Source organism: Polyangium sp. 6x1 (genome assembly GCF_029946515.1).
In the GTDB taxonomy this organism is placed as follows: Bacteria; Myxococcota_A; Polyangia; order Polyangiales; family Polyangiaceae; genus Polyangium.
Genome location: NZ_JARZHH010000059.1, coordinates 1 through 57,671, shown reverse-complemented (window position 1 = coordinate 57,671; position 57,671 = coordinate 1). Strand labels below are relative to the sequence as shown.

The window sequence follows — 57,671 nt, the reverse complement described above, 5'->3', positions numbered from 1 at the left end:
TACCTGCGCGTCATTCCGCGGGCGCAGCCGGGCACGTGCGCCCGCCCGGGGCAATGAACGTCAGCCCGACGTGTGCTCCAGGAGCTCGATTCGATTGCCGAACGGATCGTCCACGAAGACCCGATTCACGCCGTCGATTGGCTGGCCGTCCGCGACCGGCACGCCCGCGGCCCGCAAGCCCTCGACGAGCGCGGCGAGCCCCTCGACGCGCAGGCCCGGATGCGCCTTCCGTGCCGGGTGAAAGTCGGCCTCGACGCCGAGGTGGATCTTCACGGCGCCCGCCTCGAACCAAGCGCCGCCGCGCTTGACCATGTCGGCCGGCTTCGGCACCTCGGCGAGCCCGAGCAGCTTTCCGTAAAATGCGCGCGCCTCGTCCTCGCGCCCCGCGGGCATCGCGAGCTGAACGTGATCGATGGCTACGATGGGCATGAAATCGCCTCTCCCTCGTCGCTGCGTGGCCTCGGCTCCCCGAGGTGCCGCGGGAATTCTTTCACCGTGAGGAGGTGCCGCGCCGCCGAGATCGGATCCTTCGGCAATCGGCAAAAGTACCGCATCGAGGTCCGGAGCGACCCGAACGTGCGTTCGAGATCCTGCCAGTGCGCGCTCCCTTCCACGTTCGAGCGCAGGGGAGGGGGCGCAGCCGGATCCTTGCGGAAGTCGCGCGTGTAATCGAGCAGCCGCGCGTGGTAGTCGGGCTCCTCCACGATGGCCGCGATCGCCGCGCCGCGCGGGTGCGTCCCGGCGATCATCGATTCGACCTGCCGTTCGAGCTCCGCGAGCCCGTCCTCCCACATCATGAGCAGCTCCAGATCGTACCGCGGGTTCGCGTGCACGACCTGCATGAGGTGGCCGATCACGTTGTCCCGCGTGCTGAAGAAACCGACCGGGTCGGCGAGCGACGCCGGCTCTTCGAGGAAACGCAGGATCTGGTGGAACGTGTAATCGATGCCGACGCGGTCGTAATACTCGGAGGACGCGGGCGAGATCCAGAACCGCAGCATGTCGATCGAGCCCACGACGAGCTGGATCCGCGTCGGCGCCGCGTCGAGGATCCCCGCGCGAAGCAGGAGCGCGAGCCGCGCGTCGAGCTCGCGCCCATTGCCATACGCTGCGAGCATCCTCCCGAGGCGGGCCATTTTCCCGGCCATCGCCCCCGGGCTCCCCGCGGCGCGCGCGAGGAGCCGAACGGGTGAATCCGTGTGCCGCAGCGTCACGAGCGCCTCAGAACCGCGCGAATCGCCGGAGGCGGAAGTAGACGGGCGTCGGGCTGTTCTCGTCCTTCAGCTTCTCGGGCCCCTCCATCAAGGGCACGTACATCACGCGCCGCTGGCTCGCGTCGCCCGTCGCGCTCGCCTCCGCGACCCGATGCCAGATGCGGCCGTCGTGGATCGTCAGATCTCCCGCCTCGGCCACGAGCGCATATTCGGCCGGATCCGCGTCCGTATCCATGAAATGCGCCTTCCGCGTCAGCATCGGCCAGAGCCCCTGCTTGTGCGAGAACGGAATCAGCCGCACGCCGCCCTTCTCGATCGGCGAGTCGTCCAGGTAAAACCCGACGTTCAGGTAGCGCCGCGGCATCTCGAAATAGAAGAGATCACGCAGGCTGTCCGTGTGCCAGCCGAGCCGCTTGTAGCTCGATCCCTCCTCGCGGCGGTAATGGTTGATGACGAGACCGTCCCGCTCCCGCTCGCCGATCCGATACCCCGGCCCCGCGATCTCCAGGATCGCCTTGAATCGCGGATCCTGCAGGAACGCGTGCAGCCGCTCGCCGAAGAGCGACGAAAAGCACATGCGCTGCACGAAAGCGCGGCCGTCCTTGCGCTTGCCGATGATCAGCGGGACGCCGTTGATCACCGTCCGACCCTCGTCGACGAGGCGCGCGTCGATGGACTCGACCTCTTCGACGAGCTTTCCGACCTCCGCGCGCGAGAGGAAGCTCTTGAAGCGGATGAACCCGAACGTGTCGAGAAACTCCACCTGCTCCGGCGTGAGCCGCTCGCCGAGCTCGAAGCGCGGCATCTCGATGCAGCGGTTCATCGGCGGAAGCGCCGCCGCGCTCGTCGGTGTCACCGGGGCCTCGGGAGCTTCGAAGGGCGTCGTGGTCATGGTCTCGGCTCTCTACCAAATTTCCCGGCGTTTGCTGCCCGCTCCCGCGTCACGAATCGGACACCGTACGGTCCGCCCGTTCACGGAGCCGGCGGCGGATCCGGGATGTCCGCGGGCGCCTCGTCGGCCGCGACGATCCGGCCGACGAGGTTTCCTTCGCCCTTGCCGCTCGGCGTCGTGCCAATGAGCACCGTGTCCGCCGCGAGCGCGCCCGTGCCGCGCAGCACGCCGTTCGCGTCCGGGGCGAACTCGGCCGTCAGCGTCACGTTGCGCAGCGTCACCGGCGGGATCTGCACGACGACGTCCGTGGGCGCGGTCGCGAACACGACCTTGCCGCCAGGCTGGTCCACGGCGCAGCCGTCGATCGTGAACGAGTAACCCGTCGGCGGAGTCCCATTCGGCACGAAATCCGAGTGCTCGTCCGGCGTGCCCGCGCGCTCGGAGGGCGCGACGCACTGGGGCTCGGGCAGGAGCCGGCAGGCCTCGGTGCTCTTGCACGACATCGGACAAACCTGGGTCCTGTCGCGATCGGCGTTCGTGGCCTGCCCGCGCACGCGCCCCGTCTCCGGGTCGACGTAAAACGCGGCCCAGAGCTGGACCTGCGTCTGCAGCGGCTTCTCGACGTCCGCGAGCAGGAAGTATTTTCCGGTCGGGAAGACCGTGGAGGGTTTGTCGCAGTCGAGCTTGAACGAGTAGCCGAAGAGCAGGCGCTTGCGCACCTTCGTGACGTTGCCCGCGACATCCGCGAGGCCCTTCTCGATCACGAGCGCGAGCTTGGGCCCGACGGGCAGCGGCGCGCTCGGCTTGATCACGAGCGTCGCGTTGCCGTCCACGAGCTCGGCCTCGCCGCCCGTGGCGACACCCTTCACGAACGAGACGAACTCCTCGGGCTCGCTCACGGGATCCGCGTCCTCGTCGAGCAGGTTGCCCTCGACGTCGGTCTCCAGGCGGATGATCGCCACGTCGAGCGTCGCGGGATCGACCGGCTCGGAGAACGAGAGGACGATCGGCGCCGTGGCGTCTTCGAGCACGCCGTCCTCGGCGCCGACGATGCTCGGCTGCGGAGGGCCATCGTAGAGCTCGCAGCCGGCGCCGAGCGGGGCAGCGAGGGAGAGCAAGAGGAGCGAGAGAGGAAGACGTCGCATGTCCGTGCTCCGCGAGACCTAGAAGAAGAACGTGGTGCGGCCCTGGACGAGGACGCTGCGGACCGCGTAGCCATCCTCGTCCCGGAGGGCGTCGCCGGGGAAGAGCACCGCGCCCTCGAGGTCGAAGAGGAAGTGATCGAGGTAGCGGTAGGAGATTCGCCCGTCGAGCTCGGTGCCCCAGTAGTTGCCGGGCTTGCCGCCGGCGAAGTTCACGAGGTCGTCCTCGATCGTGAGGCCGTCACGGGCGAGCAGCGAGTTCACCGGATCGACGACGGGCTCGGCCGCGAACGCGAAGAGCACGCCGCCGCGCAGCGTGAGGCCAGGGACGGGGCGGATGTCGAACTGCGGGAAGAGCGCGAGCGCGTTCGTGAAGGCGCCGCGGTTGTAGACCGAGTCCGAGGGGAAGCTCGGGGCGCCGAGGCGGTTCAAGAGCTCGGTGCCCGCGGCCGCGACGCGCGCGGTCTGGAACGCGACGACGTGCTCGAAGAGCAAGAGGCCGACGTTCGCGTCCTCGGCGAAGACGAACTGCGTGAGCGGCGTGCGGTTGTTCGGATCGGCGTCGCCCGACGCGTAATCGAACTCGAGGTAGGCCGTGTAGAGCGGCCGGTCGTAGCGGGCGACGACGCGCGCGCCGCCTTGCAGGATGCGCTGATCGACGACGGGATCGTTCGAGATGTAGCTGTTCGCCTGGGCAATCTCGCGCGTCGATCCGACGTTCATCGCAGCCTCGGCCGTGACGTGGAAGCTGCCGGCGCGGGCCATCGCCTTCAGGCCGAAGCTGTTGATGCTGGAGCTGTTCGCGTCGTCCCAGCGGTGCACGTAGTAGCCGCCGAGGAAGACGTCGTGGGCGAAGCCGAGCCTCGGCGCGAGAAAGCGCACGGCCACGTCGACCTGCTGCACGTCGTCGGCGAAGAGCTGCACGCTGTCGGTGACCAGGCGATCGTAGGCGAGCGCGAGGATGAGCCCCTTGTTCTCCGAGGTGTCGCGCTCCTCCTTGGGCTTGAAGGCTTCGAGGGGCTTGGTCGCGAAGAGGACGCGGTCGACGAGGTTGCCCTGGCGGCTGAAGCCGAAGCGGTTCGGTCGTCCGTCGCCGTCGGCGGCCTGGATGCCGGTGCCGGTGTTCGCGGACTGGCGGCCCACGCGGAGCAGGCCGATCGGGAGCACGACGTCGCCGTAGGCCTTGCGGAACCGGATCTGCTCCCCCGAGCAGAGCGTGTAGCCGTAATCGTCGGCCTTCAAAGGGTCGGTGCCGCGCAGGCCGACGCAGGGAATGGTGACGTTGGGGCTGCGCGCGTTGATGTTCGTCCCGAAGTTCGGCTTGGGACCGGAGGCGAGCGTGCCGTTGTCGCCCCAGAGCACGCCGTCGAGCATGTCGGCCGAGGCGTAGAGGCGCACCTTGTTGCGGTAGTCGACGCCGAGGTCGAGGCGCAGGCGGTGCTCGATCCAGCTCACGCGCCGGCCCGCGTCGCTGTTCAGCGCGATCGGGTTCACGTAGAGCAGGTTCGCGCGATACTCGGCCCCGGCGCGGAAGCCGAACTTGTCGATCGTATACCGCGTCCCCTCGCCCTTCGGATCCGGATCCGACCACGCCTCGGTTTGCGCGTGCGCGTCACCCGAGAAGAGCGCGAGCGAGAGAGCGAGGGCCGAAGGGACCGAGGCGAAGAGGGAAGCGAGTTTTCGCATGGCTCGGGAAGATCCGAACGGTATCCGCACAAGGCCCGCGGGCGCAACGGCTTGCCGCATCCGTCACGGACAGCGCATCGCGCCTTCGAGCTTGCCGGTCTTCGCGCGGTAGACGAGGCCCGACTCGGCCGCGACGCGGCGCTTCGGATCGAGGCAATACACAGCGAAATCGACGGTGGCGTCGCCGGTCTCCGGATCGAAGTCGAGCGAGGTCTGCGCGCCCGTGAGGTCGATATTTTTACCGCCGCGTAGGACCCTGATCGCCGTGTAGATCCCGCCCTGGCCGACCTCGACCGGCTCACCCGGGGGCACGAGCCGGCGCACGGCGCGCGCGAGGCCGCGGCCCGTGATCGGCTCGTCGCCGAGCGCGAGCGCGGCGTACGCGACGGCGTAAAACGCGTCGTACGGCGCGCTCGTCGAGTCGTACGGCGTGACCTTGTCGGGGAAGATCTCGTTGTGGTGGACGACGAACTTCGCGAGCGCGGGGTTCATCGCGGCGTCGACGCTGAGCAGCCTGCGCGAGGCGTCCGGACGCTCGGCGACGAGCTTCGAAAAATCGTCCGACGCGAGCGAGCCCGACACGACGTAATGCGGCCGGAAGCGGAGGTTCTTCGGCCAGCGGAGCTCGAGCTCGACGAGGAAACGCGCGCCCGCGCCGGCCTCGAAGACGACGTGCGGCGCGAACGAGTTGATCGACTCGATCACGGGCGCGACGGCGTCGCCCGTCTGCGATCCGGAGAGCTCGTCCTTCACCACGAACTGGCGCAGATCGTCGCCGTTCTCCGCGGCGCTCTTGCCGTTCCAGCGGAGCGCGGAGACGAGTTTGTCCGCGTGGCTCACGCCGGAGGCGTTGTCGACGCGGACGATGGCCACGCGCAAGGGCTCCCCCGGCCGGAGGATGCCGGGGCGCTTTCGGATCTCCGGCTCGAGCACGTTCTCGAGGAACGCGGCCTTCGCGCCCGTCGACATCGTCGCGCTCGTGGTCACGCGCAAGACGAGGCGCGGATCGTCCGGCGCATGCGCGATGTCCGTGAGCATCGAGGCGGTGTTCGAGGCGAACGCGAGCACGCCCTTCGGCAGGAAGTGCGAGTGCGCGAGGTCGAGGACCTCCTTGCTACGCGCGAAGCCGAGGACCGCGGGCACACCGACGTCGTCGATGAGGTGCGAGGCCGCGCGCTCGGCCGCCTCGGTGTCGTCGCAGAGGACGATCCCGATCGGTCGAGGTTTCCCCGCTCCGCTCGCGGGCGGCAGGCCGCCGGTGAGGCTCGCGAAATCGCGGCGCGCGAGCTCCACGGCGCGCGCGGCTTGCCAGCCGTACGGCGTGCCCTTCTTCTCGTCGTGCGGGTACATCGCGCCGATCCAGATCGTGCCGTCGTTCTCGGCGTCGCCCTTCTCGGCGAGGACGCGGCACTGATCGGTCTCGAGCGTGACGCAGACGCCGCGATCCTTGCGGCAGATGGCGTGCTTGTCGTCGCCCGGGGACGCGCAGTCGGCATTCGTCACGCACATGCTGCGCGGAGCCGGGTTCGGCGGGTTCGGCGGGACGTTGGTGAGCACGAGGTGGTTCGCGCGCGCCACGAAGAGCACGAGGAGCGTGGCGATCATGCCGAGGCCCGCCGACATCATGAGCAACGCGCGCGCCCGGGAGGGGCGCTGCTCGGTCGGCTGCGACGAGACAGGCTCGCTCACCGTGTTCTGCGGCGCGCCAAAGGCAGGCGCAGCCGCCGGCGCGAGCGAGGGCGGGCGCGGCGTGCCTTCGTTCCCCGGAGGCACGTCGAGCACAGTCTCGACGAGCTCAGCCCGCGGCCGCGACGCGGCGACGCGGCCCGATGCGGGCTGAAGCGAGATGCGCCCCGACGACGACGGCGCAAACGCGAGTGCGCTGCCGCTGTTGCGGGGGCCGACGACGGAGAGGGGCTCGCCATAAACGGCGATGTGGGCAGAGCCGATCGCATCGCGCATCTCGCGCGCGTCCTCGAACCTGTCATGGCGCGAGTAGGCGAGGGCCTCGTCGACGACGCGGGCAATCTCGCGCGGGACCTCAGGCGCGACGTCGATGAGGCGCGGCGCAGGCTTGGTCGCAGTGCTCGCGAGCAGCTCCGTCGCGCGGCTCGCGTCATGCACGAGCCGGCCCGTGATGAGCGTGAACATCGTCGCGCCCGCAGCCCAGAGGTCCGTGCGCGCGTCGATGGCGCCTCGATCCCCGAGGGCCTGCTCAGGCGGCATGTACGCAGGGGTGCCAGCGACGCCACCGGGCCCGGCCTCCTCGTCGGCAACGCGGGCAATGCCGAAGTCGAGGATCTTGAGCGTGCCGTCGGAAGTAACGAACACGTTCTCCGGCTTGATGTCGCGATGCACGATGCCCTTGTCGTGGGCAGCAGCGAGCGCGTCGCAGAGCGCATGGCCAATGACGAGGACCTCGCGGCAGGCAAGCTTGCCCCCAGCGCGTCTACGCCGCTGGTCGAGGGTCTCCCCTTCGAGCAGCTCCATCACGAGGAACGGGCAGCCGTCATCGGAGACGTCGTCATCGAGGACCCGCACCGCGCCAGGGTGATCGATCGAGTTGGCGACGTAGCCCTCACGGACGAAGCGGTCACGCTGGGTGACGCTGGCGGAGAGGTCAGGATGGAGGATCTTGACCGCGACCCGGTGGCCGTTGCGATGGACCGCAAGGTAGACGGTCGCCATGCCACCCACGCCGAGCACACGCTCGATGCGGTACTTCTCCCGGAGCGTTCTGCCGACACGACGTTCGGCGTGCTCTCGGGCGGAGGGCGCGGGCATGGCGGACAGGAGGATACCCGATCAGGGAATTTCCGGAACGGGGGGTTCGCCGCGATGCGCTACGTCAGGGTAGGGCAGGGGACGGCCTGGGTCCTCGAGAGTGTGTGATCGTGAACAGCGGTGGGGCGCCTCGCTGGGGCTTTGCCCCAGGCCCCACCAGGAGCTGTCCGCTCCTGGACCTGGACCAGCGCAAGCGCTGGACTCGGGGTCGATGAACTGCGCGATGCGCAGTTCATCGAACGGCCGGGTCGGAAGTCGCGCGACGCGCCTTGCACGCGCGCAAATCGCGCGATGGCAGTCGCTCGGTGGGGGGTGCGCACGTGCAAGGCACCCCGAACGATTTGCACGGCGTGCCTTGCACGTGTTCAAGGGACGTCGAGCACGCGGCGCGGGAGCGCTTGCACGGGTCCAAGCATCCCCTTGCCGTGTTCCTGCCCACGCTTGCGTCGATGCAAGGGCGCCGATCACGTCGTCACAGCCGCGCTTGCACCGGTGCATCCCACGCCGTGCACGTGTCCTCGGCACCGTCGCGCCGATGCAAGGACGACTGCGCAGTCGTCGCGATGCTTGCCGGCCCGTTGAACCGTCAGCGCCGCGGTCTTGGTGGGCAGAGTCGTCGCCGGTCTTGACCTGGCCTGTTCGATGAACTGCGCATCGCGCAGTTCATCGACCCCGGGTCCAGCGCTTGCGCTGGTTCGGGTCGAGGGGCGAACAGCCCCCGCGGGGCCCGGGGCGGCGCCCCGGCGCGGCGGCCCCAAGTCAACCGAGCTCGACGATCGTATCCACGACGAGCCATTTCGTGCCGGGGCCGCTTGGTTTGCCGCGCTGGCACTTTGCGTTCGGGACCATGCGCCGCAGGCAGGACACGATGCTTTGCGCGATGGGCTCGACGACGGCGCCGAGCATTTCTTGGGGCAATTCGACCCGGAGCAAATGAACGCCGCTGCCGCGGTTCTGGTGGGCTACCTTCGTCCCGGCGATTTGCCGTTCGAGCTCGGGGAGACGTTGCAGCTCGTCGTATACGCGGTCTGTGACGGCTGTGTGCTCCCGTGGCTCGGCGCTTGGTGCGCTCGCGCGGAGGAGGTCGATGAGCGCTTCGCGGACCACCATTCGGGCTTTGCCGAGGTATTTCATCACGAGCTCGATGAGCTCGCCTCGTGCGATCACGCGAATGTCGATGCCGAGCTTGCCTTCGAGTGCGGCGCATTTTTCTTCGAATGCTCCGCTCGTCACCTCGGCGGTCGTCACGAGGACGCCGGCGTCGATCTTGTGGAGGGCCTTGGCTTGCTCGATCTGGCCGAGTGCGCGCTCGTCGTCCTGGAATCCGTCGTTTTGCTTGATCTGGACGGCGACCTTGTATTCGAGACCGAGTGGATCTCGCGTGTAGACGATGAGATCCGTGCCCCTCTCCCCGGCGCCGCCCCAATGCTCGACGCGCCCGCCCTCGTAGATGCACGTGAAGAGTTGATGCACGAGCTGCGCGAGCTCCGGGCCCTTGTATTTCGTCTGGATGTGCTTCCACGCCGAGTCGCGCACGGCCGTGAAGAATCCGTCGGCTTTTTGCGTCTCCGGGTCGGGCGTCCATGTATCCTTGCCGGACTCGATCGCGTGGACGAGCGCTTCCACGGCGGAGCCGAGTGCGTCGATCGACCACATCCTCGACGGGTTGCGCATCGTGGCGCGAAGCGCGGCGTCGACGTGTGTGTTTTCTGCCTCGACGGCGCCGACCTTCCCGTTCGGCGTGCGGATGGGATCGGCGGCGACGATATGGCCGTAATCCGGGCCTTCCCGCCCGGGCGCGACGACGGGCGCATACTCGTAGCCGCCCTTCACGCGTGCGAGGATCCAGCGGCCTGGCTCGAGCAGGTTCGGCAGGATGATCACGTTGCCCGGCCGAAGCCCGTCGGGCTCGGTGTCGAGCAGGCGCCTGTTTCGCCAGACGCTCGCTTCCTCCTCGGTGAGCTTTTTCCCTGCGCGCACCTGCTCGCAGAGGAGCCGTAGATCGTGCTCGCGTCGCCATCCGAAGCCCTGGCGCAGGCGGCTTTGCTCGAGCTCGCGGGTGAGAAACGCGCGCTGGGTGCGATCGGTGCGGAGGACGAGGTAGCGGCGAGGCATGGGAAACGGGGGCTCGCTTCACGGGGAAATCAAGCCCGCGAGCGCCTGCCCTCAAACGTTACCATGCGGGCCGCTGCGAGGGATACGCCTCGTCAGCACCGGTCTTCTGGTCGCCGACGGTCAAGCGCGCGCTGGGGCGCCTCGGTGATCCCGGAACAACCTCGCCACGAACTTCGCCGCGGGGAGCTCTTGCCATCTGCGCATGTTCGAGGCCGCCTCCGGGGGCAGCGCGTCGATCAGGCCGAGCGGGGCGCCGTACTCCGGCGGGTCCAGGACCACCGCCGCGAGGCTTCCGAAGGTGATGTCGGCCATGGTCAACGTGTCACCCACGAGGAAGGGGCGACCGTCCGCGAGCATCTTGCCGACCTCGTCGAACATCACGTCGATCTTGCGCTGCGAGCGCTCGGCGCCCGCGGCCGTGATACGCATGGCCTTGCGCATCACGGGGCGGATGAAGGGGAAGCAGAACGGCAGCATGCGTTTTTCCAGCGCAGGCGCGGCTTGCTGGTTCGAGAGGCGGACCACGAGGTTCTTGTCCGGCAGCATGTGGAAGTACACCCATCGCCGGGTGTGCGCGCCGAAGTCCTCGTCGAACCGATCCTCGAGCGTCTCGATCTCGCGGCGCTCGGCGTCGGTTTTCCCGTAGAGGTGCGCCGACGGGGCGCGGCGATCGGCCCATTTCGCGATGTCCGTCGAATCGTTGAACGCCCCCTCGTCCGTGATGAGCGAGGGCACGCTGCGATAGCCACCCGCGCGGCGAACGGCGAGCATGTGGAACCCGGGCAGGTGCCCCGACTCGCGGTACGTGATACCCGCGCGATCGAGCGTCCACCGAGCCTTCTCGCAGTAGTGGCTGAACGTGATCGTGACGAGCAGGGGGGGTTGCATGCGGTTCTCGTCATGTATCATGCAGCGATGGACGCTTCGCTCATTTTTCGGAGGACACTCGCGCACCGCGTCGCGGCCGCGCTCGGGCTGACGCTCGCCGCGCCCATCACGTTCGTCGGATGCGGCGCGAAGGTCGTCGTCGATACCGAGGACACAGGAACAGGCGGCGCCGGCGGCACGAGCTCGTCGGACGTGAGCTCGTCCGGGACGACCGGCCCCGCGACGTCGAGCTCCACAGGCACGACGGTATGCGACGGCACGGGGCAGCCCCCATCGTCGTTCCTCGCATGCATTCCGGACATCGGAGAGTCGTGCCCCTCGAAGGAGGAGGCCTACGGCGCCGTCGCCGAGAGCCTCGACATCTGCTCCTGCCTGCGCTCGGTCGACGTCGGCCCGAAGCCCGATCCGAGCGGCAATGGCCTGTGCTGTTACGACGTCACGATCGAGACCACGTGCGCCATCGGCCGCCCGCTCCTCGCCGAAAACGGCCCCGTGGTCGCGCCCATCGAAGCCGCGCAGCGAGGTTGGTCCGAGGAGGCGCTCGCGCCCAACCTCGAAGGCCTGTCCATCGAAGCACGCGAGGCCCTCGCGGAGCGCTGGATCCGGGACGGTCTCTTCGAGCACGCCTCGGTCGCCGCATTCTCGCGCCTCGCCCTCGCACTGCTCGCGCACGGCGCCGACGAATCCCTCGTCCGCGCCGCACACGAGGCCGCCCTCGACGAGGTGCGGCACGCCCGACTCTCACTCTCCCTCGCAGCAGCCTATCGAGGCGCGCCCATCGCACCCCGAGGTTTGCCCGAGGCGCTGTCCCTCCCAGTCGGAGAGAGCCTCGTGGACCTCGCCGTCGGAACCGTGATCGAAGGCGCCGTAGGCGAGACGCTCGCCGCCGTGCTCGCAGCCGAGCAAGCCGAGCGCGCCTCCGACCCCGCCGTACGCCGCGTGCTCACAGGCATCGCAGAGGACGAGGCGCGCCACGCAGAGCTCGCATTCCGGGTCCTCGCCTTCACGATCGCCGCAGGCGGCGCACCCATACGCGACGCCGTGACGCAAGCCTTCCGTGAAGCCGCAAGCCGTCTGCCCTCGCCGCCCCCAGAGCCGCCGCTCCCAGCCGAAGTGGCCGCCGCCCACGGGCACGTCGCCCGAGGAGACGCCCGCGCCGCGTTCATCCGGGCGATGGACGAGGTCGTCATGCCACTCGGTCGCGCGCTCGTGGAAGCTGCGTGAGCGCGGAGCGGGGCGTTGCCCCGCACCCCAGCAGGGGGTTGTCCACCCCCTGCACCCCGGACCAAGCGCGGCCTGGACCGGGGGCGTAGAAACCGCGCGATGCGCGGTTTCTACGACGGGCCCGTGGCAAGACCATGAGCGACCTTGCCAGCTGAGACGGCAGCGCTGCCGCCTTCAGCAGAGACGTCCGCCCCGCCGTCTTGGCTGGCCGGCCCGTCGCTGGCCTTGAACGGGCCCGTTCGATGAACTGCGCATCGCGCAGTTCATCGACCTTCGGTCCAGGCCGCGCCTGGTCCGGGTCCAGGGGTGGACAACCCCTGGTCGGGGACCGGGGTGAAACCCCGGCGCTACGCCCTGGGCATTGCGACATCGTCGCTGCACTGTGACCGACGGGCCTTCCGTGCGGGCCTTCGTCGCACTACCCTTCCGATGGCCCCATGGCTGAGCCTGCTCGAGCTTCTGGCCTGGTCGTCCGCATGGAGCACATCACCAAGCGGTTTGGCCGGGCGACCGTCCTTGACGGTGTATCGCTGGATCTCCATGCCGGCGAGGTGCATGCGCTGCTTGGGGAGAATGGCGCTGGCAAGAGTACGTTGCTCAAGATCCTTGCGGGTGTGCATACGGATCACGGGGGCAGCATTTTCCTCGACGGGCGGCTTGTTCGTCCTCGCTCCCCGGCGCATGCGGGGGCGCTTGGGATTGCCGTCATCCATCAGGAGCTCTCGCTCTTGCCTGCGCTCTCCATCGCGGAAAACCTCTTCGTCGAGCGGCCTCTGGGTCGTTTGGGGTGGATCGACCGCCGGCGGGAGCGCGCTTCTGCTGCGCGGATCCTCGGTGAGGTTGGCCTCGAGCTCGATCCTGACATGCTCGTCGAGGGGCTCTCGCTCCCTGAGCGCCAGCTCGTCGAGGTTGCGCGGGCGCTTGGACGTGGTGCGCGTGTGCTCATCATGGACGAGCCGACGAGTGCGCTTGCGGGGCCTGCGATCGATCGGCTCTTCGAGCTCGTCTCTGGGCTTCGGGCGCGCGGCGTTGCCGTCGTGTATGTCTCGCATCGCATGGAGGAGATCGAGCGGATTGCCGATCGGCTCACGGTCCTGCGGGATGGCCGTGTGGTTGGCTCTGCGCGGGTGGGCGAGGTCCCGCTCGATCAGGTCGTCGCGTGGATGCTCGGGCCGCGGAGCCTTGCGGCCGAGGAGCTCCCGCGTCCTGCGCCGGCCCGTGAGGAGCGGCTCTCGGTCGAGGCGTTTTCCGTCGATTCCGTTGCATTCGAAAGGCCCCTCGTCGATCGGGTCTCGTTCGTGGTGTTTGCCGGCGAGATCGTTGGCCTGTTTGGGCTCTCGGATGCGGGGGCGGGTGAGCTTTTGCTCGGGCTCTCGGGGGCGCTTGGCGCGCGCGCGCGGGCCAAGGAGGTGCGGATCTCGTCTGTGCCCGTTCGAATGGGATCGCCGCGCGAGGCGAGGGCGCTTGGCGTTGCGTTCGTCCCTGCGGATCGGAAGAGCATGGGCCTCGTGCCTGGCATGACGGCGGAGCACAATGGGACGCTCGTCACGCTCCCGTCGCTCTCGCCGCTCGGCTTGTTGCGCCCTGCGCGTGAGCGGCGCGCGGCGCTCGGAATGGCGGCGGATGTCGGCCTCCGGCCCGAGGCTCTCGCCATGGACGCGGCCACGCTCTCGGGGGGCAATCAGCAGAAGGTCGTGCTCGGAAAGTGGCTGCTCGACGAGCCGCGCTTGCTCCTTTGCGACGAACCCACGCGTGGCGTCGATGTCGGCGCCAAGGCCGAGATCCACGCGAAGCTTCGCGCGCTCGCCGCTCGGGGCGCGGCTGTGCTCGTGGCGGGCTCGGATGCGCGGGAGATCGCGGCGCTCGCGGATCGCGTCCTCGTGCTCCGACGTGGCCGGATCGCGGCCGAGGTGGCGCGGGCCGAGGCGACGCCGGCCGCGTTGCTCGCCCTCGCCATGGGCCACGACGAGGGGCGCGCGTGAGCGACAAGAGCCTCAGCCCGGACGTGCCGGCGGCGCGTTCGGCTGGAAAAACCTCCGCGTGGCACCGCTCCTCGCTCGCGCGTGCCCTGTTTTCGCTCGCCCTCGTCCTCACCCTCGGGGTGATGTTCCCCGCCGAAGGCGCGTTCTTCCGCCTCGGCACGCACCAGGGCGCGTGGCGGCAGGCTTCCGTCGTCGGGATCCTCGCTTGTGGACTGCTTCCCGTCATCCTCGCGGGCGGGATCGATCTCTCCGTCGGCAGCGTCCTCGGCCTCTCGGCCGTCGTTGCCGCGAAACTCAGCATTCACGCGGGCGAGCCGGGGTGGCTCTCCGTGCTCCTCGTGCTCGTGATGGGCGCCGTGTGCGGGGCGGCTTCGGGCTCGGTCGTCGCGTTTGCCCGTGTGCAGCCGTTCGTCGCGACGCTCGCGATGATGGTCTTTGCCCGCGGCCTCGCGAAGATGGCGAGCGGGGGAACGAAGGTCGCGACGGCCGTCCCCGGGCCGGATGGCGTCCTCCGGTATGTCGAGGTCCCGCCGCTCTTTCGCGCGCTCGACGCGCCCGTCCTCGGCGGCCGCGTCGCCGCCGTCACGCTGGTCTTCCTCGCCATTGCCGCGATCGTGGGATTCTTGTGCGCGCGCCACAGGCTCGGCCGGTATCTTTATGCCGTCGGGGGCAACGAGGAGGCCGCGCGTTTGTCCGGGGTGCCCGTGCGGGCCACGAAGATCCTCGCCTACGTGATCTGCGGCGTCTGCGCGGCGGTCGCCGGCATTTGCCAGGCCGCGCAGGAGCAGCAGGGCGACCCCGAGGCCGGCGTCTCCTACGAGCTCACGGCCATTGCGATGGTCGTCATCGGCGGCACGAGCCTCAAGGGCGGCCGCGGCGGGATGGGCCTCACGCTGCTCGGCGTGCTGACCATTGGTTATCTCGACAAGATCCTCAGCATCAACGCCGTGCCGGAGGCGAGCCGGCTCATGCTCACGGGCGCCATCGTGATCGTCGCGGCGGTGGCCCAGAAAAACTCCTGAGGGGCGCGCGGAGGGCCGCCCGGAGGTCGTGCGGAGATGTCCCGAACCATGCTTGCATTCACCCGTCGCGCGTTCACGTTGGGCCTCCTCGTCCTCGCCTGCGCCTGCAAGGGGGAATCGAAAGGGAGCGGGCCCGCGGGGGAGGGCGGGAACAAGGCCCGGTTCGTGATCGGGATGTCGCAATGCAACCTCGGCGAGCCCTGGCGCGTGCAGATGAACGCCGACATCGCCGCCGCGGCCAAGGAGCACCCCGAGATCGAGGTCGTCTTCAAGGACGCGCAAAACGACACGCTGAAGCAGCGGGCGCACGTGGAAGAGCTCGCCTCCGCGAAGGTCGACGTGCTGCTCGTGAGCCCGAAGGAGGCCCAGCCGCTCACCGAGCCGATTGGAAAGGCCTTCGATGCGGGGGTGCCCGTCATCGTGCTCGATCGGGCCGTGCTCGGCGAGCGGTACACGACGTTCATCGGCGCGGACAACAAGAAGATCGGCCGCGCCGCGGGGGAATGGATCAAGAAGGTCCTCGGGGGCAAGGGCAAGGTCGTCGAGCTGAAGGGGCTCATGACCTCGACGCCGGGCCAGGACCGGAGCGCGGGCTTCCGCGAGGCGATCGCCGGGTCCGAGATCGAGATCGCGTTCGAGGCCGACATGAAATGGCTCGAGCCCGAAGCGCGCAAGGAGATGGATTCGGCGCTCTCGCGGCTACCGAAGATCGATCTCGTCTACGCGCACAACGATCCCGGCGCGCACGGCGCATACCTCGCGGCGCGGGCCGCAGGCCGCGAGAAAGAGATGAAGTTCGTCGGGATCGACGCCTTGCCGCACGAGGGCGTGAGCTACGTCGAGCAGGGGATCCTGGACGCGACGTTCCAGTATCCGACGGGCGGGCGCGAGGCAGTCGAGACGGCGCTTCGCATTCGGAAAGGGGAAAAGGTCCCGAAGACGATCACGCTCGGATCACGCCGTTTCACGAAGGACGACGTGAAGAAGGGGGGAGAGGTCATCGAGTGAGCCGCGAGGGTCTTTAGTAGGCGTCGTCTAGAACAGGCGCGCCCGGACGAACTCCCCGGCGCGCTCCGTCGCAGACGTGGCCTCGGGCAGGTACGTCGGGAATGCCTGGAACCCGTGGATCATGTGCTCCCACGCGTCGAGCACGGCCTCGCCGCCCGCGGCCTTCACCTTATCGACGAGCCTGCGCGAATCGTCGAGCAGCACCTCGGCCGTGCCGACCTGCACGAAGAGCGGGGGCAGCCCGCCGACCTCGGCGAAGAGCGGCGAGCTCTTTTCGGGATCCTTCCCCTGGAGAATGGCGCCCACCATCATGGCCATTCCGCGCGGATCGACCATCGGATCGCCGCTCCCGTTCGTCTTGGCGGAATCGCCGGAGCTCGTGAAATCGACCCAGGGGGAGAAGAGCGCCGCGCAGCTCGGCATGGGCAGCTCGGCGTCGCGCAGCGCGAGCAGCGTCGAGAGCGTGAGGCCTCCGCCCGCCGAATCCCCGGCGATTGCGATGTGGGAAGGCGCGACGCCTTGTCCGAGCAGCCATCGATAGGCCGCGACCGCGTCCTCGCGGCAAGCCGGCCAGGCGTGCTCGGGCGCGAGGCGATAATCGACGGAGAGCGCGCGTGCACCGGCGCATTTCGCGAGGCGGAAGACCATCTCCAGGTGGGTCTCGGGTGAGCCAAGAATGTAAGCGCCGCCGTGCAGGTACAGGATCACGCGGCTCGTATCGACGCCGGGCGGCGTGATCCAGAAGGCCGGCACGTCGCACGCGGAGCGCTCGAGCCGTGCATCGCTGGGCACGGGCGTGGCTTGCGTGAGCGCCGCGAACCAGGCGCGCATGTCGGCCGGCAGCGGGCTCTTGGGGGGATTCGATCGAAGATAGGTGATGAGTTCGGTGAGACCCGGGTTGGACATGGCGCGCATGAAACGCCCCCGGACCGGCGTCGTCAAGCCGGAGGCCACGTCAGGGCCACCACCGCACGAGCCCTTTTGCCGGCCGCGCCCGCAGCACGACGTACCGCTCGCCCTTGTTCGTGCTCTGCATCGCCGCGATCCACACATCGCTCCCCGAGGCCCACACCTCGCGCATCTCCCACCGAGAAACGAGGCCCGGGACGAACGAGCCCGCGGGCGGCGAGACCTCCTCCCATTCTCCCGGCGGATATCGCTTCCAGATCGCGTCGGCCGTGACGAGCCACAAAGTCCCGTCGCCCGCCCCCGCGAGCGACCGCACGGGCGCGCCGAGCTTCGGCAAGGTCTGCGCTTTGAATGCGCCCCCTTCGAGCCGGAGCAGGTGGGCATTGCCATTCTCCTCGGCGCCGATCACCCATACGTCGTTCGGCCCCTGCGCCACGAGGGCCACGTGTTTCATCGACGCCGGCACGCCCGGAAGCACGTACACCTGGCCCGGGACCCCCACGGGCGCCTCCTCCGCGCCGCCGTCGGCCCCGCCATCCGCCGCGCCGCCATCCGCCGCGCCGCCGTCGAGCTCCGCGTCGTTCGCCGCATTCGCCGCGGGCGCGGCCGACGCGCTGGCGACGGCGGGCGCCACGCTCGCGCTCGCCTTGGGCGCCGCGCTCGTGGTCTCGCCGGGCTTCGCCTCGGCCGGCGGGGCCCAGCGCACGACGACGTGGTGCTTCGCGCCGTCCCCGGCCTTGCAATGCCCCGACGCGAACACCTCCCCGGTCGCGAGCGCCGCGATGTCCTCGACGCGCAGCGATTTCCCGCACGCCTCGTCGTCGAGCCTCCCGCTCGGCAAATCGGGCGATGGTTTGTCCTGGTAGGGTTCCATGGCCTTGACCTTGAGCTTGCCCGAGGACGTCGACATGGAAAGGATCCGCTTCTTCGACCAGGCGGCGAGGTGCGGCTTCCAGTCGTCCGCATAGGACTTGAAGCTGCCTTTGGCCTGGTCCAGGCGGAAGAATGGGTTCTTGACGGGTTCTTTCTCGATCTTCGGCGTCTCGAAGAGCACCCAGACCGAGCCCGGCCATCGACCGGAAAATCGCAAGATTCGTCCCTCGGCGGGCAGGCCCGAGGGCATCGGCATTTCGACGAGCTCGGCCCCGACGGCCGCCGTCGCCATCCGCGTGCGCCCCGCGTCGGCGATCACCACGCCCTCGGCGACGCCCGAGAACGTGATCGGATCCCTCGACTCCAGCACCACCGAGAGCGGGCCCTTGGGCGCTTCCGGCGCAGGCGCCGTCGTCGGCGTGGTCGTCGCCGAGGGAGCGGGCGCAGGGCCTTTGTCGGTGTTGCTACCGCAGCCGAGGAGAGCCGGAGGAACGAGCGCACACACGAGCCAGGCGACGAGGCCACGCATGCGGGCAAACTAGTCGGTTTCGCAGCGAAAAGGAAGACGTCGCCAGGCAGCTTGACCGAGCCTCGTCGCCTCCCTACGTCCCGCCGCACCACCATGCCGCAAGCCTCATGAAGCGGTTCCTCGCCGAGCTCCGCGCCGCCGCGCGGGACGAGCGGGGGCGCACCTTCGTCTTCGTCCCCTACGACCAGCTCTCGGACGCGATCGGCCCCTTGCGGGATCTTCCCCCCGCGCGCGCGGGCGTCCTGCTCGTCGAGGACCCGGGCAAGGCCGCGCGCCGGCCGTACCACAAGCAAAAGCTCGCCCTCGTACTCGCGAACATGCGCCATTTCGCGCTGGAGCAGGCGCGGCGCGGCGTCGCCGTCCGGTACGTGGTGGCCGACGCCGGATATGCCGGGGCCGTCGAGCGCGCCGCCGCCGAGGTCGGCCCGCTCGTCTGCATGGAGCCCGCCGAACGAGAGCTCCGCGTGGATCTCGCGCCCGCCGTGGCAAACGGCGCGCTCCGCTTCGTTCCGCACGAGGGGTGGCTCACGACGCGCGACGATTTCCTCCAAGCCACGGGCGGGCGTCCGCCGTATCGAATGGAAGCGTTTTACCGGTACGCACGAAAACGGACCGGCATCCTCGTACGCGACGGCAAACCCGAGGGCGGGCGGTGGAGCTTCGACACGGACAATCGCCTGCCCTTCCGCGGGCAACCTCCAGCGCCCACGCCGCCCTCGTTCGAGCCGGATCCCATCACGGAAGAGGTCTGCGCGCTCATCCTGCGCCGATATGCCGATCACCCGGGCCACCTCGATCCCCGCGCGCTCCCTTCCACGAAGGCCGACGCCGAGGCGCTCTGGGCCTGGGCAAAACGCGCCGCATTGCCGCATTTCGGCCCCTTCGAGGACGCAATGTCCTCGGCCTCGACGAGCCTCTTCCACACGCGTCTCGCGCCACTGCTGCACCTCCACCGCCTCCTGCCCGCGCAGATCGTGCGCGAAGCCGCGGCACTCGCCATTCCGATCAGCAGCAAAGAGGGAATCGTCCGGCAAATCCTCGGCTGGCGGGAGTTCGTGCGGCACGTGCACCGCGAGACGGACGGGTTCCGGATCCTGCCCGATCTGCCCGAAGGAATGGCCCGAGGCCTCAGCGACCCAAACGCGCCCGCCCTGCCAGACATGCTCGGCGCAACCGAGCCCCTGCCTGCATGTTTCTGGGAGGGAGGCCCGCGTTCAGGGCTCGCCTGTCTCGACCGCGTGATCGGCGACGTCTGGCGCGAGGGCTACAGCCACCACGTGACGCGGCTCATGATCCTCTCGAACGTCGGCACACTGCTCGGCCTCTCGCCCCGCGCGCTCACCGACTGGTTCTGGATCGCATTCACCGACGCCTACGACTGGGTCGTCGAGCCAAACGTGCTCGGGATGGGGACGTTCGCCGCCGGCGACGTCATGACCACGAAACCCTACGTCTCGGGCGCGGCCTACGTCGATCGAATGAGCGATTATTGCGAAGGCTGCCCCTTCGACCCCCGAAAGACCTGTCCACTCACCGCGCTCTACTGGGATTTCCTGGCGCGGAACGAGCCGATCCTCCAGAAAAACCCGCAGATGCTGGTACCCCTCCAAGCGCTCGCCCGCCGTCCAAGCCCTCGCCGAGACGCAGACGCCCGCGTACGAGAAACCGTCCTCTCGGCCCTCGCCCGCGGCGAGCCACTCACCCCCGAAAAACTCGCACCATCGCAGTGAGCCGAGCGCCCACGCTCGTTGCCTCGACCCAGATCGGGCGATATAGAAGGCCCGCCATGGAAACCCCCTCGCCCTCGCCCCGCCCCTCGTCGTCCACACCCACGTCGAGGCCGACCGGCGGATCCACGGGCAAAATCCTCGTCGTCTTCATCGTGGTCACCTCCACCGCGATCGCCGGCACCATCGTGGCGATGCGCCTCTCGGTCCGCGCAAAGATGAACGCCGCCGCCGCCTCCGCGAGCGCCGCCGCCTCAGGCGCGCCGTCGGCAGGCCCAATTGCGCCGCGCCCCGCAGGCAGCGCAGCGCACTGAGGGGTGTTCCGCTCCGCAGCGTAGCGCCGGGGTTTCACCCCGGGCCCGACCAGGGGCTCTTCGCCCCTGGACCCGAACCAGGGCACAGCCCTGGACCTCTGGGCATCGACTGCGCGAAGCGCAGTCGATGCGGGGAGAATTTTTAAAGCTGTCCGCCCCCTCTTTGCAGGCCAGCCCTGGACCTCTGGGCATCGACTGCGCGAAGCGCAGTCGATGCGGGGGAAAATTTGGGTAGCTGTCCGCCCCCCTTTGCAGGGTACAGCCCTGGACCTCTGGTGCATCGACCGCAACGCGGTCGATGCAATGATTCGACCTCAAACCACCAGCACGAGCTTGCCGGTGCTCGCGCGCCCCGCGAGGTCGCGATGCGCCTCCGCCGCGTCTTCGAGCGGATACGTCTTGCCCACGATCACGCGCAGCCCGCCCTCCGCAGCCGCAGCGGCGAGCTCGGCGAGCGGCGGCGCGCAGAGCTCGCGACGCTTGACGAGCGGCGTCATGTAATACCCAGTGACGGTCAGGTTCTTGTGCATGAGCCCGATCGGCTCCACCGTGCCGCGCACGTCCGCGGTGGCGGCGCCAAACACGACCATCCGGCCCATCGGCGCGAGGCACGCGAGGCTCCGCTTGTACATCTCGGTGCCACCCAGCATTTCGAGCACGACGTCCACGCCATCCTTCACGGCCGAACGAATCTGCGTGGCGAAGTCGTCTTCCCGATAATTCACGACGAGGTCCGCGCCGAGCGATCGCACGAGATCCGCCTTCGCCGCCGAGCCCACCGTGCCCGCAACGAACGAAGCCCCGAGCCGCCGCGCAATCTGCACAGCGAGCGTCCCCACGCCGCCCGCCGCCGCGTGCACGAGCACCTTCTCCCCACGCGCGATCCTGCCCGAGAGCGTGAGCACGTGGTAGGCCGTGAGGCCCTGCACCGGCAAAGCCGCGGCCTGCTCGAAGGACAACCCCGCCGGGATCGGATAAACGCTGTACGCCGGCGCGACCATTCGCTCGGCATACGCCCCATCGCCGAGCGCCATCACCCGGTCGCCGACGCGGACATCGGTCACGCCGTCGCCGACCGCGAGCACCTCGCCCGCAGCTTCCATGCCCGGGATCGCCGGGAACGTGGGGCGGATGAAGTATTGCCCCTTCGTGAACATCGTGTCGGCGTAATTGAGGCCCACGGCACGGACGGCGAGGAGGACCTGGCCCGGCTTCGGCGCGGGCTCGGGCGCGTCCTCGACGCGGAGAACGTCGGGACCGCCGAGGGCATGAAATCGAATGGCTCGCATGGCGCGAGCCTAGCAGGAGGACGTCACCGCTGGCGAGGCGCTCGTAGCCCGAGCGCGTGCGACAGCGCCGCGGCGAGGCTCCCGAACGTGCGCAAGCTGCTCGTGTCGATCCCGAGCTCGACCATGGTCGAGGCGATGGCCGGCCGGATGCCCGACACGAGGCACTCGCTCCCGAGCAACCTCGCCGCGTGGACGAGCGAAAACACGTGCGACGCCGTATTCGTGTCGATGTCGGCCACGCCCGTCAAATCGAGGATCGTCACGCCCGCCGCCGATTGCACGATGGACTCGAGCAACTTGCCCATCATCATGGACGCGCGCCCGGCGTCGATCTGCCCGATGACGGGCAGGAGCAGGACGCCCTCGGCGACCTGCAGGATCGGCGCCGAGAGCGCCCGCACGGCCTCATTTTGCGCGTGGAGGGCCGCCTCGGCCTGGCGGCGCTCGGCCATTTCCTGCTCGAGCTCCCGATACCGCTCCTCGACCTCGTTCCGCGACGCGCGCAGCTCCGCCTCGAGCGCGTGCTGCTCGGTGACGTCGCGCGCCACGAAGTAAATGCGCTCCGCGGTCGGCACGCACGTCCAATGAATCCACCGGTAGGAATCGTCTTTGCAGCGATAACGATTCTTGAAGGTGAAGACCTCCGTCCCGCGGCCGAGGTCGGCCGCAGTCTCGATCGTTTTCGCCTGATCGTCCGGATGCACGAACGAAAGGAACGGAGACGCGCAGAGCTCGGCGCGGGTGTAGCCGAGCTTCTCCCAGGAGGGCGAGAGCTCCAGGAAATAACCTTCCTGATTGGCGATCCCCAGGAGATCGGGGGACAACTCGAAGAGGCGTCGATAAGGATCCTGCGCCGCTTCACCCGTTCGTAGCTCTTCCACCATTTCCGCCCATTCGCCCCCCGCTCATCTCCGGAAACCCCGCGATGCTAAGGCCGCGCTGGAAGGCCTGTCAAGGCGCCTCGCGCGCATGGAAGCTCGCGCGCGAGCGGAGTATGCCCGCCCCCTGGAGACCATGGCATCACCGTGGTCTCCACGCGTCTGCGGCATTCGTTTTCCTCGCCTCGGTCGACGACCGGGTGTACCCTTCCGCGCAGCATCATGGCCCCCACGCGACGCGCCCTCGTGATCGGAACCGGTACGGGCGGCCTCGCGTCCGCCGCCTTCCTCGCCAAGGACGGGTTCGACGTGCTCGCCCTCGACGCAGGCGCCGAGATCGGCGGCTACCTCGCCCCGTTCTCGCGGGACGGATTCGTCTTCGATCAGGGTCTGCACTACGTCGGCGCCTGCCGCCCCGGCCAGCTCGTGCACGAGGTCCTCCAGTCCCTCGGCGTGGACGCCAGCGAGCTCTTCTGCGAGCTCGATCCCGACGCATTCGACCTTTATCGATTTCCCGACCTCGACATCCGCGTTTGTCGGCCCCTCGCCGCCTACCGCGAGCGCCTCGGCGCCCTCTTCCCGGACGAGGCGAAGGGCCTCCGCCATTTCTTCGGTCTGCTCGACGGCGCCGCGCGGATGCACGACGCGCTCGCCCGAGGGATCCTCGGTCGCCCCGTCCTCACCGATCTGGTCGCACTCACGGGCGTGCCGGCGCTCTTGAACTGGAGCCAGCGGCCCCTGCGCGAGCTCATCGAGCAAAGCACCTCCGACGAACGCCTGCGCGCAGTGCTCGCCGGCCAATCCGGCGCCTGGGCCCTGCCGCCCTCGCGCGTGGTCGGGCTCGCAGCGCTGCTCTACATGGCCCATTTCAGCGACGGAGCGTTTTTCCCGCGCGGCGGCGGCGGAGGCCTGCGCGACGCACTCGTGCGCGCGGCCGAAGCAAAAGGCGCGCAGTTCCGCACACGCGCCCTCGTCGAGCGAATCGAAACCGAGCGCGGCCGCGTCACAGGCGTCGTCCTCGCAGGAGGCGAGCGAATCGAGGCCGACATCGTGGTCTCCGCCGTCGATCCCACGATCACCCTGGGCCGCCTCGTCCCCGCGGCAGACCTGCCGACCTCGCTCCGGCGCAAGGCGGCCGTGATCGAGCCCTCGATGGCGGTATTCCAGATATGGCTCGGCCTGCGCCGCGACGTGCGCGCCTACGGGCTCGGCGCGCAAAACATCTGGCTGTATCCGTCCTACGACGTCGAGGAAGGTTTTTCCTCGCGATTCACAGGAAAACTCCCGCCGCGGCCCATGCTGTTCGTCTCGCCGACCTCGCTCAAGGATACGAGCGGCGCGCTCGCGCCCGAAGGCGGCTCGTCACTCGTCGTGCTCACGTACGTGCCACACGCGCGCTTCCGCAAGTGGCAATCGCTCCCCGAGGCCGAGCGCGGGCCCGCGTACGCAGCCTATCGCGACGAGCTCGCGCAGTGGATGCTGAAGGAGCTCGACGCGCGCTATCCAGGGCTCGTCGGCGACGTGGTCGTGCAGGCCTACGGCACGCCCCTCACAGCCGCAGATCGAACGCGCGCGACAGCAGGAGCACCTTTCGGCCCGGCAATGACGCTCTCGCAATGGGGCCCCAAAGGATTCCGCACGCGCACGCCAGTCACAGGCCTGTTCCTCGCAGGCTCGGGCGTCTTCGGCGGCGGCGTGGCGCCGTGCCTTCTTTCGGGGCTCGCAGCGTCGTTTCTGGCGAAGCTATCGCCGCGGTGATTCGGGAGGCGCCGCGCCGGGGCTCTGCCCCGGGCCCCGCGGGGGCTGTTCGCCCCTCGACCCGAACCAGGGCCAGCCCTGGACCTCTGGGCATCGACTGCGCGAAGCGCAGTCGATGCGGGGAGAGTTTTTAAGCTGTCCGCCCCCTCTTTGCAAGGCCAGCCCTGGACCTCTGGGCATCGACTGCGCGAAGCGCAGTCGATGCGGGGAAGGTTTTTAAGCTGTCCGCCCCCTCTTTGCAGGGCCAGCCCTGGACCTCAGGGGGAAGAACTGCGCTCCGCGCAGTTCTTCCCACAGGCCGGTGGTATCGCCTTGCCCGTTGAACCGTCAGCGCTGCCGTCTTGGCTGGCAGGATCGCCCGTGGTCTTGACCTGGCCCGTTCGATGAACTGCGCATCGCGCAGTTCATCGACCCCGAGTCCAGCGCTTGCGCTGGTCCAGGTCCAGGGGCGGATAGCCCCTGGTGGGGCCTGGGGCAACGCCCCAGCGAGGCGCCCCCCAGTGAGAACCGCGCCGCCTTTCTGAGAGTTCTCTCAGGATCCCCTCAGGATCTTGCCTGGGGCGCGGCGCTAGGGTCCGCGCATGAGCTCCTGGCTCGCGCTTCCGCTCGCTGCGAACGTCGTGCTCGCGGCTACGACGCCTGCGAAGACACTCTCGTTTGATGAGGCCATCGGCCTGTCCGTTGCCACGCCCGATGTGCGTGGCGCCGAGCGCGCCGTGGCCACGAAACATGCGCTCGGTGCACGCATCTCGGGGATGACGGAGAACCCGCAGATCTACGTTCAGCCGGGGTTCCGTGTGTTGCCCACGCCAAACCAGGGCGTGGAGATCCAGGCGAGCGTGACGCAATCGTGGAACCTCGCGGGGTTGTCCTCGGCTCGCAAGGCGGCGGCGCGGGCCGAGGAAGACGAGCTCTCGGCAGGGGCGCGTGCGCTCGCGTTGACGCAGCGGCTCGAGGCGGCGCGGGCTTGGATCGACCTGTGGGCGGCTGAGCACGTGCTCGAGGTGGCCACGCGGGAAGCGGCGCTTGCTGGGGAGTTTGCGCGGCTCGTGGAGAAGGCGGCGCAGGCCTCGGCGGCGACGAAGGCGGATGGGGCCGATGCGCGCGCTTACCACGCGGAGGCGCGGCTTGGGGTGATTGGGGCTGAGGGCGAGGTGTTCGAGCGTGGGCTCGGGCTCGCGCGGGTGATCGCTGCGGGCGTGGATCCGATCGGCGCGCGCGGGGATTTGCCGGTGCCTGCGCTGCCGTCGGGGGTGGGCCTGCGTGAGGCTTTGAAGCGCGCGGCGGCGCTCCCCGCGGTGCAGCAAAAGGCGCTCGCGGCGCGCGTCGAGCGGGCGCGCGAGGCCGAGGAGCGGGCTGCGCGTGGGACGTCGCTCTCCGTGGGCGTGTATGTGCAGCGTGATTCGCCTGGCGGGTTCGTGGGGTATGGCGCCGTTGGCCTCACGCTCCCGGTCTTCGATCGCGGTGAGCGTGAGCGCAGCGTGCCTGCTGCGCGCGCGGCGCAGCTCGAAGGGGAGATGAAGCGCGAGGCGGCGAATGCTTCGACTGACGTGGCGATGGGGATCCACGAGGTCGAGCACACGCAGGACATCGTGGACACGATCTCCGGCGCGATCTTGCCGGCGCTCACGGAGGGGCTCGCGGCGCGGGTGCGGCTCTTCGAAGCGGGCGAGGGGACGATGCTGGAGGTCCTCTCTGCGCGCAGGAACGTCGCGGCTGCGCAGGCGCGGCTCGAGCGGGCGCGCGCGGCGAATGCGTGGGCGCGCGTGAAACTTTGGCTCTGGCTCTCGGCGATGGACGACGGGAAGAAGCAGGAGAAGGCGCGATGAAGGCGCGAGGGATCGGGTTTGTCGTGGTGGCGCTCTTCCTCACCGCGTGCGCGCGCCCCGAGGTGGCGCCCGAGCCGGCTGCGGATGTGGGCCCGAAGAGCGCGGAGACGCCGTGGGTCGCGGCGCGTGCGCCGGGCGGGCTTTCTTTGCTCGAAGCGCCGGCCGAGCTCGTGCCGCCCGCGGGGGCCAGGGGCGCGGTGGTGCCGTCGTTCTCGGCGCGGATCACGAAGGTCCACGTGGAGCACGGCGAGCGCGTCGACGAGGGCGCTCCGATTGCGGACGTCGTGATGCCGGAGGTCGCGCGCGCGGCGGGCGCGTTTGCGGCGGCGGGTACGCGGATCGGCGCGCATGGCAAGCGCAAGGCGCAGCTCGAAGCGCTCCGGAAGGATGGGCTCGCGAAGCTCGCGGAGATCGCCGAGGTCGAGGGCGCGCTCGCGGACGCGTCGGCTGCGCAGCAGATGGCGCTCGCGACGCTGAAGATCGCGGGGCTCGGGCCGAAGGACGTCGCCGCGCTCGTGAGCTCGGGCGGCCTCGTCACGTTGAAGAGCCCGGTCGGGGGTGTGGTGACCGAGCTCGACGCGGCGCTCGGCGAGTCGCGCGAGCCCACGGGCGCGCCGATCGCGCGGATCGAGGGCGCGGGTGCGGCGCGGGTCGAGGCGCGGTTCTCGCAGCGGCCGCCGCCGGGCGCGCGATTCGTCTTCGTGGCCCCGCTCGGACAAACCACGGCGCTCACGCTCCTCAGCGAGGCGCCGAGCACGAACGGGCGCGATGGGTCGGTGGCCGCTTGGTTCAAGCCCGCGGAGACGATCGGCTTGCCGCATGGAACGCTGGGGAAGGTGCGCGTCTCGCCCGATCCGGGCGGCACTGCTGTGGCGATCCCCGCGGCGGCGGTGACGCTCCGGGACGGCGTGGCCGTGGTGTTCTCCCGAAAAACCGGCGCTCCGCTCTCGGTGAAGGTGCTGTCGAGCTCCGGGGCCGACGCGCTCGTCGAGGGGGATCTGCGACCTGGGGACGAGGTGGCCGCCGACGCGTCGCGCGCGCTGCCCACAGCCGGAGGCGACGTCGATTGATCCCCGCACTCGTACAACTCTCGATCCGGCATCGGGTCCTCGTCGTGGTGGCGACGCTCGTCCTCGCCGTCGTGGGGGCCTTTCTCGGGCGGCGTCTCGAGCTCGACGCGCTGCCGGACATCACGAACAACCAGGTGCTCGTCTTGACGAACGCGCCTGGCCTCACGCCCGAGGAGGTCGAGCGGCAGGTCACGCGGCCGATCGAGCTCGCGATCGGCGGGCTGCCGGGCCTCGAAGAGCACCGTAGTTTGTCGCGGTACGGGATCTCGTCGGTCACGATCGTCTTCGACGACGCGGTGGATCCGTGGCGCGCGCGGCAGATGGTCTCGGAGCGCATCGGCGCGGTCGCGGGCTCGCTGCCGCCCGGCGTGAGCGCGCCCGAGCTCGGGCCGGTGACGGGCGGGCTCGGCGAGATCTTTCATTTCACGTTGAGCTCGCCGTCGCGCACACTCGCGGAGCTCTACGAGCTCTCGTCGACGCGTGTCGCGCCGCGCCTCCGCGCGGTGCCGGGCGTGGTGGAGGTGAACCCCTGGGGCGGCGAGCGGCGCACGATCGAGGTCGTGGCCGATCCGGCGCGGCTCTCGCAGCGGCACATGACGCTCGGCGCGCTGCGCGAGGCGCTCGAACGATCGACCGGCAGCGCGCCCGGGGCGAGCTTGCCGCTCGGCCGTGGACAGGCCTTGCTCCGCGCCGTCGCGCGGCCGAAGGATCCTTCCGAGCTCGGACACGCGATCGTCTCGCCGCTCGATCAGGAAGGGCGTGCGGTGCGCGTCTCGGACGTGGCGGAGCTCCACGTGGGGGGCCTGCCGCGGATCGGCGCGGCGACGGCCGACGGCCGCGGCGAGGTCGTTTACGTGATGGTGCAGATGCTCCGGGGCGACAACGCGCTCGACGTGATGGACAGGCTCCACGCGGAGATGCCTGCCGTGCGCGCGGCGCTGCCCGAGGACGTGTCGATCCAGCTCGTGTACGATCGGAGCCACCTCGTCGGCAGCACGCTGCGCACCGTGGGCAAGAGCCTGCTCGAGGGAGGCCTGCTCGTCGGCGTGGTGCTGTTCGCGATGCTCGGCAGCGTGCGCGCGGGGCTGCTCGTGGCCTCGGCGATCCCGCTCTCGATGCTGGGGGCGCTCTCGGGCATGGTGGCGCTCGGGATCCCGGGCAACCTGATGAGCCTCGGCGCCATCGATTTCGGCCTCGTCGTGGACGGCGCGGTCGTGATGGTCGAGCACCTCTTCCACGCCTCGCAGAAGGGGAGCGCGCCGGCGGGTGGACCCGAACGCACGTCGTGGGTGAGCCGCGTCAGCGCCGAGGTCGCGAGCCCCGTGTTCTTCTCGGTGCTGATCATCCTGATCGTCTACCTGCCGGTGCTCACGATGACGGGCGTCGACGGGAAGATGTTCCGGCCGATGGCGCTCACCGTGGTATTCGCGTTGTTCACGTCGCTCGTCCTGTCGCTCACGTACGTGCCCGCAGCGATGAGCCTCGTGCTCCGCCAGAAGGACGTTCCGGCGCGGGATCCGTGGCTCGTGCGGATGATCGATCGGATCTACGGGCCCACGCTTTCGTTCGTGGTCAAACGTCCCGTCCTCGTGGCCGCGAGCGCGCTCGCGCTCTTCGCGGCCGGCGTCGTGCTCTACGCGCGCGCGGGCAGCGAGCTCGCGCCGCAGCTCGACGAGGGGGATCTCGTGGTGCAGACGACGCGCGCCCCGGACATCAGCCTGGAGACGGCGATCGTCGAGGCGGGCAAGCTCGAAGCCGCGGCGCGGAAGGTGCCCGAGGTCGTGCAGGTCGTCTCGCGCGTGGGCAGCCCCGCGGTCGCGACGGACATCATGGGCCTCGAACAGGCGGACGTGTTCCTCACGCTCGCGCCGCGGGACAAGTGGAGGCCGGGGCTCGAGCGCGAGGCGCTGATCGAGGAGATCCGGCGCGCGATCGACGCGGCCTCGCCGGGCGCGGATCCGTCGTTCACGCAGCCGATCCAGATGCGGTTCAACGAGCTGCTCGGCGGGGCGGTCTCGGACGTGGCCGTGAGCATCTACGGCGCGGATCTCGCCGTCCTGCGAGAGCTCGCGGAGAAGATCGCAGCCGAGATCGCGGCCGAGAAGGGCGCGGCAGACGTGAAGGTGCTGGCGCCGCCGGACGTGTCGCTCCTCGAGGTCGAGCCGAAGGCGCTCGAAGCGTCGCTCGTGGGCCTCGGCGTCGGCGATGTGCTCGACGCCGTGCAGGCCGTGCGCAGCGGCATCGAGGTCGGCGCGACGTACGACGGGGCGATCCGGATCCCGGTGGTCTTGCGGATCGGGGGCGCGGCGGGCGCGTTCGATCTGCCGAACCTGAGCTTGCCGACGGCGTCGGGCGGGCTCGTGCCGCTCGCGCGCGTGGCGAAGGTCGAGACGCTCCCGACGCCGGGCCTCGTGAGCCGCAAGGACGGCGAGCGTCGCATCGTGGTGGGCTTCAACGTGCGCGGCGCGGATCTCGGCGATCTCGTGGCGCGGGCCCGGGCGCGCGTGGACAAGGCCGTCGCTGCGCCGCGTGGCTACAGGCTCGTCTGGGGCGGGCAATACGAGACGTTCCAGGAGGCCTCGCGGCGCCTGCTCGTCGTGGTGCCGGCCGCGGTGGCGCTCATCCTGGCCGCGCTCTTCGCCGCGTTTCGCAAGGTGAAACCGATGCTCGTGATCTTCACGAACGTGCCGTTCGCCTGCGTCGGCGGCATGGTGGCGCTCACGATCCGCGGCATGCCGGTGTCGATCTCCGCAGCCGTCGGGTTCATCGCGCTCTCGGGCGTGGCTGTGCTGAACGGCGTGGTGCTGCTCTCGCGCGTGCTCGCGAACGAGGCCGCGGGGCAGGATCCCGCGGCGGCGGCGGAGAGCGCGGCGCGGGCGCGCGCGCGGCCGGTGCTGATGACGGCGCTCGTCGCGGCGCTCGGATTCGTGCCCATGATGCTTGCGCGCGGCGCCGGTTCCGAGGTGCAGCGGCCGCTCGCGACCGTGGTCGTGGGCGGGCTCGTGACCTCGACGCTGCTCACGCTGCTCATCGTGCCGAGCTTGTACGGCTGGATCGGCCGCGGGCGCCGCGGCGTTCCGGCAGCGCAGCCTTCCCCGCCGGAGGGTCCGTCCGGCGCTACGATGGCGGCGTGAAGCTCTTCGTGGTGGAGGACGAGGCCAAGATGGCCCGCCTGCTCGAGCGAGGCCTCCGCGAGGAGGGCCATCAGGTCGACCTCGCGGCGAGCGGCACCGAGGCGCTCGAGCAGGGCCTCGGGGTCGTCTACGACGTCATCATCCTCGACTGGTCGCTGCCGGGGATGGACGGCGTCTCGCTGCTCCGGCGGTGGCGCGAGCGCGGGCTCAAGACGCCGGTCCTTTTGCTGACGGCGCGCGGGACCGTGGGCGAACGCGTGACGGGCCTGCGGGCCGGCGCGGACGATTACCTGGTCAAACCCTTCGATTTCGAGGAGCTCGTGGCGCGCCTGGAGGCGCTGCACCGGCGCGGGGCGGGGCACGAGGCGCTGACGCGGCTCGGGCCGATCACGCTCGACGCGCGTCGCCGGGTGATCGGGCGGGACGGCGCCGAGGAGAGCCTGACGGCGCGGGAGTATGCGCTCTTGTCGGAGCTCGCGGGCCACGTGGGGGAGACGCTGACGCGGACGGAGCTGCTCGGCACGGTGTGGGGGACGGGGTTCGACGGAGCGCCGAACGTGGTCGACGTCTACGTGGGGTATTTGCGGAGCAAGCTGCGGAGCCTCTGCGGCGATGTGGTGACGATCCAGGCCGTGCGAGGCGTGGGGTATCGGCTGGTCGTGGCGAAGCCGCCGAGGAGCGAATCGTGAGGGTCCGGGCGCGGCTCGTCCTTTTCGGGGCGGCGCTGCCGTCGCTCGCGCTCGTGCTCGCGGTGGGCGTGGCGGGCGTCGTGTTCCGCGGGAGCCTGCTCGGCTCGCTGGATCGCGCGCTGCTCGCGCAGGCGGCGGTGGAGAGCGTGAGCCTCTTCGACGGTCCGACGGGCGCGCCGCACGTGCACCTCGGCAAATCGCCGCTCGCCGACGACGTGCGCTCGTTCGTGCCGACGGCGGGGCTCTACGACGAGGCGGGCAAGCTCGTCGCGCATTTTCCCGAGAATGGCGTGGCCCCCGATCGGCCTTCGGCGGACGTGGGCGCGGAGGGGCCGCGCCTCTTCTCGCATCGTGCCTCGGACGGGCGCTTGATGCGTTCGCTCGTGGTGGCCGTGCGCGCGCCGTGGGGCGAGCCGTACGTGCTCACGCTGGAGAGCTCGCTCGCGGAGATCGACGCGACGATGCGGCTCTACTGGCAAGCGACGCTCGGGCTCGTGGCCACGGCGGCGGCGCTCCTGTTTTTCTTGCAATGGGTGCAAGCGGGCCGGATGAGCCGGCGCATCGGCGACATGACCGCGCAGCTCCCGGAGCTTCGCGGCGGCGCGCTCGCGTGGCGCCTGCCCCCGGATCCGACGGGCGACGAGATCGCGGATCTGCGCGTCGCGCTGGCGGAGGCGATGGAGCGGCTGCGGGCGGCGCGGGACGCGCAGGAGCGGCTGATCGCGAATGCGGCGCACGAGCTTCGGACACCGCTCGGATTGATGCGCACGGAGATGGACCTCGCCTTGCGCAAGGAGCGGAGCGCGGAGGAGCTGCGGGAGGCGCTCGCCGGGGCGCGCGGCGAGGTGACGCGATTGACGAACCTGGCGGCGCGGCTGCTCGATCTCGCGGCGCTCGGGAAGGTGACCTGGGAGGCGAAGGCGGGCGATCTTTCGGCCGTCGTACGGGAAGCGGCGGAGGCGTGTGAAGGGGAGGCGGAGGCGCGGGGCCTTCGGCTCACGTTATCGCTGCCGGAGGAGGCGCCGGCCGCGTTCGAGGCGCAGACGGCGCGGCAGGCGATCGACAATTTGCTGTCGAACGCCATGGCGTACGCGCCGCGTGGGACGACGATCGCGGTGGGGATCGAGGCGGCGGGCGAGGCCATTCGGATCTCGGTGGAGGACGAGGGCGAAGGGATCCAGGCCGAGGAAGCGGAGCACATCTTCGAGCCGTTTTACCGAGGATCCAAGGCGAAGCAGGGGCAGGGGGCGGGGCTCGGGTTGTCGATCGTGCGCGAGATTGCGCGGCGGCACGGGGGGAAGGTGTATCTCGCGCCGAAAGAGGGGCGCGGGGCGCGGTTTGTCCTGGAAATGCCTCGGCAGGGGTGACGGACTCGGAGCCGCTGCGCTGGGGCTTTGCCCCAGGCCCCACCCGGGGCTGTCCGCCCCGGGACCCGGACCAGCGCAAGCGCTGGACTCGGGGTCGATGAACTGCGCGGTGCGCAGTTCATCGAACGGGCCAGGTCAAGACCACGGGCGACCTTGCCAACCGAGACAGCCGCGCTGACGGTTCAACGGGCAACGCGGTGGCAACCGGCCTGTGGGAAGAACTGCGCATCGCGCAGTTCTTCCCCCTGAGGTCCAGGGCTGGCCCTGGTTCGGGTCGAGGGGCGAACAGCCCCCGCGGGGCCCGGGGCAGCGCCCCGGCGCGGCGGTACCAGAACCTGGACGACGTCAAGCTGCCAGGGCTACGTCGGTCTCGGGCAGCAGTCGCCCGTGCGTCGCCCGATAAAGACGCACCGTCGTCTCCCCATCCACCACCGCTTCGGCGCCGAACACGCGCGGTGAGGCGCCTGCCCGGATCGATCGATTCTCCGATCGATGCGCGTGTCCATGGGCCACGTAGAGCCGCTCGCAGCGCGCGAGCAGCGCGTCCATGGCCTCGGGCGCTTGCAATCCGTCGATCCAGTGCCACGCGGCGATCGCGTGCCTGCCCGGCGGGTGATGTTGCGCCGAGAGGACCACCTTCCAGGCGAAATGGGGGTCGTCCGCGAGCCGGCCGAGCCGTTCGAGGGCGCCTTGCTCGATCAGGCCACTCGATCGGGTCACGGGCAAGGGCACGGCCGTCGAGACGGGGACGATGAGCGCGTCCCGGAGCTCGGTCATGGCGCCGGGTCGGCTCGTCCTCGCATAGGCGCGGAGCGGGCCTTCGAGGGCGCGCGCAAACGCTCGTCCGTCGTCATAGAGATCGTGATTGCCGGGGACGAGCGTCACGCGCTCCGGCGCGAGCCTGCTCTCGGAGAGCACCTCCGCGAGCACCTCGAACTGCGAGGAAACGCCGTCCTCCGTGAGGTCACCGGTGATGATCACGTGGTCGGCGTCCGTCATGCGCGCGCGTACGAGCGCATCGAGCGCGCGCTCGCGCCGGCGACGCGCGCACGGCGATCGGCCGAACGTCAAATAACGCAGCCTCCACCGCTCCATTCCGCTGCGGCTGTCGTGGCGATCTTCGAGCAAATGCAGATCCGTCACATGCGCAATCCGCGTCATGGAGCGCGAGCATGCACGGCCAAGTTGACGATCCTGCGACGGCCATGAAAAACCTCCGCGAAAGCTCCGTCGTCAATCTTCACGCGAGCAGACACCAGAATGTGACGAACGATCGCTAGCGTGCCGTCCCGAGGTGAAACGATGAAGAGCACGCTGGTGGCGCTCCTCGCCGGGGGGGCCCTCTCGTCGATCGTGATGACCGTGGCCTCGCAATGGGCCGCGCTTCGCATTCTGGGTCGGGCTCCCGGGCGGGAGCGGCCGACGCCGCCCATCACGATCTTGAAGCCGCTGAAGGGCGTGGACGATGGGCTGCGGGAAAACCTACTCTCCTTCGCGTTGCAGCAATACCCGGCGTACGAGGTTCTCCTCGGCGCGGAGGACTCGGAGGACCCGGCGCTCGCCGTGGCGCGCGAGGTGATGGGGCGCTTTCCCGACGCGCCGTTCTCGATCCTCCATTGCCCGCGCCGGACGGGTCTGAACCCCAAGGTCAGCATCCTCGAAGCGCTCGTGGCTCGCGCGCGTCACGAACACGTCCTCATCTCGGACTCGAACGTGCGCGTCGGGCCGGGGTATCTGAAGGCGATGGCGGCCGAGCTCGCGGATCCGCGCGTGGGGCTCGTGACGAGCGTCATCGTCGGCTCGGGGGAAAGCAGCCTCGGGGCCGCGCTGGAGAACTTGCACTTGAACTCGTTCATCGTGCGCTCGACGCTCTCGGCGAAGGTATTTTTGGGGCACGCGTGCGTGATCGGGAAATCGATGCTGCTGCGGCGCGGCGATCTCGCCGCCGTGGGCGGCTTCGCCTCGGTGCGGGACGTGCTGGCCGAGGATTATCTGCTCGGGAAAGCGTTTCAGGAGGCGGGCTTTCGTGTCGCCGTGTCGACGGAGCCGGTGCGAACCGTGAACGAACGCTGGCGCCTCGATCGGTTCGTGAGTCGGCACGTCCGCTGGACACAAATGCGGAGGCGCGTGCACCTCGGATCGTACTGGGTCGAGCCGCTCTTCAATCCCGTCCCGCTGCTCTTCTTGCTCTCCCTCGTGGCCGGCGGCGCGCTCGGCTGGGCGGCGCTGCTCGGCGTGGCGCTGAAGATGGGGCTCGATGCGGCGCTCTGGTCACGAATGCGTGGCGAGCGGATGTCGTGGCGGTGCGTCTGTCTCGTGCCGTTCAAGGACGTGCTGGCCACGTGGACGTGGGTCGTCGGGGGAATCCGGCGCACGGTGGATTGGCGGGGCAACCGGATGCGTATCGGGGAGGGCACGCGGCTCGAGCCAATCGAGGTGAGCACGAAGGGGAACGAGCAAGCGGAGGTCGCACCGATGGTCGATCGCCGATGGGCTGCGTGAACCGCGCCGATTTGTAGGGAGCCTGCCGTGGGCACGAAACCCGAGGATCTTCGAATGAAACGGTCGCGCGACGGTCTCGTGACAATCGCGTGAAATTCGCCCGAGGACAGGGACGCGGGTCGAGCCGGTCTTGAAGTTTCCGTGATCGTTCATCTACCCTGAACGAACCACCCCGGAAGCGTCTGGACCTCGATGCGATCCTCGATATTCATTGCCATCCCCTGCGCCCTGAGCCTGGCGCTCGCGGCCCCGGCCGCGCTCGCCGCCGGCCCGAAAAAGCAGCCCACCAAGGAGGAGATGCAGGAAGCGCAGCGCCGCTACCAGCGCGGCCGTGAGCTTTACGAGGACAATGATTTCACGGCGGCGCTCGTCGAGATCCGCCGCGCGTACGAACTCGCGCCGAGCTACAAGCTCCTGTTCGACATCGGGCAGATCTGTTATCAGCTCCCGGATTATCCCTGCGCGCTCCGCAGCTTCAAGCAATACCTCGACGAGGGCGGCGGCGACATCAACCCGCAGCGCCGCTCCGAGGTCGAAAACGACGTCCGGAAGCTCGAAGGCCGCGTCGCGACGCTCGAGATCACGACGACCCGGCCCGGCGCCGAGATCCTCGTGGATGACGTGGTCGTCGGCAAGACCCCGCTCGACGCGCCCGTCATCGTCGGCGCGGGCAAACGCAAGGTGACGGCGCGCGTGCAGGGCGCCGAGCCGGTGACCCGGGTCATCGAGGTGGCAGGAACCGACGTCGTCGACCTCGCGCTCGACCTGGGCGCCGGGAGCGCGGCGGCGCCTTCCTCCGGCGACGGGACGGCCGTGCCGGGCGCGGGCCAATCTGGGGGAGACGAAGGTGGGGGACGCAAAGTGCCGGTCGTGCCCTGGGTCATCACGGGCGCGCTCGCCGTTGGTACGAGCATCGTCGGAGGCCTCGCGCTGAGCGCCAGCTCCGAATACCGGAGCCAGCTTGATACATTCGGCACAACCCGCCCAACCCTCGACGAATCCCACGGCGAAATGAGGACGCTCGCCATTGCGACGGACGTCCTGCTCGGCGCCACGGCAGTCGCGGGCGTGACTTCGTTGATCCTCACGCTCACGGCCGGGCCGAAGGGCCCCGCGAAGGCCGCGCTCGCCCCTGTCCATGTCGACGTGGGTCCAGGCGGCGTGTGGATCAAGGGCACTTTCTGATCGGCGCTCGCACGGGAACGAACATGAAAGAGAACAACGCCACCTCGCCGCGTCGTCGCGGTCACCCTCCCGCCTATGGCTGGCTCCTCGCGGCCGTCGCGTTCCTGGCCATGGCGGCCCTCGCGGGCGCCTGCAACCTCATCGTCGAGGGCGCGACGGATCAGTGCACGGCAGACGCCGATTGCAGCAAATTCGGCAATGGCTCGGTGTGTCGGGAGGGCGTGTGCGTCCTTCCGGGCGGATCGAGCTCGAGCAGCGGCTCGGGCGGCTCGGGCGGCGGGGAAGCGTGTTTCTCCGGCGAGCCCACGAACGACGAGCAGTTCCTCAACAAATGCACCGACGCCACGTGCGTCGATTTCGACAACTGCGCCCGTCTCGGGCTCTGCAATGGCGCCGCGTTGCCCTCGCTCGTCGAGCCCACCCCCGTTCCTTGAGTCTTCCCGAGGCATCGTCATGAACGAGATTCGATTCCCCAGAACGAAGACCATGCGTCATTTCGGGGCCGCGCTCGCCCTCGGCCTCGCGGCGACGCTCGTGGCGGAGGGCGCGTCCGCCGTTCCCACGAAAAACTGCTTCGACGCCGTCGATCGGCCCAAGGTCGTCTACGTCGCCGGATCGAGCGCGGTGAGCGGCTTCCTCGGCGTCATCCAGGGTATCCTCGCGGCCGAGGCATCGCCGTATACCATCGTGTATCAGTCGCAGGGCTCCTGCACGGGCGTCGCGGCCGTCTACTCCGAGGACGCCGCCCTGCGGGTCATCAAGGACATCCCGGCCGCCGGCGGCAAACCCGCGAACTACGCCAAATTCTACAACGCCGACGGCACGACCGAAGAGTGCTTCCTCGATGCGGCCGGCAATACCGTCGACGTCGGCGTCTCCGACGTCTACGCCGGCACCTGCGATTTTCCGATGGCGCCCTCCGGTGTCCAGATTGCCGATTACCAGGGCCCGATCCAGCCGATGACGTTCGTGGTCCCGGCGCTCTCGACGCAGAAGTCCATCAGCGCCGAGGCGGCGTACATGCTCTTCGGCACGGGCGGCCACATGGGGGCCGCCGCGCCGTGGACGGACCCTACCTATTATTTCGTGCGGAATGCGAGCTCCGGCACGCAGCAGATGATCGCGCGCGCCATCAACGTGCCCGCCGACAAGTGGTGGGGAAAGGATCGTGGCGGATCGAGCGCCGTGCGCGATGGGCTCAAGATCCTGCTCGACCAATCCCTCGCCGAGCAGGCGATCGGCATTCTCTCGACGGACGTCGCGGACGACGCGCGCGCCGATGTGCGCATCCTCGCGTTCAAGGCGTTCGGGCAGAGCTGCGGATATTATCCGGATTCGACGCCGTTCCTCTACGACAAACGGAACGTGCGCGACGGGCACTACCCGATCTGGGGCCCGCTTCATTTCTACACCCGCGTCAGCGCGGGCATTCCGAGCGAGCAGGCGGGCGCACTCGTGACCCGCTTCGCCGCGCCCAAGCTCTCGGACACGCTCGTCGAGGCGATCACGAAAAAGCACCTCGTCCCCAAGTGCGCGATGCGCGTCGACCGCTCCACGGAGATGGGCCCGCTGAAGACGTACACGACCGACTCGCGCTGCGATTGCTTCTTCGAGGAGCTCGTCAACGGAAAGACGAGCTGCCAGACCTGCACCCAGTCCTCGGAGTGCCCTTCCAGCGCCCCCGCCTGCAGCTACGGGTATTGCGAGACGCCGTGAGCGCCGCGCTCGGCGCGATCACCAGGGATTCTGGCCGTCGCCGAGCGAGCGCTTTTTCCCCGTCGCCGTGGTCGCCGGCGCGGCCGCATTGAACGGATCACCATCGCCGAGCTTGCGCTTGGCGCGGGCGCTGCTCGTCGCGGCGGGCGCCTGCGTCGGGGGCGGCGTGGGCGCCGCGGCCGGCTCCTCGGGGAGCTCTTCCGTCGTCGTATGGCTCGCCTGCGCCGCGCCGCTCTTCGGCTCCAGCACGAGCTCGATTTTCGCGTCCTTGTCGAATGTGACGATCTGCGCCGCCGAACGATGATCCCGCGCCTCCGCGTGGACGCGGTGGCTGGCACCATCCGCGGGGAATTTGCCGGTGAAGGGGTTCGTCGGCAGGTGCGCGCCATCGAGGAAAATCTCCGCTGTGGCCGGGATCGCGCGCACCTTGATCTCCACCATCGCCGCCGCCTGGGGCGCGTTTGTCGGGGTTAGGGTCGTTCCGACGGGCGCGGCCGACGTCGCCGGCTGCGGGGCCGCCTCCGCCTGCGTGGCCTCGGCCGACGTCGACGCCGCATTCTGGGCGGGCGTCCTCGATTGCAAGAACACGAACGCGCCGATCGCCGCCGCGAAGACGATCGCGGCGCCCAGGATCATGCTCCCTCGGTTCGACGCCGGGGCCGCCACGTGCGCTGTCGCTTCGGGCCGCTGCGAGAGCGACGCCCCGGGAGGCAAGCTGTTCGTCCCTGAAATGTGCGCGTTCGATCCCGTCTGGTGTTTCGGGTTCGATCCCGAGCCGTTCAGGCTGTGACGCCCGGAACCTCCCAGATTCGGGATGCTCAGCGAATCGGGGGCCGCGTCGGGCGGGCCCGCGACGTCGGGGATCGCAAGCCGCTCCCCCGATTGCTGCGCCTTCAGTTTGCCTATCTGCTGGTCGATCACCTTCCGGATGTCGGCGCGTTTGTCCCCGAACGCGCCCATCACGTACCGGCCCACGTCCTCACTCGAGACCCGCGGCTGCGCTCGGTCCAGATAGGCGAGGATGTCCGCTCGCATCTCGGCCGCCGTCGCGTATCGATCGGCCGGATCCCGCGCCATCGCTCTGGCGCAGATTCGATCGATTTCCTCGGGCGCGTTCGGGTTCACGTCGTGGACGCGGGGAAACTCTCCCATCGCGAGCCTGTGGAGCACCTCGATGTCCGAGGCTTTGTCCCAGAGCTTGCGGCCCGTGGCGATTTCCCAGAGCACGATTCCGAGCACGAAGACGTCCGCGCGCCGATCGAGCGGCTTGCACCGCGCCTGCTCGGGGGCCATGTAGCCGACCTTGCCCTTGACGATGCCGGTGCGGGTCTCGCCCGAGCGTACCTCGGATTTCGCGATGCCGAAGTCGAGGATCTTCGTGTGCCCGTCGTACGTGACGAGGACGTTGTGCGGGCTCGCGTCGCGGTGGACGATGTGGAGGGGCGTGCCGTCGTAGTCGGTGAGCTCGTGCGCATAATGCAGCCCCGCGAGCGCGTCCGCCACGATACGGAAGAGCAGCCCGGGCGGCGGAGGGTCCTTCTTCGCGCGGCTGATGATGCGGTTGAACGGCTGGCCTTCGAGGTACTCCATGGCCATGAAGTATTCCCCGTCGGACTCGCTGACCTCGAACGTCTGCACGACGTTCGGGTGGGTGAGCCGCGCCGCGAGCCGCGCCTCGTCGAGGAACATCTCGACGTGATCGGGATCCTCGACGTAATCGCGCCGGAGCCGCTTCACGACCTGCAGCTTGTTGAAGCCGGCCGGGCCGGGGACGACCGCGAGGTAAACGTCCGCCATTCCGCCATGACCGAGGCTCGCGATGAACCTGTACTTGCCTATGCTCGAATCACCGTCGTGGTGGGACAGGGGCGGGGCAGCAGACACGGAGGCATGATCCGATCGTTGCGCTCATGAAGCAAGCACGATTGCGGGGTCAAAGTTTTTCTCCGTGTCCGTGTGCTTGTCACACGATCGTTACATGAATGTCGACGAATTGAAACGCGCGTGTGCGTCACGCAATCGTGACAGGGCCCACGCCGCGCCGCAACGGAGACGCGTCACCCTCGCGCGCGCTCGTTCCACACGGAACGTACAAGCGAGGTGCTTGCGAATGAAACGAATGATCGCTGGAGTCGGGCCGCGCCAACTCTTCACGCTCGCGAGCGCCGGTGTGCTGCTCGCCGCAGCGCTCGGCGCCTGCGGGAGCGACGGCAAAGACGGCGTGGCGGGTCGAGACGGCAAGGACGGGCAGGACGGCGCAGAAGGGCCGCAAGGCGAACCGGGGTCGCAAGGCGAACCGGGGGCCCCGGGAGAATCGGGTCCACAAGGCGAACCGGGGTCCCAAGGGCCGCAAGGCGAGCCCGGCGCGCCCGGGGAGCCGGGGGCGGAGGGGCCCGCGGGGCAGCCCGGCATCACGTGGCCCGATCCTTCGCGGCCGCTCTCCGGAATGGTCGCGCTCTCGTTCATGGATGACCTCGGCACGGGCGCGACGGATCTCGGCCAGTACGTGCGGACGCGCGTGGATCAGGTCGCGAAGGGCACATTGCCGCCCGGCGTGCAGTTCCCGCTGGCCAACGCGGCGACCGATAGCGTACGCGCGATCGCGGGCCTCTCGGGGAACGTGGTCGCGGCCTGGCTCGATCCCCTCACGTTCGATCAGAGCCACGCGGCGCCGAGGTTTGGCGCGAATAACGATTACATCGCGTTCTTCGGAGACGGCTGGAGCGATGTCGCGGGCGCCGCGCCGCAATGGAACGGCAGCGGGGCCTCAGGCTGGATGTGGGTCAACCACGAATACATCTCGAACACCTGGCCGACCTCGACGACGGCGCCGACGGGGCAACACCTCACGCTCGCGACGTACCTCCGATCGATGGATGTGCTCACGAACGACGTGACCTCGAACGAATGGTCGGACGCGAGCCGTGTGATCCACGCGCAGGAGTCGAAGCGGCAGAACGGCGGCTCGTGGTTCCACGTGGTGCAGGATCCGGCCTCGGGCGAATGGGAGGTCGATCGCGGGGCGAAGGCGGTGCGGTACGACGCGACGAGCCGTACGCTGCTGCACCTCACGGGCATCGGGGCGCTGGCAGGCGATCACGACGATCAGGGCAATGCATTGCCCGCCGGCGTCGTCAGCGGCATCATGGGCGATTGCTCCGGAGGACAAACCCCCTGGGGCACGGTGATCACTGCGGAGGAGAACGTCCAGGATTATTACGGCGATCTCGAGGTCTTCTGGACCAGCGAGCAGAAGCTCGTCCTCGGGGCCGGCGCCGATCCCGGCGGGCCGATCACGTTCGACACGAAGGCGAGCCCCACGAGCGAATACGGCATGTCCCCCGATCCGCTGACGCACCACGCGCGGGATCTCTATGGGTACCTCGTGGAGATCGATCCGGGGCAGCCGGAAGGTGAATACGAGGGTAAAACCACGAAAGGCGTGGGGCACAAGAAGCTCGGCGCGATGGGCCGCGCGCGATGGGAGAACGCCACGTTCGCGGTCGACGCGCAGTGGAAGCTCGTGCCGAACCAGCGCATCGTCGTCTACGCCGGGGACGATCGCCGGAGCGGTCGCATTTTCAAGTTTGTCTCGAAGGACCCGTACACGGCCGGGATGACGAAGGCGGAGACGCGCGCGCTCCTCGACGAGGGCTCGCTCTACGTCGCGCATTTTGCGGGCCTCGACAGCACGACCGGCGTCACGATGCTCGCCACGGGGCAGGCGCCGACGGAGGCGCAGCCGGGGACGGGGCAATGGATCCACCTCAGCACGACGAGCACGGCAATCGCGCCGAACGCGGCCGCGGTCGGCGAGCCCGGCAAGACGGTTGGCGCCGCGTTGATGGATATCGACTACAATGGCCTCGGCGGCTTCCCGAGCGACGATGACGTGCGCCGCGCGCTCTTCACGGCCTGCGCGAAGGTCGGCATCATGGAGCTGAATCGCCCCGAGGACGTCGAGTACAACCCGAAAGATCCGAGCGGCAAGCCGCGGCTCTACGTGGCCTTCACGAACCACGGCCGCAAGACGCAGCTCGATCAGCAAGGGAAGCTCATTGCTCCTGGCGAGCACGACACGATCTCGCCGAAGCGCCCCGACGCGGTCGGAAACATCTTCGCATTCCAGGAGGCAAACCCGGCCGATCCGGGCGCGTCGACGTCCTTCACGTTCTTCCGCGTCTGGGCCGGCACGAAGGCCGCGGGGCCGTACGACGCGGCGAACCCGGACAACCTCGTCATCGATCGGGAGGGCGGCGTCTGGTTCGGCACAGATGGCAATTTCGGCACGAACAAGACCTCCGACGCCATTTACTTCCTCGACATCGATCCGGCGCACGCGGCGGGGCAGCCTGGCGTCGTCGCGGCGACGTTTGGCAAGGCGTTCCGCGTCCTCGCCGTGCCGAGCGACGCCGAAGCCACGGGGCCGGCGCTCGGTCCGGACATGCGAACGCTTTTCGTGAGCGTGCAGCATCCGGGCGAGAGCGTCTGGAGCGTCTGGCCGAACGGAGGTTGATTCCATGAAGAGGACGCACGAAGCACGCCCGAAAGATTGGCTCACCGTCGCGCTTGCGTTGTGCCTAGCGGCGGCTTCGTGCGGCCGCCGCGAGGAGCGCGGCGCCGAGGCCGGATACGACCCGCTCGCGCGCGCCCGCGAGGCCGCGGGACGCGTGAACAACCCCGAGGCCTCGGTGCCGCCGCTTTGTTATACCAAGACGAACAGCACTTCCAATCCATGCTGGGTCTGCCACACGAGCGCGCACGGCCCGAACACGCGCTCGGACTGGGAGCTCCAGGCAGAGTATTCGTTCTCCGAGGCGGCGCAAAAGAATCACTACGAAAACCTCTTCGTCGATCGGCGGGCCGACATCGCGTCCATCTCGGACGAGGAGATTCTCCGGTACGTCCGCGAGGACAACTATGGACCGCTCCGGCGCGCGCTCGCCGGGGCGACGGGGTTCGAGGGCCACGTGCCGGACCTCGATCTCGAACGTGGCTTCGATGAGCAGGGGTTCGCGAAGGACGGGAGTGGCTATCGCGCCGTGCGGTACAAGCCTTTCCCCGGCGCATTCTGGCCGACGAACGGGAGCACCGACGACGTCTTCATCCGCTTGCCCGAGCCCTTCCGCAGGGACACGCAGGGCGCCGCGTCCCGCGCGATCTACGCGATCAACCTGTCGCTGCTCGAAGTCGTGATCGCGTCGGATCCGGATGCTCCGCCGGATCGAATCGATCGCGAGATCGAGCCCGTCGACGAGCGCCTGCTCGATTTCGACCTCGACGGCGACGGGGCCCTCTCGCCCGGCGTCACCCGCGTGCGTCGGTTGCCGAAAACCTACGCCGGCGGCGCGTCGAACGTCCCCGTCGAGCGTGGGCTTTATCCACGCGGCGTCGAGTTCCTGCATTCGGTCCGTTACCTGGATCCCGACGTGAAAGGGTTCACCGCGCGGCGAATGAAAGAGCTACGGTACGCGAAAAAGGTCCTCTCGCCCGATCGATGGGCGCGCCTGCGGGCACAAGAGAAAGAGCAGGACGAAAAGGACGAGGGGCTCCTGCCGGTGTATGCGGGATCGGCGACGAGCGGGCTGCGGAATGCGTTTGGCTGGCAGCTCCAGGGGTTCATCGAGGACGAGGCCGGGCGGCTGCGGCTCTCGACGGAGGAGGAGCATCGGTTCTGCATGGGCTGCCATTCGAATCTCGGCGTGACGGTCGATCAAACGTTCTCGTTCGCTCGCAAGGTGCCCGGCGAGGCGGGGTGGCGGGTACAAGACATCCACGGAATCCCCGACGTCCCGCAGCTCGGCCACGCGGAGCCCGAGGCGCTCGTGTACCTCCGGCGCGTCGGCGGCGGCGACGAGCTGCGGGCAAACGACGAAATGACGGCGCGGTTCTTCGCGGGCGGCGCGCTCGCCGAGGCCGAGGTGCGACGCGCGGCCCCCGGGGGGGATCGAGATCTGGCCTTTCTCCTGCTCCCGTCGCGCGCGCGGGCGCTCGCCCTCGACAAGGCCTATCGCGTGCTCGTGCGCGGGCAGCGCTTCGATCTCGGTCGAGATGCGCTGCCCACGCCCGCCGTGAACGTGCATGCCACCATCACGAATACGTTGACAGGGCTCGGAGAGGCGAATCGAGTGTACAGGGACGGCCGATTGCGTCTCGATTGGGGGGCGACTGCCCCGAGCTCGAGGGGAGGATCTCGATGAGGTCGCGCCGGTTCAGACCGCGAGGCGGACCTCGTAGTGCTCGAGCCACGCATTGAGCCCGAGCGCCTGCTCCATCGGCGCGCGGGCGGATCCGCCGTTCCCTGCGTCATTGCCCGCCGCGAACGCGCGGGCGTGATCCAGGTCGAGCAGCGGCAGCACCGGGGCGTCCCGGTGGGCGAGCAGCCGGCCGATCTGGCCGCGCAGCGCGCGATCATAGGCGGGATCCTGCGTCGACGGGTATGGGCTCTTGCGTCGCTCGAGGACCGAACGCGGCAAGAGGTCCACGCTCGCCGCCCGCAGGAGGCTCTTCTCGTACCCGTCGAAGGTCTTCATCGCCCACGGCGTGTTGAAGACGTATTGCACGAGCCGGTGATCGCAGAAGGGGACGCGGACTTCGAGGCCGGAGGCCATGCTCATGCGGTCCTTGCGATCGAGCAGCAGGGGCAAGAAGCGCATCAGGTGCAGATGGCAGATCTCGCGCATGCGACGCTCGTGGCCGGTTTCGCCCGGGAGGCGCGGCACCTCGGCGATCGCGTCTCGGTAACGCTGGTCGATGTAATCGTCGAGGTCGAGCTTTTGCAGGACCGAACGATCGAGCAGCGTCGGCAGGAAGCGAGAGCGCGGGGGGTCACTCCTCTTCGAGCGGAATGCCATCCAGGGGAACGTCTCGGCCGCGACCGCCTCGGCGTCGTGGAACCACAGATACCCCCCGAACACCTCGTCCGCGGATTCGCCCGAGAGCGCCACCGTGGAGTGCCTCCGGATCGCCTGGAAGAGCAGATAAAGCGAGGCGTCCAGGTCGCCGAAGGAGAGCGGCAAATCACGGGCAGCGAGCACGGCGTCGCGGACGGCGGGGGCGGCGAGCTCGTCCGAGGAGAGCACGATGTCCGAATGGACCGAGGCCACGTGCCGCGCCACGTCGGCGACGAAGGGCGCGTCCGGCGAGGCGCGGAACTCGTCGGCCTGGAAGTTCTCGGTTTGGCCAACGAAATCGACGGAGAACGAGCGAACCGGCCCTGCGCCTTCGGCGAGGAGCGCTTTCTGCGCGAGCGCGGTCACGACGCTGGAGTCGAGCCCGCCGGAGAGGAGCGAGCAGAGCGGGACGTCGGAGATGAGCTGGCGGGACACGATGTCTTCCAGCAGCTCGCGAATGGTGCGGATCGTCGTGGCGAGGTCATCGGTATGGGGCCGGGCTTCGAGCGCCCAGTATTGACGCTCGGTGATACCGTCCTTGCGTATGTGCAAAACGTGGCCTGGCTTGACCTCGCGCATGTCACGGAATACCGCGCGGCCGGGGGTCTTGACGAAGACGAGGATGTCGCGCAGGCCGTCGGCGTCGACCACGGGCGGGGCGAGCGGGTTTTCGAGGATGGCCTTGGGCTCGGAGCCGAAGAGCACGCCCGCGGGCGTCGGCTGGTAATAAAGCGGCTTGATGCCCAGGCGGTCACGGACGAGCAGGAGCTCCTGCTTGCGCTCGTCCCACAGGGCGAACGCGAACATGCCTTCGAGGCGCTCGGGGAAAGACGCGCCCCACTGGAGATACGCGTGCAGGACGACCTCGGTGTCGCTCCGCGTCTCGAATCGGTGGCCGAGCGATTCGAGCTCGGCGCGGAGCTCGCGGAAATTGTAGACCTCGCCCGTATAGACGAGGACGGCCACCGGCGCGCCGTTTTCCGTGGCGATCATCGGCTGCCGTCCGCCCTCCAGGTCGATGATGGAAAGCCTGCGATGCCCGAGCGCGGCGCGCGGCGAGAGCCAGAGACCCTCGGCGTCCGGGCCGCGCTTGGCCATCGTCGCCGTCATGCGTCGCGCGAGCTCGCGCTCCTGCATCAAATCGCGCTCGAAATCGACCCAGCCTGCAATACCACACATGAAGCAGTGTCTCCTCGGTTTGTCGGAGGCTCTGAAACAGGACGGACACCTCGCGGCGACCGCGCAGGGGGCCGCGTCATCCGAGCGGCAGCCGTCGTGGAGCGTCTCCTCGCCCTCATCTTAATGCGATGGTTGCGCCCCGCAACCATGGTCTCGAAAACGATCGCAGCATATATTTCACGCATGCATCGGCGCGAAATGGCGACAAACCCCGAAAGGCAGGATGGGTTCCCCGCGCTCGGAGAGTTGGAGCGGGAGCTCAGCGTGCTCGTCCGGCGCGCGCTCCGGCGCCTGTGGACCGAGGACGGGGGCCGCGGCGCGCTCGACCGCTGGACCTATGCGTTCCTCGTGCGGCTGTCCGCTTCGCCGATGCGCGTCGGCGAGGTCGCGCGGAGCTTTGGTATCGACAAATCGACCGCGAGCCGGCACATGAAGAGGATCGTGGAGGGCGGGCTCGCGGAGGCGCTCGTCGACGCCGACGACGCTCGCTCGTCCATCGTCCGGATCACGGCCCTCGGCAAAGCGCAGCTCGCGGACGCGCGCGTCGCGCGGATGGAGCCCCTGCGCCGTATCTTCGCGACCTGGCCGGAGGAGGAGCGGCGGACGCTCGCCCGATTGCTCGGCAAGCTGAACGCGGAGCTCGACGGGCTGGCGGAGGCCGAAGAGCCAGGCGCGATCACGGCCGACTGATTACTCGACGAGCTCGAGCTCGACCTCGTCGCCGAGCCGGATCCGATCGCCCGGCCACAGCTTCTGGCGATGCGGCTTGGCGTAGCCATTGACGAAGGTCGTCTCTTGCGCGGCGAGGGGAGTGATGTGCATTTCGAGGCCGTTCACGTCGATACGCGCGTGCTCGTCGGCCACGCTGCGGTGCGGGTCGTCGAGGAGGATGTCAGCGCCGGGCGCGGAGCCGAGGACGTGGCTGCCCTGGGGCAACAAATACCTGCGACCGAGGAGCTTGCCCGGCGAGATGACCACGAGGGAGGGCGGCTTCTTCAGGTGCACGTCGAGATCGGCGGTGAGCCGGTCTTGCGTGTAGGGCCCCGCGGTATTCGCCGTGGGATCGTCTTCCGCCGCGAGGTCGGGCGCAGGCGCGAGCAGATCGAGGACGCCGTCGCGCAGATCGTCGACGAGATAACCGAGCGAGAGGATTCGCAGGAGAAGGAGAGGGGGATCGTCGGGATCGGCACCCGAAGGGGCCCGCGAGGCTCGGCTCCACGCGTCGTATTCGTGGAGCTGCCAGGCGGCGAGCGAACGAACGCCGGGCGGGAGCGCGGCGTCCATCGCGATGACCTCGGCGGCGTCCGTGAACGATTCGACGTGCGGAAATGTCCTTCCGCGCGGGACACGCCACGGGATCACGGACCACCGAATCGCCTGGACGACGTCCGGCTCGCCCGACGCGAGCTCGGCGGCGCGGATCGCGAGCACCTCGGCGGTCTCCGCGCCCGAGGGATCGCTGGTCAATGCGAGGGCGAGCGAAAGCTCGGGGACCTCGACCTCCTCGATTGCGATGGCAGCATTGGGCTTGATCCCCACGGACACCAGGGGGCGGCAGGCGAACCTCCGGGGCCGCTCGTGATCCATTTTGAAGAGCGGCCATCGAGAGCGCAGGTCACGCGTCGTCAGGCGAGGCCAGAGGGCTTGCGCGACGTTCTCCGCGAGGACGTCGATTCTCCATCGGCGCATGGCGCGGACGACCTCGTGGAGGCGGGGGCGCCGCGGGGAGAAGAGGTTCGCCACGAGATCGGCCGGCGAGGGCACCGGGGCGCGAAACGGGCGCGCCACGAAGGCCGAGGGCACGCGGGAGGCCTCGGACCTGGTGGTCGTGAGCGGCGTGTCCATTTCGACGAACGGGTGGGGGCTGTACCGGAAGACACGTCGGTTGTCCCCGGGGAAGTCGACGGTATCGCCGTGCAGGAGCTGCCGCCTCCTGCGGACGAGGATCTCGTCGCAAAGGGTGACGCTACCCGTCTCGTCGAGCGCATTGACGTAATATCCGAGCGGCCCCGCGGAGTAGCGGACGCTCGCGTCATGGACGCTGACGAAGAGCGCGCCCCCCACGTTTGCAGGGAGGCGGCTTATGTAGCGCCGTTCATCGGCGAGCTCGGCGGGCGGCACCGAGGTGAACGCGCCCTGCCAAACCACACGATCGTCGAGGTGATACGCGATCCGCAGGATGGAATCACCCACGCGCAGCGCGGCGCCATGGGGGACGTGGCCCGCGAAGGCGCCCCGGCGATCGGAGAGCGCCACGAAAAACCCGTCCGCGTCGGGCTCGACCACGAGCTCGTAGGGCTCGCCCAGAAGGACGAGGGCGTCCGCGGGGCGGTCCTCGTCGCCGCGCACGATCGTGCGTCCGAGGATGGGCACGACGAAGCCGCTTTCGGGGCCCCCCTGGACCACGACATAGGCGGGCGGCCGTCCGAGCGGAAACGCCCGCGGCAGCCAGGGCGCGACGCCCGGGCAATCGATCCATCCCTCCGCCTCCCGGTCGACCGTCGTCCATTGCACAACGACCCCGAGGCGCGGCTGGACGAGCCACGCGACCTCGTTCGCCTCGTCCCCGACGCGCACCCACGCATTGCCGAACGGCGCGGCCGTCGCCCGGACGGGCGGGCCATCGAGGAACGCCGAGAGCAGGGGCTCGCAAAGCTCGCCGGTCCGGCCGTCCACGGTGACGAGGGGCTTCTTGCCGAGGCGGAGCGAATGCCCCATGGGCCCGTAAGCTTCCAGCTTGCGCACGGCGACGAGCGCTGCGCCATCGGGCAAAACGGCGACGATCGAATCGGCGAGCACCTGTCCCCTCGCGGACATCGAAGCACATTCCTCACGCGGCGGTCAACGGCGAGGCGGCCGGGGAGAGATCGCGTATACTCCGCGCATGAGCACCTCCCAGACCCGTGACCCGGAGCCCGAGATCCGCCACCGCACCGTCGACGTCGGCGAGGTCCGCCTGCACATCGCCGAGTCCGGCAGCGGCCCGCTCGTTCTTCTCCTGCACGGGTTTCCCGAGTTCTGGTATGCGTGGCGGCGCATCCTGCCGGCCCTCGCTCGTGAAGGGTTCCACGTGGTCGCCCCGGACATGCGCGGATACGGCGCGTCGGACAAACCGGAGGGGATCGAGCCGTACGGCACCGTCCACCTCGCCGCCGATATCGCGGGGCTCGTGCGCGCGCTCGGAGCGCCGCGGGCCTCGGTCGTGGGGCACGACTGGGGCGCCGGCGTCGCCTTTTGCTTCGCCATGGCCCATCCGGAGCTGCTCGACAGGCTCGTCGTGATCAATGGTCCGCACCCGGTGCGCCTGCTGCGCGACGGGCCGCGCTCGGCGCGGCAGCTCGCGCGGAGCTGGTACATGTTCATGTTCCAGCTCCCCGGGATCCCCGAGCGCGTCATGAGCCGGGACAATTACGCCATGCTCATCAAGGCGCTCCGCGAGGAGGTACGCGGGCCGAACGCGCTCGAACCCGAGGAGCTCGAGCGATATCGCGAGGCGTTCGCCGCACCCGGCGCGCTTTCGGCGATGGTGAATTATTATCGCGCCGCCATTCGCCGGAAGAGCCAGGTTCACCCCCGCCGCATCGACGCGCCCGTGCTCGTGCTCTGGGGCGACGAGGACCGCCACCTCGGCCGCGAATTCGCCGATCCGGGAGCCGATCTCACGCCCGACGTGCGGATCGTGCACGTCCCCGGCGCGACGCACTGGGTTCACCACGAGCGCCCCGAGCTCGTGACGGCCGAGGTCGCCGCATTTCTCCGGCACCAAGGCGCCTGAGCCGCAGGCAGCCGCTCGTTCGGTCTATCGCCCGAGCGGGAGCGTCACCGTGAACGAGGCGCCCTCGCCGAGCTCGCTGTGGACGCAGACCGTCCCGCCGAGGGTCTGCACGATCGCACGGACGATGTGAAGGCCGAGCCCGAGCCCGCCGTAGCTGCGCTCCGAGACAGCCCGCTCGAATCGCCCGAAGATGCGCTCGTGATCCTCGGCGCGAATGCCGATGCCCTGGTCTCTCACCGTGAGGACGGCCGACGCGTCGACGAGGCCGATTTCGATCTGAATGGGCTTTCCCGGGCCGTATTTCAGCGCATTCGAGAGGAGGTTGTCGATGACCTGCTCGATGCGGAGCCTGTCCCAGAAGCCCACGACCGCGGGCGGGGCGTCGACGAGGAGCGGCGAACGCACGCGCGCAGCGTGGGGCGCGAAGCGCTGGCAAACGTCGCGCACGACCTCGACGAGATCCACCTCCTCCCGCACCACGGAGAGCTTGCCCGCCTGAATGCGCGTCGCATCGAGCAGGTCCGTCGTGAGATCCGTGAGGCGCCTGAGCTGCCGCTTCGCCACGTCGAGCACGCTTTTCACCGTGTGCACGTAGGGAGAATCGGGTTGCCGTGCGGTCACGCGCTCGAGGGATTCGAGCCGCAGGAGCAGCGGAGTGAGCGGCGTCTTGAGCTCGTGCGAGGCGATCGAGAGGAAGTCATCGCGGGCGCGCACCGCGTCGCGCAGGAGGACGACGAGGCGCGCATTCTCGTAGAGAGGCCACGCGATGTCCGCGACGTCCCGGAAGAGCTTCACTTCGTCGTCGGTCCACCGACGCGGCGCCTTGTCGTGTGCATACAGGTACGCGACCCACGCCCCGTTGCGGAAGAGCGGCGCCATGATCAAGGCCCCGACGCCGTACCGCGAATGAAATCTCTCGTAATCCGCGCACACGCGTGGATCGGTGCGCGTATCGCCGACCACGATGACGTGCCCCTCCCGCACCTCGTCGAGCGTCCGGCCCCAGACCTCGAGGGGAAATCGCCGCTCACCCTGAGGAGGCTCTCCGTAATCGTACCCGGGCAGGTGCACGACCTCCCGGGCGGCGTGATCCACGAGCACGAGCCCCACGCCGCCCATGCCGAGGCGCTCGCCGAGGCGCTCGACCGCGAGCGCCGCGAGCGCCGCAGGATCCTCGTAATGCAAGAGCTCGGACTGGAGGCTGAGCAAGAACTCCCTGCGCTCGTCGAAGCGCTTCTTTTCAGTGATATCCGTGGAAATGCCCGCCACCAGAGAGGGGCGGCCGTCGGGGCCGGGCAAAGGGAATTTGACGGAAAGGTACGTGTGCAGGCCATCGGGCAGGAGCATGCTCTCCTCGGCCTCCAAGGGGAGGCCACGGTCGCGCACGAGCGCGTCGTGGGCCTCGAAGACCGCGACCGTTTCTCGCGGCAGGAAGTCGCGCTCGAGGGCGCCGATCAGCGCGTCCCGGGGTTTTCCATACGCGGCCTCGACGGTCCGATTGACGAGGAGCAATCGGCCCTCCGCGTCCTTGATGTAGATCGCCGCCGGCGCGTGATCCGCGATCGCCTGGAGCTGCGCCTGGTTCTGGCGCAAGGCCTCGGCGAGCGCCCGGGCCCGGTCGCGCTCGGCGTTCGCCTGCGCGCGCGCAGCGACGAGGACGGCGACCTCCACGCGATTTTCCTCGATACGCGCCACGACCCCCGCGGCAAGGAACGCAAGGGCGTGGAGCGCGACGAGCGTGAGGAGCACGAAGGCAGAGAAGGAAAACGCAAGGCTGTAGAGCTTCGCGTAGTTCCCGAGGCGCAGGAGGACGGCCAGCGCAATCGGCAGGACCGTGGCCACGACGAGGAGCCTGCGGAGGAGGAGGCCGCTCGATCCGCCGCGCAGGAGGGCCGCCAGGATGCCCCGCTCGGGCGTGAGCACGAGGCACGAAAGGGCAATGAGCAGCGTGGTCACGGCGCTCGGAATGGCCATGCCGATCGTGCGGGTGACGCCGAAGAGGACCCGCGCGCCATGAATCTGCCCGACGAGCGAGAGGAGCGCGAGCAATCCCCCGAGCACCGCAAACGAGGTCGTGAACGCACGCGCGCGCCGCGAGCGCATGGAAGCCGAGAGGCACGCGAGCGCGGTGAGGGTCGCGACGACGGCCGTGTACAGCGACATCCGGCCAGGGAACGGGGCGGGCATGGCGTGCGCTACGCTGCGAAAGAAGACGTGGTCGAGCAGGACGAGGTCGGTCGCATATTCGACGAGGTTGGCGACCGTGAGGCCGAGCGAAACGGTCGCGAGCACGCGGGCCGGCAAGCACCAGGAGGCGTTTTGCTTTTGCTGGGCGACGCTCACGCAGACCACCGCGAGCGCCTGGAGGACGAGCGCCACGGCGGTGACCGGCATCATGGGCTGATGATGCGGCAGCCAAGTGCAGAGGCGGGGGACGTCGAACGCCCAGCCGACGAGCGTGCAGGCAGACACGAGGAGGACCGCAGCGCCGAAGACCCACGGGAGGCGCGCGGCCGACCGCGAAATGGCGCCTCCAGCCGCGACCTGCGCGGGGCCACGCAGGTCCGGCGCTCGCGTTCGGTCGGCGTCGCGTGACTCGCATGCCATTAGGCGCAATTTACAAGCTATCAACGCTGAATGTCAGGGCGATCGCCGCGCATCGTGGCGTGAGCTCGGTGGGACGCCAGGCGGCGGTTGATTTCGTTCGACCGCCGCCACGCCGGGGCGCTGCCCCGGGCCCCGCGGGGGCTCTTCGCCCCTCGACCCGAACCAGGGCCAGCCCTGGACCTCCGGGCATCGACTGCGCGAAGCGCAGTCGATGCGGGGAAAGTTTTTTAAAGCTGTTCGCCCCCTCTTTGCAGGGCCAGCCCTGGACCTCTGGGCATCGACTGCGCGAAGCGCAGTCGATGCGGGGGGTCATTTTTTCGCGGCCTTCATCAGCTCGCCGATCTTCTTGCCGAGCTCGTCGAGCTGCTTCTTGTACTCGTCCATCTGCGCCTGGTGTTTGTCGGCGCTGGCCTTGGCGGCGTCCTCCTTGGCCTTGTCCTTGGCCGTGACCGCCTCCTCCGCCTCCTTCGCCGCCGCCTCTTTCTGCAGCCGCTCGTACTCCGCAAGCTTGCCGACCACGATCCGCTTGTTCACGTACGTGCCAGAGTCGGCAGGCTCGAGCGCGATCACCTTGTCGTAGTACTCCGCCGCCTTCTTGAGGTGCTCCTCGACCGGCGGGGCCTTCATGTCGCGCGCACCGCCCTTGCGCGCCGCAAGCTCGCCCATCCACTTGAGCGACCCCGCGTCGTTCGCGTTCAGCTTGATGGCCTCGAGAAAGTTCTTCTCGGCCTTGTCCATCTCGTTCTTGGACATGTAGATGCCAGCGAGGTTCGAGTAGACCTCGGCCTTCTTCGCCGCATCAGGCTTGAAGTCGAGCGTCTTCAAGATCGCCGCCTCGGCCGCGGCCATGTCGCCAGCTTCCTTGTGGCTGAAGGCCTTTTTCTCCCAGACCTTCTCCTGCTTGGGATCAGCCTCGAGCGACTTGCCGTACTCCTCGGCCGCCTTGGCGAAATCACTGGCAGCGAGGAACTCGTCCCCCTTCTTCAGGTGCTCCTGGGCCGGCCCCTTCGGCCCGTCGTCACACGCCGGAGCCCCGGCCAGCGCGAGTGCCCCGACGAACCACAGGATCTTGGTACGAATCTTCATGCGTGACCCCTCAGGGCGAACGATGGCCCTACCTCGTTCGCTACACCTCACGCGCGCCGCCCACAAGAGGTTTTTCGCGGAGACGGCTCAGAGCGGACGGTCGACCATTTCGACCCATCGCGTCGCGCGCGCCTCGCCACGCTCACGCGCCGCCACGAATTCCGTCCGCGCGCCGGTCGCGTCCCCCTGGAACAGGCGCACGAGCCCCGATACCCAGCGCTGCTCGCCGGTCGCGTCGCGGCTGCCAAGCAACCACGGAGGGCCCCACTCGGGCGCGTTCTCCCAGAACCGCTCGGCCGTGATCGCGGGATCCTTCTCCCACACCTCGACGTGCGGCAGGTCCTTCCAGATCGCGTGGCAAAGGATCTGGAAGCCCATGAAAGGGAGAAAATCCTCCTTGCCGCGTAACGCGCGGAGCTGTTTTCCGAATGCGCCGTCGAGTCCCTTTTCGCGGCCCGCGAGGATCGATACCTCCGAGACCGAGACGTTCTCCGGCAAGAATCCGTTCACGTACGAGAGCATGCGCGGATAGTCCTCGCGGCTCATGACGAAGCGCGCGACCCCGACGAGCGGCATCAAGCGGGCCGGGTGCGGGAGCGATCGATCCACGCGGCGCGCGACCTCGAGGATCTGCTCGGCCATCGCGTACTGCACGAACTCGAGCACGTAGCCGCCGTAGCCCTCGTCGAGGAAAATGCCCGCGTCCGGATAACGCGAGACAGCCGTGACCTCGCCCGACGCGCCGGTCTCCGCCACGATGGCCTTGGCGAGCGCGATGCAGTCGACGACGCGGTTCTCCGCGGTCTCGGGCATCCACGCCCAGAACTCGGGCTTTACGTACGAGCTGCCGACCCCCGAGGCCGCCGCCAGATCGGTGAGATTGTTGTCCTGCTCGCCCGTGGCATATTTGTAGGAAAAACCATCGGTCCCGCTGATGTAACGGCCCATCGCGCGCTCCTCGTTCGGGGCCCAACGAATATCGAGGGATGCGCGCGGCGTCAAGGTGGCGAATCGAGCTTCCGCCGGGCCGCTCCGGACACGATCGTGTCGTCACCTGGCGTGCCCCGGGATTCCGCCGATCCGCGCGCAAGCCAATCCCATTCCGCATGGCGCTCCGCATATTGACGGGGACGTATGCGGGGTTCGTTTTGTCGTGTCATTGAAACCATGCGCGGCTCGGGACGATCGCGAATACGGCGTGCGAGGCGCCGGGAGATGATTGCCACACCCAGTTCATTGCGACACGGATGGAGCCCGCGGCGGTGCGTGGAAAGGGGGCGGGCGCCGTCGAGGCGGGACCTCTCGGGTGGGGGGGGAACTACCTTGACAGGCTACAAAACGCCTGTGTAGGGTCGCCCCCGACACGCTTGTGTCATCACTGGAGGGACGAGAGAGTGTTACCTACGGTAGGATCCGACACGCTGAAAATCGTCTGGTACGCGTCGGAGGTCGGGGGACGGACGCTCGGCGTCGCGACCATGGAAAACCTCGTTCCGGAGGCCAAGCGTCGCGCGGCGCTCGAGGAGTCGGGGAACAAGGTCGTGGCGGCGGTCAAGCAGCTCGTGGGGGCCTACGTCGCACGGATCGTATTCGAGTACGTCGACCAGCGCGTCGCGCTCGGCAAAGGACGCGGCGTCGACCGTGGGTTCGACGCGGTCATCGCGGCTTCGTCAGAGACGATCCGCACCTCGCTCCCCGATCGGAGCCCTGCGAATCCCGAATACCGCGCCATCTTTCCGCACGGCACGGAGGAGTTCACCTCGCCGACGGTGAAGGAGGACGAGGACCTCGCAATCGACCTTCGCAAAGCGGTCCACGATTCCACGTTGCCCATCAAGACGGACGTCCTCGCGCTCCTCGACAAGGTCATTCCCCTCGTCGGCCCGGTCGCATCGGCGGTGCGAGAGGGCGAGAAGCACGTGAACGCGCTTTTCCAGACGGAGCTCAGTGCGCGCAAGCTCGTCATCGATACCTTGTGGGAGGAGCGCAAGGCCGTGGAGACGGCGCTTGGGCGTGGTGGACGCGGCCTCGCCCGATTCATTTATTTCGATTTCCGGAAGGGGCGCGAGAACGAGGCGGCGGAGGAGCCGGCGGGGGCTGCGGACGCGGAGGAGACACAGAAGCCCTGAGCTACGGGGCAAGGAAGATAGGGAGAGGACGGGGCCCTGAGCGTCCCCCGATCAAGAAGTGAAGAGCACGCGCTCGCGCATCGTTGAGGACGCGATCCGAGCGCCGATCGCGTCCTTGCCTGTCGACAAGAGCGCGAGGGGCGTCGGGATCCTGCGCTTGTCGACCGACGAGCACGCCGCGGGAGGTCCGATCGCGTCCTTGTCAGCTCGCAAGTTCACGCAAGGAGCCCGGTTCGTGTCCTGGAGAGTGCACCGGCGCACATCGGGAGCCCGGTTCGCGTCCTTTGGGGTCGACCCGGGTGTGGAGGGAGCTGGGTTCGTCGCCTGGTAAGAAAGCGAGGCGTCGCGAGAGGCGCGGGTCGTGCCCTTGCGGATCGGCAAAATCGAGCGGGCACGGCCGCGCGGGTCAAGTGAAGCCCGTCGGGCCGGGGGCCGTCCGGCATCGGGCTTGCCCCGGGAGCGCTCATGCGGCTCCATCCCCCGCTCGGTGTGCAACGCAGGTCCCGGCGCGCACACGCGCGCTGGCGCAGGCCCGCCCGTGCCGATCGTGGAAACGAGCGCGTGCTCGTACCGTTCCGCCGCCTGATACGGCCCAGCGTCGGATTTCGAGGTTTTTTCAAGGATCTCTACAAAGAGATTCGCGAGGACCAGATCTCCACGGGCGCGGCGGCGCTCGCGTACTTCCTGATGCTCGCGATCTTCCCCGCCGCCATTTTCCTCCTGAGCCTGCTGCCCTACCTGCCAATCCCGGACCTCGAGCCGGCCATCATGGACCTCCTGCGGGAGCTGATGCCGACGCAGGCCGCAGAGCTGTTCACGACCACCATCGATCGGGTGCTCTCGGAGCGGCGCGGCGGGCTGCTCTCGGTCGGTCTCGTCGGCACGCTCTGGGCCGCGTCGAACGGGCTGAACGCAATCATCCAGCAGCTCAACGTGACCTACGACGTGCGCGAGACGAGGCCCTTCTGGAAGACGCGCGGCATGGCCGTGCTGCTCGTCCTGCTCTTCGGCGCGCTCGTGGTGACCGCGTTCGGGCTGATCGTCTTCGGCGGGATCCTGCAGCGCGAGGTGGCCGAGCTCATCGGCTGGAGCGGCGCGCTCCTGAAGCTGTTCTCGGCCTTCCGATGGCTCGTGATCCTGGGCTTTTTTCTGATGGCGTTCGCGACCGTCTATTACTTCGGGCCCAACGTGGAGCAGAGCTTCCGGTTCATCACGCCAGGCGCCGTGCTCGGCGTCGCGGTGCTCGTCCTGTCCGCCCTGGGTTTCCGGTTTTACGTGGAAAACTTCGGGAAATACGAGGCAACCTACGGGAGCCTCGGCGCGGTGATCGTGCTGCTCTTGTGGCTCTACGTGGCCGGGCTCGTGATCCTGCTCGGATCCGAGGTGAACTCGCTGCTCGAACACTACGCGGAGGGCGGGAAGAAAAAAGGCGAGCGGCAGCTCCCAGGCTCGAACCCCTGACGTCTCAAGAACGTCGGCCAGCCCAGCGGACGACAGGGCCCGCGCCACGTCCGCCGCCAAGGCCCGTCGCGCCCCTGCGCTTGCGCCAGTCGCCCGAGAGGACACGTCGTCGCCCCGCCGATTGATCCGGCGCAACGGTGTACGCCTGCGCCTCGCGGCCGTCAGCAAGGCGAATCGAGACGCGCTGGTTCAAGACCGGGTGGCCACGAAAGACGTCGAGCGCAGCAAGAGCCTGCGGTTCGAGCGCATAAAGCTCGCCCACGACGGCGACCATGCCGCCCGGCACGAGGGCGCCCGTGGCCCCGAGGTCGACAAGATCGTAGCCCGCAACCGTCGTCGCCGGCCCGAGCGGCCGCGCCGCAGCAAGGCGCGCGTGGAGCTCTTCCCCCTGCATGAGGCTGTCACACACGAAGAGCACGATCTCGCGGTTCGGCGGCGTCGCAGCCATGGGCAGACCATAAACGAAGGCGAGGGAAACGAGAAGACGGGGCTTGGAGCGTCTCGCTGGGGCTTCGCCCCAGGCCCCACCAGGGGTTGTCCACCCCTGGACCCGGACCAGCGCCCGCGCTGGACTGAGGGTCGATGAACTGCGCATCGCGCAGTTCATCGAACAGCCGGGTCAAGACCACGGGCGACCCTGCCAACCAAGGCAGCCGCGCTGACGGTTCAACTGGCAGCGCCGTCTCACCGGCCTGTGGGAAGAACTGCGCATCGCGCAGTTCTTCCCCCTGAGGTCCAGGGCTGGCCCTGCAGAGAGGGGGCGGACAGCTTGAAAAACTTTCCCCGCATCGACTGCGCTTCGCGCAGTCGATGCC

Annotated in this window: 44 protein-coding genes (1 of these 44 running past the window's edge); 23 read left to right on the top strand and 21 right to left on the bottom strand. The window is 69.0% G+C overall.

The window, feature by feature from the left end; translation table 11 throughout:
* A protein-coding gene (locus QHF85_RS37725) for a cytochrome C (protein ID WP_281332264.1) crosses the window boundary here: on the top strand, window positions 1–57 show its final stretch. Its footprint begins 510 nt before the window's first position; the window shows 57 of its 567 coding nt (coding positions 511–567); its start codon lies off the left edge, out of view; its stop codon occupies window positions 55–57.
* Between the two features lie 3 nt (window positions 58–60).
* On the opposite strand, the gene QHF85_RS37720 is transcribed toward QHF85_RS37725, so the two are convergent.
* The 8 genes from QHF85_RS37720 to QHF85_RS37685 all read right to left on the bottom strand — a co-directional run bounded on the left by QHF85_RS37720 (window position 61) and on the right by QHF85_RS37685 (window position 10,721).
* Window positions 61–429 carry a VOC family protein gene (locus tag QHF85_RS37720; RefSeq protein WP_281332263.1) on the bottom strand — a complete coding sequence of 123 codons (369 nt, stop codon included), beginning with the start codon at window positions 427–429 and terminating at the stop codon, window positions 61–63.
* Entirely contained in the window at window positions 417–1,214 is a 798-nt protein-coding gene (locus tag QHF85_RS37715; RefSeq protein ID WP_281332262.1) for a hypothetical protein, read from the bottom strand. Before QHF85_RS37715 ends, QHF85_RS37720 begins: the two co-directional genes overlap by 13 nt.
* A 7-nt stretch (window positions 1,215–1,221) precedes the next feature.
* On the bottom strand, window positions 1,222–2,106 hold the full coding sequence (locus QHF85_RS37710; protein WP_281332261.1) for a phytanoyl-CoA dioxygenase family protein: 885 nt from the start codon (window positions 2,104–2,106) through the stop codon (window positions 1,222–1,224).
* Between the two features lie 80 nt (window positions 2,107–2,186).
* The gene (locus tag QHF85_RS37705) at window positions 2,187–3,251 is read right to left on the bottom strand and encodes an Ig-like domain-containing protein (RefSeq protein WP_281332260.1); all 1,065 of its coding nucleotides are present in this window, start codon (window positions 3,249–3,251) and stop codon (window positions 2,187–2,189) included.
* Window positions 3,252–3,269: 18 nt separating this feature from the next.
* A complete protein-coding gene (locus tag QHF85_RS37700; RefSeq protein WP_281332259.1) occupies window positions 3,270–4,934 on the bottom strand; it encodes a hypothetical protein in 1,665 nt (554 codons plus the stop codon).
* Between the two features lie 63 nt (window positions 4,935–4,997).
* Window positions 4,998–7,718, bottom strand: a complete 2,721-nt coding sequence (locus QHF85_RS37695) for a bifunctional serine/threonine-protein kinase/ABC transporter substrate-binding protein (RefSeq protein ID WP_281332258.1) — start codon at window positions 7,716–7,718, stop codon at window positions 4,998–5,000.
* A gap of 759 nt (window positions 7,719–8,477) precedes the next feature.
* Window positions 8,478–9,833 carry a restriction endonuclease gene (locus QHF85_RS37690; RefSeq protein ID WP_281332257.1) on the bottom strand — a complete coding sequence of 452 codons (1,356 nt, stop codon included), beginning with the start codon at window positions 9,831–9,833 and terminating at the stop codon, window positions 8,478–8,480.
* A gap of 120 nt (window positions 9,834–9,953) precedes the next feature.
* Window positions 9,954–10,721 carry a glutathione S-transferase family protein gene (locus QHF85_RS37685; RefSeq protein WP_281332256.1) on the bottom strand — a complete coding sequence of 256 codons (768 nt, stop codon included), beginning with the start codon at window positions 10,719–10,721 and terminating at the stop codon, window positions 9,954–9,956.
* 27 nt (window positions 10,722–10,748) lie between these two features.
* Between QHF85_RS37685 and QHF85_RS37680 the strand changes: the two genes are divergently transcribed.
* The 4 genes from QHF85_RS37680 (at window position 10,749) to QHF85_RS37665 (ending at window position 15,957) form a co-directional block, all read left to right on the top strand.
* A complete protein-coding gene (locus QHF85_RS37680) occupies window positions 10,749–11,945 on the top strand; it encodes a ferritin-like domain-containing protein (RefSeq protein ID WP_281332255.1) in 1,197 nt (398 codons plus the stop codon).
* A gap of 437 nt (window positions 11,946–12,382) precedes the next feature.
* On the top strand, window positions 12,383–13,927 hold the full coding sequence (locus tag QHF85_RS37675) for a sugar ABC transporter ATP-binding protein (RefSeq protein ID WP_281332254.1): 1,545 nt from the start codon (window positions 12,383–12,385) through the stop codon (window positions 13,925–13,927).
* The gene (locus tag QHF85_RS37670; RefSeq protein ID WP_281332253.1) at window positions 13,924–14,949 is read left to right on the top strand and encodes an ABC transporter permease; all 1,026 of its coding nucleotides are present in this window, start codon (window positions 13,924–13,926) and stop codon (window positions 14,947–14,949) included. The genes QHF85_RS37675 and QHF85_RS37670 overlap by 4 nt, the downstream gene beginning before the upstream one ends.
* A 48-nt stretch (window positions 14,950–14,997) precedes the next feature.
* Window positions 14,998–15,957, top strand: coding sequence for a substrate-binding domain-containing protein (locus tag QHF85_RS37665; RefSeq protein ID WP_281332252.1), 960 nt, complete (start codon window positions 14,998–15,000; stop codon window positions 15,955–15,957).
* A gap of 27 nt (window positions 15,958–15,984) precedes the next feature.
* Here QHF85_RS37665 and QHF85_RS37660 read toward each other — a convergent pair whose 3' ends face one another.
* The gene (locus QHF85_RS37660; protein WP_281332251.1) at window positions 15,985–16,863 is read right to left on the bottom strand and encodes an alpha/beta hydrolase; all 879 of its coding nucleotides are present in this window, start codon (window positions 16,861–16,863) and stop codon (window positions 15,985–15,987) included.
* A 49-nt stretch (window positions 16,864–16,912) separates the two neighbouring features.
* The gene (locus QHF85_RS37655) at window positions 16,913–18,268 is read right to left on the bottom strand and encodes a hypothetical protein (RefSeq protein ID WP_281332250.1); all 1,356 of its coding nucleotides are present in this window, start codon (window positions 18,266–18,268) and stop codon (window positions 16,913–16,915) included.
* 107 nt (window positions 18,269–18,375) lie between these two features.
* Here QHF85_RS37655 and QHF85_RS37650 point away from each other — a divergent pair, with 107 nt between their 5' ends.
* Entirely contained in the window at window positions 18,376–19,998 is a 1,623-nt protein-coding gene (locus QHF85_RS37650) for a cryptochrome/photolyase family protein (protein ID WP_281332249.1), read from the top strand.
* A gap of 56 nt (window positions 19,999–20,054) precedes the next feature.
* Window positions 20,055–20,309 carry a hypothetical protein gene (locus QHF85_RS37645; protein ID WP_281332248.1) on the top strand — a complete coding sequence of 85 codons (255 nt, stop codon included), beginning with the start codon at window positions 20,055–20,057 and terminating at the stop codon, window positions 20,307–20,309.
* A 314-nt stretch (window positions 20,310–20,623) separates the two neighbouring features.
* On the opposite strand, the gene QHF85_RS37640 is transcribed toward QHF85_RS37645, so the two are convergent.
* Together QHF85_RS37640 and QHF85_RS37635 are read right to left on the bottom strand one after the other, a co-directional pair.
* A complete protein-coding gene (locus QHF85_RS37640) occupies window positions 20,624–21,598 on the bottom strand; it encodes a quinone oxidoreductase (protein WP_281332247.1) in 975 nt (324 codons plus the stop codon).
* Window positions 21,599–21,621: 23 nt separating this feature from the next.
* Entirely contained in the window at window positions 21,622–22,482 is an 861-nt protein-coding gene (locus QHF85_RS37635) for a PAS domain-containing protein (protein ID WP_281332246.1), read from the bottom strand.
* A gap of 216 nt (window positions 22,483–22,698) precedes the next feature.
* Here QHF85_RS37635 and QHF85_RS37630 point away from each other — a divergent pair, with 216 nt between their 5' ends.
* The 6 genes from QHF85_RS37630 (at window position 22,699) to QHF85_RS37605 (ending at window position 32,323) form a co-directional block, all read left to right on the top strand.
* Window positions 22,699–24,234 carry an NAD(P)/FAD-dependent oxidoreductase gene (locus QHF85_RS37630; protein WP_281332245.1) on the top strand — a complete coding sequence of 512 codons (1,536 nt, stop codon included), beginning with the start codon at window positions 22,699–22,701 and terminating at the stop codon, window positions 24,232–24,234.
* Between the two features lie 581 nt (window positions 24,235–24,815).
* Window positions 24,816–26,063 (top strand): TolC family protein, encoded by a 1,248-nt coding sequence (locus tag QHF85_RS37625; RefSeq protein WP_281332244.1) that lies wholly within the window; start codon window positions 24,816–24,818, stop codon window positions 26,061–26,063.
* Window positions 26,060–27,133: an efflux RND transporter periplasmic adaptor subunit gene (locus QHF85_RS37620; protein WP_281332243.1), complete on the top strand. Its 1,074-nt coding sequence runs from the start codon at window positions 26,060–26,062 to the stop codon at window positions 27,131–27,133. Before QHF85_RS37625 ends, QHF85_RS37620 begins: the two co-directional genes overlap by 4 nt.
* A complete protein-coding gene (locus QHF85_RS37615) occupies window positions 27,130–30,267 on the top strand; it encodes a CusA/CzcA family heavy metal efflux RND transporter (RefSeq protein ID WP_281332242.1) in 3,138 nt (1,045 codons plus the stop codon). The genes QHF85_RS37620 and QHF85_RS37615 overlap by 4 nt, the downstream gene beginning before the upstream one ends.
* The gene (locus QHF85_RS37610; protein ID WP_281332241.1) at window positions 30,264–30,956 is read left to right on the top strand and encodes a response regulator transcription factor; all 693 of its coding nucleotides are present in this window, start codon (window positions 30,264–30,266) and stop codon (window positions 30,954–30,956) included. The genes QHF85_RS37615 and QHF85_RS37610 overlap by 4 nt, the downstream gene beginning before the upstream one ends.
* Complete coding sequence (locus QHF85_RS37605; protein ID WP_281332240.1) at window positions 30,953–32,323, top strand: HAMP domain-containing sensor histidine kinase; 1,371 nt, start codon at window positions 30,953–30,955, stop codon at window positions 32,321–32,323. Before QHF85_RS37610 ends, QHF85_RS37605 begins: the two co-directional genes overlap by 4 nt.
* Before the next feature lie 345 nt (window positions 32,324–32,668).
* Here the strand turns inward: QHF85_RS37605 and QHF85_RS37600 are convergent, their stop codons facing one another.
* Complete coding sequence (locus tag QHF85_RS37600) at window positions 32,669–33,484, bottom strand: metallophosphoesterase (protein ID WP_281332239.1); 816 nt, start codon at window positions 33,482–33,484, stop codon at window positions 32,669–32,671.
* 141 nt (window positions 33,485–33,625) lie between these two features.
* Here QHF85_RS37600 and QHF85_RS37595 point away from each other — a divergent pair, with 141 nt between their 5' ends.
* From QHF85_RS37595 to QHF85_RS37580, 4 genes are all read left to right on the top strand, one after another.
* A complete protein-coding gene (locus QHF85_RS37595) occupies window positions 33,626–34,825 on the top strand; it encodes a glycosyltransferase (RefSeq protein ID WP_281332238.1) in 1,200 nt (399 codons plus the stop codon).
* A gap of 192 nt (window positions 34,826–35,017) precedes the next feature.
* Window positions 35,018–36,010, top strand: coding sequence for a PEGA domain-containing protein (locus tag QHF85_RS37590; protein WP_281332237.1), 993 nt, complete (start codon window positions 35,018–35,020; stop codon window positions 36,008–36,010).
* Between the two features lie 23 nt (window positions 36,011–36,033).
* On the top strand, window positions 36,034–36,444 hold the full coding sequence (locus QHF85_RS37585) for a hypothetical protein (RefSeq protein ID WP_281332236.1): 411 nt from the start codon (window positions 36,034–36,036) through the stop codon (window positions 36,442–36,444).
* Window positions 36,445–36,463: 19 nt separating this feature from the next.
* Window positions 36,464–37,726 (top strand): hypothetical protein, encoded by a 1,263-nt coding sequence (locus QHF85_RS37580; protein WP_281332235.1) that lies wholly within the window; start codon window positions 36,464–36,466, stop codon window positions 37,724–37,726.
* Window positions 37,727–37,744: 18 nt separating this feature from the next.
* Here QHF85_RS37580 and QHF85_RS37575 read toward each other — a convergent pair whose 3' ends face one another.
* Entirely contained in the window at window positions 37,745–39,610 is a 1,866-nt protein-coding gene (locus QHF85_RS37575) for a protein kinase (protein ID WP_281332234.1), read from the bottom strand.
* 226 nt (window positions 39,611–39,836) lie between these two features.
* Between QHF85_RS37575 and QHF85_RS37570 the strand changes: the two genes are divergently transcribed.
* Window positions 39,837–42,242 carry an alkaline phosphatase PhoX gene (locus QHF85_RS37570; protein WP_281332233.1) on the top strand — a complete coding sequence of 802 codons (2,406 nt, stop codon included), beginning with the start codon at window positions 39,837–39,839 and terminating at the stop codon, window positions 42,240–42,242.
* Window positions 42,243–42,246: 4 nt separating this feature from the next.
* Window positions 42,247–43,926 carry a hypothetical protein gene (locus QHF85_RS37565; RefSeq protein WP_281332232.1) on the top strand — a complete coding sequence of 560 codons (1,680 nt, stop codon included), beginning with the start codon at window positions 42,247–42,249 and terminating at the stop codon, window positions 43,924–43,926.
* A 12-nt stretch (window positions 43,927–43,938) separates the two neighbouring features.
* Here QHF85_RS37565 and asnB read toward each other — a convergent pair whose 3' ends face one another.
* Entirely contained in the window at window positions 43,939–45,798 is a 1,860-nt protein-coding gene (gene asnB, locus QHF85_RS37560) for an asparagine synthase (glutamine-hydrolyzing) (protein ID WP_281332231.1), read from the bottom strand.
* Between the two features lie 183 nt (window positions 45,799–45,981).
* Here asnB and QHF85_RS37555 point away from each other — a divergent pair, with 183 nt between their 5' ends.
* Window positions 45,982–46,488, top strand: a complete 507-nt coding sequence (locus QHF85_RS37555) for a MarR family transcriptional regulator (RefSeq protein WP_281332230.1) — start codon at window positions 45,982–45,984, stop codon at window positions 46,486–46,488.
* Here QHF85_RS37555 and QHF85_RS37550 read toward each other — a convergent pair whose 3' ends face one another.
* Entirely contained in the window at window positions 46,489–48,615 is a 2,127-nt protein-coding gene (locus QHF85_RS37550) for an FHA domain-containing protein (RefSeq protein ID WP_281332229.1), read from the bottom strand.
* Window positions 48,616–48,682: 67 nt separating this feature from the next.
* Here QHF85_RS37550 and QHF85_RS37545 point away from each other — a divergent pair, with 67 nt between their 5' ends.
* Window positions 48,683–49,573 carry an alpha/beta hydrolase gene (locus QHF85_RS37545; RefSeq protein ID WP_281332228.1) on the top strand — a complete coding sequence of 297 codons (891 nt, stop codon included), beginning with the start codon at window positions 48,683–48,685 and terminating at the stop codon, window positions 49,571–49,573.
* Between the two features lie 24 nt (window positions 49,574–49,597).
* On the opposite strand, the gene QHF85_RS37540 is transcribed toward QHF85_RS37545, so the two are convergent.
* The 3 genes from QHF85_RS37540 to QHF85_RS37530 form a co-directional block, all read right to left on the bottom strand.
* On the bottom strand, window positions 49,598–52,180 hold the full coding sequence (locus tag QHF85_RS37540; RefSeq protein WP_281332227.1) for an ATP-binding protein: 2,583 nt from the start codon (window positions 52,178–52,180) through the stop codon (window positions 49,598–49,600).
* Window positions 52,181–52,489: 309 nt separating this feature from the next.
* Window positions 52,490–53,266: a hypothetical protein gene (locus QHF85_RS37535; RefSeq protein WP_281332226.1), complete on the bottom strand. Its 777-nt coding sequence runs from the start codon at window positions 53,264–53,266 to the stop codon at window positions 52,490–52,492.
* Between the two features lie 87 nt (window positions 53,267–53,353).
* Entirely contained in the window at window positions 53,354–54,214 is an 861-nt protein-coding gene (locus tag QHF85_RS37530; RefSeq protein WP_281332225.1) for a hypothetical protein, read from the bottom strand.
* A 530-nt stretch (window positions 54,215–54,744) separates the two neighbouring features.
* On the opposite strand from QHF85_RS37530, the gene QHF85_RS37525 reads away from it, so the two are divergent.
* Window positions 54,745–55,395 (top strand): hypothetical protein, encoded by a 651-nt coding sequence (locus QHF85_RS37525; RefSeq protein ID WP_281332224.1) that lies wholly within the window; start codon window positions 54,745–54,747, stop codon window positions 55,393–55,395.
* A 51-nt stretch (window positions 55,396–55,446) separates the two neighbouring features.
* Here the strand turns inward: QHF85_RS37525 and QHF85_RS37520 are convergent, their stop codons facing one another.
* Window positions 55,447–55,614, bottom strand: coding sequence for a hypothetical protein (locus tag QHF85_RS37520; RefSeq protein ID WP_281332223.1), 168 nt, complete (start codon window positions 55,612–55,614; stop codon window positions 55,447–55,449).
* A 342-nt stretch (window positions 55,615–55,956) separates the two neighbouring features.
* Here QHF85_RS37520 and QHF85_RS37515 point away from each other — a divergent pair, with 342 nt between their 5' ends.
* A complete protein-coding gene (locus QHF85_RS37515; RefSeq protein ID WP_281332222.1) occupies window positions 55,957–56,856 on the top strand; it encodes a YihY/virulence factor BrkB family protein in 900 nt (299 codons plus the stop codon).
* Window positions 56,857–56,860: 4 nt separating this feature from the next.
* On the opposite strand, the gene QHF85_RS37510 is transcribed toward QHF85_RS37515, so the two are convergent.
* Complete coding sequence (locus QHF85_RS37510; protein WP_281332221.1) at window positions 56,861–57,304, bottom strand: gamma-glutamylcyclotransferase family protein; 444 nt, start codon at window positions 57,302–57,304, stop codon at window positions 56,861–56,863.
* Between the last annotated feature and the right edge of the window lie 367 nt (window positions 57,305–57,671).

Bases quoted from the DNA above. Each gene is read 5' to 3' on its own strand.
- QHF85_RS37600 (WP_281332239.1), bottom strand. From the start codon at position 33,484: ATGACGCGGATTGCGCATGTGACGGATCTGCATTTGCTCGAAGATCGC.
- QHF85_RS37555 (WP_281332230.1), top strand. From the start codon at position 45,982: ATGCATCGGCGCGAAATGGCGACAAACCCCGAAAGGCAGGATGGGTTC.
- QHF85_RS37695 (WP_281332258.1), bottom strand. From the start codon at position 7,718: ATGCCCGCGCCCTCCGCCCGAGAGCACGCCGAACGTCGTGTCGGCAGA.
- QHF85_RS37705 (WP_281332260.1), bottom strand. From the start codon at position 3,251: ATGCGACGTCTTCCTCTCTCGCTCCTCTTGCTCTCCCTCGCTGCCCCG.
- QHF85_RS37640 (WP_281332247.1), bottom strand. From the start codon at position 21,598: ATGCGAGCCATTCGATTTCATGCCCTCGGCGGTCCCGACGTTCTCCGC.
- QHF85_RS37530 (WP_281332225.1), bottom strand. From the start codon at position 54,214: ATGGGCCGTTACATCAGCGGGACCGATGGTTTTTCCTACAAATATGCC.
- QHF85_RS37525 (WP_281332224.1), top strand. From the start codon at position 54,745: ATGGAAAACCTCGTTCCGGAGGCCAAGCGTCGCGCGGCGCTCGAGGAG.
- QHF85_RS37535 (WP_281332226.1), bottom strand. From the start codon at position 53,266: ATGAAGATTCGTACCAAGATCCTGTGGTTCGTCGGGGCACTCGCGCTG.
- QHF85_RS37680 (WP_281332255.1), top strand. From the start codon at position 10,749: ATGGACGCTTCGCTCATTTTTCGGAGGACACTCGCGCACCGCGTCGCG.
- QHF85_RS37565 (WP_281332232.1), top strand. From the start codon at position 42,247: ATGAAGAGGACGCACGAAGCACGCCCGAAAGATTGGCTCACCGTCGCG.
- QHF85_RS37655 (WP_281332250.1), bottom strand. From the start codon at position 18,268: ATGCGTGGCCTCGTCGCCTGGCTCGTGTGTGCGCTCGTTCCTCCGGCT.
- QHF85_RS37710 (WP_281332261.1), bottom strand. From the start codon at position 2,106: ATGACCACGACGCCCTTCGAAGCTCCCGAGGCCCCGGTGACACCGACG.
- QHF85_RS37580 (WP_281332235.1), top strand. From the start codon at position 36,464: ATGAACGAGATTCGATTCCCCAGAACGAAGACCATGCGTCATTTCGGG.
- asnB (WP_281332231.1), bottom strand. From the start codon at position 45,798: ATGTGTGGTATTGCAGGCTGGGTCGATTTCGAGCGCGATTTGATGCAG.
- QHF85_RS37720 (WP_281332263.1), bottom strand. From the start codon at position 429: ATGCCCATCGTAGCCATCGATCACGTTCAGCTCGCGATGCCCGCGGGG.
- QHF85_RS37590 (WP_281332237.1), top strand. From the start codon at position 35,018: ATGCGATCCTCGATATTCATTGCCATCCCCTGCGCCCTGAGCCTGGCG.
- QHF85_RS37650 (WP_281332249.1), top strand. From the start codon at position 18,376: ATGAAGCGGTTCCTCGCCGAGCTCCGCGCCGCCGCGCGGGACGAGCGG.
- QHF85_RS37585 (WP_281332236.1), top strand. From the start codon at position 36,034: ATGAAAGAGAACAACGCCACCTCGCCGCGTCGTCGCGGTCACCCTCCC.
- QHF85_RS37570 (WP_281332233.1), top strand. From the start codon at position 39,837: ATGAAACGAATGATCGCTGGAGTCGGGCCGCGCCAACTCTTCACGCTC.
- QHF85_RS37620 (WP_281332243.1), top strand. From the start codon at position 26,060: ATGAAGGCGCGAGGGATCGGGTTTGTCGTGGTGGCGCTCTTCCTCACC.
- QHF85_RS37510 (WP_281332221.1), bottom strand. From the start codon at position 57,304: ATGGCTGCGACGCCGCCGAACCGCGAGATCGTGCTCTTCGTGTGTGAC.
- QHF85_RS37550 (WP_281332229.1), bottom strand. From the start codon at position 48,615: ATGTCCGCGAGGGGACAGGTGCTCGCCGATTCGATCGTCGCCGTTTTG.
- QHF85_RS37595 (WP_281332238.1), top strand. From the start codon at position 33,626: ATGAAGAGCACGCTGGTGGCGCTCCTCGCCGGGGGGGCCCTCTCGTCG.
- QHF85_RS37685 (WP_281332256.1), bottom strand. From the start codon at position 10,721: ATGCAACCCCCCCTGCTCGTCACGATCACGTTCAGCCACTACTGCGAG.
- QHF85_RS37635 (WP_281332246.1), bottom strand. From the start codon at position 22,482: ATGGTGGAAGAGCTACGAACGGGTGAAGCGGCGCAGGATCCTTATCGA.
- QHF85_RS37700 (WP_281332259.1), bottom strand. From the start codon at position 4,934: ATGCGAAAACTCGCTTCCCTCTTCGCCTCGGTCCCTTCGGCCCTCGCT.
- QHF85_RS37630 (WP_281332245.1), top strand. From the start codon at position 22,699: ATGGCCCCCACGCGACGCGCCCTCGTGATCGGAACCGGTACGGGCGGC.
- QHF85_RS37660 (WP_281332251.1), bottom strand. From the start codon at position 16,863: ATGTCCAACCCGGGTCTCACCGAACTCATCACCTATCTTCGATCGAAT.
- QHF85_RS37545 (WP_281332228.1), top strand. From the start codon at position 48,683: ATGAGCACCTCCCAGACCCGTGACCCGGAGCCCGAGATCCGCCACCGC.
- QHF85_RS37690 (WP_281332257.1), bottom strand. From the start codon at position 9,833: ATGCCTCGCCGCTACCTCGTCCTCCGCACCGATCGCACCCAGCGCGCG.
- QHF85_RS37645 (WP_281332248.1), top strand. From the start codon at position 20,055: ATGGAAACCCCCTCGCCCTCGCCCCGCCCCTCGTCGTCCACACCCACG.
- QHF85_RS37665 (WP_281332252.1), top strand. From the start codon at position 14,998: ATGCTTGCATTCACCCGTCGCGCGTTCACGTTGGGCCTCCTCGTCCTC.
- QHF85_RS37540 (WP_281332227.1), bottom strand. From the start codon at position 52,180: ATGGCATGCGAGTCACGCGACGCCGACCGAACGCGAGCGCCGGACCTG.
- QHF85_RS37625 (WP_281332244.1), top strand. From the start codon at position 24,816: ATGAGCTCCTGGCTCGCGCTTCCGCTCGCTGCGAACGTCGTGCTCGCG.
- QHF85_RS37675 (WP_281332254.1), top strand. From the start codon at position 12,383: ATGGCTGAGCCTGCTCGAGCTTCTGGCCTGGTCGTCCGCATGGAGCAC.